The organism is Pseudarthrobacter sp. BRE9, from assembly GCF_031844305.1.
Taxonomy (GTDB): domain Bacteria; phylum Actinomycetota; class Actinomycetes; order Actinomycetales; family Micrococcaceae; genus Arthrobacter.
The window spans coordinates 1-56918 of the sequence record NZ_JAUZUY010000014.1 but is presented as its reverse complement, the minus strand read 5'-3'; the positions used below and the strand labels follow the sequence as shown (position 1 = coordinate 56918).

The 56918-nt window shown below is 66.6% G+C and carries 55 protein-coding genes (1 of these 55 running past the window's edge); 43 read left to right on the top strand and 12 right to left on the bottom strand.

All coding sequences use genetic code 11. From position 1 onward, the window contains the following. The 7 genes from Q9R31_RS19685 to Q9R31_RS19655 all read left to right on the top strand — a co-directional run. Window positions 1-224: the 3' portion of a hypothetical protein gene (locus Q9R31_RS19685; RefSeq protein ID WP_311264391.1), read on the top strand. Its footprint begins 151 nt before the window's first position; 224 of the gene's 375 nt are visible here — the last part of the coding sequence; its start codon lies beyond the left edge, outside the window; it ends in the stop codon at window positions 222-224. A gap of 58 nt (window positions 225-282) precedes the next feature. After that, entirely contained in the window at window positions 283-1191 is a 909-nt protein-coding gene (gene dapA / locus Q9R31_RS19680; protein ID WP_311264390.1) for a 4-hydroxy-tetrahydrodipicolinate synthase, read from the top strand. 40 nt (window positions 1192-1231) lie between these two features. After that, window positions 1232-2923: a ribonuclease J gene (locus Q9R31_RS19675; protein WP_311264389.1), complete on the top strand. Its 1692-nt coding sequence runs from the start codon at window positions 1232-1234 to the stop codon at window positions 2921-2923. A gap of 158 nt (window positions 2924-3081) precedes the next feature. Continuing rightward, a complete protein-coding gene (locus Q9R31_RS19670) occupies window positions 3082-6009 on the top strand; it encodes a DNA translocase FtsK (RefSeq protein WP_311264388.1) in 2928 nt (975 codons plus the stop codon). A gap of 17 nt (window positions 6010-6026) precedes the next feature. After that, a complete protein-coding gene (gene pgsA, locus Q9R31_RS19665) occupies window positions 6027-6668 on the top strand; it encodes a CDP-diacylglycerol--glycerol-3-phosphate 3-phosphatidyltransferase (protein ID WP_311264387.1) in 642 nt (213 codons plus the stop codon). Continuing rightward, on the top strand, window positions 6665-7144 hold the full coding sequence (locus tag Q9R31_RS19660) for a CinA family protein (RefSeq protein WP_311264386.1): 480 nt from the start codon (window positions 6665-6667) through the stop codon (window positions 7142-7144). Before pgsA ends, Q9R31_RS19660 begins: the two co-directional genes overlap by 4 nt. Before the next feature lie 165 nt (window positions 7145-7309). Further along, window positions 7310-7762, top strand: a complete 453-nt coding sequence (locus Q9R31_RS19655) for a helix-turn-helix transcriptional regulator (RefSeq protein ID WP_311264385.1) — start codon at window positions 7310-7312, stop codon at window positions 7760-7762. A 107-nt stretch (window positions 7763-7869) separates the two neighbouring features. On the opposite strand, the gene Q9R31_RS19650 is transcribed toward Q9R31_RS19655, so the two are convergent. Further along, the gene (locus Q9R31_RS19650; RefSeq protein WP_311264384.1) at window positions 7870-8400 is read right to left on the bottom strand and encodes a MarR family transcriptional regulator; all 531 of its coding nucleotides are present in this window, start codon (window positions 8398-8400) and stop codon (window positions 7870-7872) included. Between the two features lie 41 nt (window positions 8401-8441). Between Q9R31_RS19650 and Q9R31_RS19645 the strand changes: the two genes are divergently transcribed. From Q9R31_RS19645 to dapF, 6 genes are all read left to right on the top strand, one after another. Next, the gene (locus tag Q9R31_RS19645) at window positions 8442-8666 is read left to right on the top strand and encodes a DUF3046 domain-containing protein (RefSeq protein WP_311264383.1); all 225 of its coding nucleotides are present in this window, start codon (window positions 8442-8444) and stop codon (window positions 8664-8666) included. 189 nt (window positions 8667-8855) lie between these two features. Continuing rightward, window positions 8856-9911, top strand: coding sequence for a recombinase RecA (recA, locus tag Q9R31_RS19640; RefSeq protein ID WP_141161628.1), 1056 nt, complete (start codon window positions 8856-8858; stop codon window positions 9909-9911). Window positions 9912-10043: 132 nt separating this feature from the next. Then, window positions 10044-10532, top strand: coding sequence for a regulatory protein RecX (locus Q9R31_RS19635; RefSeq protein WP_311264405.1), 489 nt, complete (start codon window positions 10044-10046; stop codon window positions 10530-10532). A gap of 3 nt (window positions 10533-10535) precedes the next feature. Next, a complete protein-coding gene (gene miaB / locus Q9R31_RS19630; RefSeq protein ID WP_311264382.1) occupies window positions 10536-12131 on the top strand; it encodes a tRNA (N6-isopentenyl adenosine(37)-C2)-methylthiotransferase MiaB in 1596 nt (531 codons plus the stop codon). 2 nt (window positions 12132-12133) lie between these two features. Continuing rightward, window positions 12134-13030, top strand: coding sequence for a tRNA (adenosine(37)-N6)-dimethylallyltransferase MiaA (gene miaA, locus Q9R31_RS19625; RefSeq protein ID WP_311264381.1), 897 nt, complete (start codon window positions 12134-12136; stop codon window positions 13028-13030). A 59-nt stretch (window positions 13031-13089) separates the two neighbouring features. Beyond that, window positions 13090-14034, top strand: coding sequence for a diaminopimelate epimerase (gene dapF, locus Q9R31_RS19620; protein ID WP_311264380.1), 945 nt, complete (start codon window positions 13090-13092; stop codon window positions 14032-14034). On the opposite strand, the gene Q9R31_RS19615 is transcribed toward dapF, so the two are convergent. Continuing rightward, window positions 14006-14629 carry a methyltransferase gene (locus Q9R31_RS19615; protein ID WP_311264379.1) on the bottom strand — a complete coding sequence of 208 codons (624 nt, stop codon included), beginning with the start codon at window positions 14627-14629 and terminating at the stop codon, window positions 14006-14008. The two genes, dapF and Q9R31_RS19615, sit on opposite strands and share 29 nt — an antisense overlap. Before the next feature lie 434 nt (window positions 14630-15063). Here Q9R31_RS19615 and hflX point away from each other — a divergent pair, with 434 nt between their 5' ends. Beyond that, window positions 15064-16644, top strand: a complete 1581-nt coding sequence (gene hflX, locus Q9R31_RS19610) for a GTPase HflX (protein WP_311264378.1) — start codon at window positions 15064-15066, stop codon at window positions 16642-16644. Beyond that, a complete protein-coding gene (locus Q9R31_RS19605) occupies window positions 16637-18697 on the top strand; it encodes an ATP-dependent DNA helicase (protein WP_311264377.1) in 2061 nt (686 codons plus the stop codon). The genes hflX and Q9R31_RS19605 overlap by 8 nt, the downstream gene beginning before the upstream one ends. Before the next feature lie 92 nt (window positions 18698-18789). Here Q9R31_RS19605 and lexA read toward each other — a convergent pair whose 3' ends face one another. Beyond that, window positions 18790-19524 carry a transcriptional repressor LexA gene (gene lexA, locus Q9R31_RS19600; protein ID WP_311264376.1) on the bottom strand — a complete coding sequence of 245 codons (735 nt, stop codon included), beginning with the start codon at window positions 19522-19524 and terminating at the stop codon, window positions 18790-18792. A 432-nt stretch (window positions 19525-19956) separates the two neighbouring features. Between lexA and Q9R31_RS19595 the strand changes: the two genes are divergently transcribed. The 8 genes from Q9R31_RS19595 to Q9R31_RS19560 all read left to right on the top strand — a co-directional run bounded on the left by Q9R31_RS19595 (window position 19957) and on the right by Q9R31_RS19560 (window position 26258). Further along, window positions 19957-20316 carry a LysM peptidoglycan-binding domain-containing protein gene (locus tag Q9R31_RS19595; protein ID WP_311264375.1) on the top strand — a complete coding sequence of 120 codons (360 nt, stop codon included), beginning with the start codon at window positions 19957-19959 and terminating at the stop codon, window positions 20314-20316. A gap of 109 nt (window positions 20317-20425) precedes the next feature. Further along, a complete protein-coding gene (locus tag Q9R31_RS19590; RefSeq protein WP_311264374.1) occupies window positions 20426-21544 on the top strand; it encodes a histidinol-phosphate transaminase in 1119 nt (372 codons plus the stop codon). Window positions 21545-21605: 61 nt separating this feature from the next. Beyond that, window positions 21606-22232 (top strand): imidazoleglycerol-phosphate dehydratase HisB, encoded by a 627-nt coding sequence (gene hisB, locus Q9R31_RS19585; protein WP_018771583.1) that lies wholly within the window; start codon window positions 21606-21608, stop codon window positions 22230-22232. Further along, window positions 22229-22990 (top strand): imidazole glycerol phosphate synthase subunit HisH, encoded by a 762-nt coding sequence (hisH, locus tag Q9R31_RS19580; protein WP_307090935.1) that lies wholly within the window; start codon window positions 22229-22231, stop codon window positions 22988-22990. Before hisB ends, hisH begins: the two co-directional genes overlap by 4 nt. Next, window positions 22991-23149 (top strand): hypothetical protein, encoded by a 159-nt coding sequence (locus Q9R31_RS19575; RefSeq protein WP_311264373.1) that lies wholly within the window; start codon window positions 22991-22993, stop codon window positions 23147-23149. A 91-nt stretch (window positions 23150-23240) separates the two neighbouring features. After that, window positions 23241-23987: a bifunctional 1-(5-phosphoribosyl)-5-((5-phosphoribosylamino)methylideneamino)imidazole-4-carboxamide isomerase/phosphoribosylanthranilate isomerase PriA gene (gene priA / locus Q9R31_RS19570; RefSeq protein WP_307090932.1), complete on the top strand. Its 747-nt coding sequence runs from the start codon at window positions 23241-23243 to the stop codon at window positions 23985-23987. Between the two features lie 20 nt (window positions 23988-24007). Continuing rightward, window positions 24008-24892, top strand: coding sequence for an SseB family protein (locus tag Q9R31_RS19565; RefSeq protein ID WP_311264372.1), 885 nt, complete (start codon window positions 24008-24010; stop codon window positions 24890-24892). A 58-nt stretch (window positions 24893-24950) separates the two neighbouring features. Further along, window positions 24951-26258 (top strand): MFS transporter, encoded by a 1308-nt coding sequence (locus Q9R31_RS19560; RefSeq protein WP_311264371.1) that lies wholly within the window; start codon window positions 24951-24953, stop codon window positions 26256-26258. A 76-nt stretch (window positions 26259-26334) separates the two neighbouring features. On the opposite strand, the gene Q9R31_RS19555 is transcribed toward Q9R31_RS19560, so the two are convergent. After that, the gene (locus Q9R31_RS19555) at window positions 26335-26721 is read right to left on the bottom strand and encodes a DUF1844 domain-containing protein (protein ID WP_018771577.1); all 387 of its coding nucleotides are present in this window, start codon (window positions 26719-26721) and stop codon (window positions 26335-26337) included. Between the two features lie 402 nt (window positions 26722-27123). On the opposite strand from Q9R31_RS19555, the gene infC reads away from it, so the two are divergent. The 4 genes from infC (at window position 27124) to Q9R31_RS19535 (ending at window position 29963) form a co-directional block, all read left to right on the top strand. Beyond that, window positions 27124-28146 (top strand): translation initiation factor IF-3, encoded by a 1023-nt coding sequence (gene infC, locus Q9R31_RS19550; RefSeq protein WP_397428275.1) that lies wholly within the window; start codon window positions 27124-27126, stop codon window positions 28144-28146. Between the two features lie 116 nt (window positions 28147-28262). After that, complete coding sequence (rpmI, locus tag Q9R31_RS19545; protein WP_018771575.1) at window positions 28263-28457, top strand: 50S ribosomal protein L35; 195 nt, start codon at window positions 28263-28265, stop codon at window positions 28455-28457. A gap of 118 nt (window positions 28458-28575) precedes the next feature. Beyond that, on the top strand, window positions 28576-28965 hold the full coding sequence (gene rplT, locus Q9R31_RS19540; RefSeq protein WP_018771574.1) for a 50S ribosomal protein L20: 390 nt from the start codon (window positions 28576-28578) through the stop codon (window positions 28963-28965). A gap of 71 nt (window positions 28966-29036) precedes the next feature. After that, complete coding sequence (locus tag Q9R31_RS19535; RefSeq protein ID WP_311264369.1) at window positions 29037-29963, top strand: RNA methyltransferase; 927 nt, start codon at window positions 29037-29039, stop codon at window positions 29961-29963. A gap of 184 nt (window positions 29964-30147) precedes the next feature. Here Q9R31_RS19535 and Q9R31_RS19530 read toward each other — a convergent pair whose 3' ends face one another. Both Q9R31_RS19530 and Q9R31_RS19525 read right to left on the bottom strand, forming a co-directional pair. Then, window positions 30148-30423: a GlsB/YeaQ/YmgE family stress response membrane protein gene (locus Q9R31_RS19530; RefSeq protein WP_142030858.1), complete on the bottom strand. Its 276-nt coding sequence runs from the start codon at window positions 30421-30423 to the stop codon at window positions 30148-30150. Between the two features lie 166 nt (window positions 30424-30589). Next, on the bottom strand, window positions 30590-31798 hold the full coding sequence (locus tag Q9R31_RS19525) for an MFS transporter (protein WP_311264368.1): 1209 nt from the start codon (window positions 31796-31798) through the stop codon (window positions 30590-30592). Window positions 31799-31973: 175 nt separating this feature from the next. Between Q9R31_RS19525 and Q9R31_RS19520 the strand changes: the two genes are divergently transcribed. Next, window positions 31974-32414, top strand: a complete 441-nt coding sequence (locus Q9R31_RS19520; protein WP_311264367.1) for a (deoxy)nucleoside triphosphate pyrophosphohydrolase — start codon at window positions 31974-31976, stop codon at window positions 32412-32414. Here Q9R31_RS19520 and Q9R31_RS19515 read toward each other — a convergent pair. The 3 genes from Q9R31_RS19515 to Q9R31_RS19505 all read right to left on the bottom strand — a co-directional run bounded on the left by Q9R31_RS19515 (window position 32403) and on the right by Q9R31_RS19505 (window position 34750). After that, entirely contained in the window at window positions 32403-33539 is a 1137-nt protein-coding gene (locus Q9R31_RS19515; RefSeq protein ID WP_311264404.1) for an Rv2578c family radical SAM protein, read from the bottom strand. The genes Q9R31_RS19520 and Q9R31_RS19515 overlap by 12 nt on opposite strands. 102 nt (window positions 33540-33641) lie before the next feature. Then, window positions 33642-34298: an SIMPL domain-containing protein gene (locus Q9R31_RS19510; protein ID WP_311264366.1), complete on the bottom strand. Its 657-nt coding sequence runs from the start codon at window positions 34296-34298 to the stop codon at window positions 33642-33644. After that, a complete protein-coding gene (locus Q9R31_RS19505) occupies window positions 34298-34750 on the bottom strand; it encodes a hypothetical protein (protein ID WP_311264365.1) in 453 nt (150 codons plus the stop codon). Before Q9R31_RS19505 ends, Q9R31_RS19510 begins: the two co-directional genes overlap by 1 nt. 199 nt (window positions 34751-34949) lie before the next feature. On the opposite strand from Q9R31_RS19505, the gene pheS reads away from it, so the two are divergent. Further along, window positions 34950-36011: a phenylalanine--tRNA ligase subunit alpha gene (pheS, locus tag Q9R31_RS19500; RefSeq protein WP_311264364.1), complete on the top strand. Its 1062-nt coding sequence runs from the start codon at window positions 34950-34952 to the stop codon at window positions 36009-36011. 2 nt (window positions 36012-36013) lie between these two features. Next, the gene (gene pheT, locus Q9R31_RS19495; protein ID WP_311264363.1) at window positions 36014-38557 is read left to right on the top strand and encodes a phenylalanine--tRNA ligase subunit beta; all 2544 of its coding nucleotides are present in this window, start codon (window positions 36014-36016) and stop codon (window positions 38555-38557) included. A gap of 96 nt (window positions 38558-38653) precedes the next feature. Here the strand turns inward: pheT and Q9R31_RS19490 are convergent, their stop codons facing one another. Further along, window positions 38654-39619, bottom strand: coding sequence for a quinone oxidoreductase (locus Q9R31_RS19490; protein WP_311264362.1), 966 nt, complete (start codon window positions 39617-39619; stop codon window positions 38654-38656). 161 nt (window positions 39620-39780) lie between these two features. On the opposite strand from Q9R31_RS19490, the gene argC reads away from it, so the two are divergent. From argC to Q9R31_RS19440, 10 genes are all read left to right on the top strand, one after another. Further along, complete coding sequence (gene argC, locus Q9R31_RS19485; RefSeq protein WP_311264361.1) at window positions 39781-40812, top strand: N-acetyl-gamma-glutamyl-phosphate reductase; 1032 nt, start codon at window positions 39781-39783, stop codon at window positions 40810-40812. Beyond that, a complete protein-coding gene (gene argJ, locus Q9R31_RS19480) occupies window positions 40809-41975 on the top strand; it encodes a bifunctional glutamate N-acetyltransferase/amino-acid acetyltransferase ArgJ (protein ID WP_311264360.1) in 1167 nt (388 codons plus the stop codon). The genes argC and argJ overlap by 4 nt, the downstream gene beginning before the upstream one ends. Before the next feature lie 55 nt (window positions 41976-42030). After that, window positions 42031-42990 carry an acetylglutamate kinase gene (gene argB / locus Q9R31_RS19475; RefSeq protein ID WP_311264359.1) on the top strand — a complete coding sequence of 320 codons (960 nt, stop codon included), beginning with the start codon at window positions 42031-42033 and terminating at the stop codon, window positions 42988-42990. Between the two features lie 164 nt (window positions 42991-43154). Continuing rightward, a complete protein-coding gene (locus Q9R31_RS19470; protein WP_311264403.1) occupies window positions 43155-44369 on the top strand; it encodes an acetylornithine transaminase in 1215 nt (404 codons plus the stop codon). Beyond that, window positions 44366-45367, top strand: coding sequence for an ornithine carbamoyltransferase (argF, locus tag Q9R31_RS19465; protein ID WP_311264358.1), 1002 nt, complete (start codon window positions 44366-44368; stop codon window positions 45365-45367). The genes Q9R31_RS19470 and argF overlap by 4 nt, the downstream gene beginning before the upstream one ends. Beyond that, complete coding sequence (locus tag Q9R31_RS19460) at window positions 45367-45897, top strand: arginine repressor (RefSeq protein ID WP_311264357.1); 531 nt, start codon at window positions 45367-45369, stop codon at window positions 45895-45897. The genes argF and Q9R31_RS19460 overlap by 1 nt, the downstream gene beginning before the upstream one ends. A 45-nt stretch (window positions 45898-45942) precedes the next feature. Then, on the top strand, window positions 45943-47148 hold the full coding sequence (locus tag Q9R31_RS19455; protein WP_311264356.1) for an argininosuccinate synthase: 1206 nt from the start codon (window positions 45943-45945) through the stop codon (window positions 47146-47148). After that, on the top strand, window positions 47149-48564 hold the full coding sequence (gene argH / locus Q9R31_RS19450) for an argininosuccinate lyase (protein WP_311264355.1): 1416 nt from the start codon (window positions 47149-47151) through the stop codon (window positions 48562-48564). It begins immediately after the preceding gene. 173 nt (window positions 48565-48737) lie between these two features. Continuing rightward, window positions 48738-49286, top strand: a complete 549-nt coding sequence (locus Q9R31_RS19445; protein ID WP_311264354.1) for a pyridoxamine 5'-phosphate oxidase family protein — start codon at window positions 48738-48740, stop codon at window positions 49284-49286. A 23-nt stretch (window positions 49287-49309) separates the two neighbouring features. Then, a complete protein-coding gene (locus tag Q9R31_RS19440) occupies window positions 49310-50047 on the top strand; it encodes a maleylpyruvate isomerase family mycothiol-dependent enzyme (RefSeq protein WP_311264353.1) in 738 nt (245 codons plus the stop codon). Window positions 50048-50057: 10 nt separating this feature from the next. Here the strand turns inward: Q9R31_RS19440 and Q9R31_RS19435 are convergent, their stop codons facing one another. Beyond that, a complete protein-coding gene (locus Q9R31_RS19435; RefSeq protein ID WP_311264352.1) occupies window positions 50058-50552 on the bottom strand; it encodes a methylated-DNA--[protein]-cysteine S-methyltransferase in 495 nt (164 codons plus the stop codon). Then, a complete protein-coding gene (locus tag Q9R31_RS19430) occupies window positions 50549-52024 on the bottom strand; it encodes an AlkA N-terminal domain-containing protein (RefSeq protein WP_311264351.1) in 1476 nt (491 codons plus the stop codon). The genes Q9R31_RS19435 and Q9R31_RS19430 overlap by 4 nt, the downstream gene beginning before the upstream one ends. Window positions 52025-52152: 128 nt before the next feature. Here Q9R31_RS19430 and Q9R31_RS19425 point away from each other — a divergent pair, with 128 nt between their 5' ends. The 3 genes from Q9R31_RS19425 (at window position 52153) to tyrS (ending at window position 56470) form a co-directional block, all read left to right on the top strand. Next, entirely contained in the window at window positions 52153-52830 is a 678-nt protein-coding gene (locus Q9R31_RS19425) for a DNA-3-methyladenine glycosylase (protein WP_311264350.1), read from the top strand. A 63-nt stretch (window positions 52831-52893) separates the two neighbouring features. Continuing rightward, a complete protein-coding gene (locus tag Q9R31_RS19420; protein ID WP_311264349.1) occupies window positions 52894-55122 on the top strand; it encodes an ATP-binding domain-containing protein in 2229 nt (742 codons plus the stop codon). 34 nt (window positions 55123-55156) lie between these two features. Further along, entirely contained in the window at window positions 55157-56470 is a 1314-nt protein-coding gene (tyrS, locus tag Q9R31_RS19415; RefSeq protein ID WP_311264348.1) for a tyrosine--tRNA ligase, read from the top strand. The last annotated feature ends 448 nt before the right edge of the window (window positions 56471-56918 follow it).

The following is a 56918-nucleotide window of genomic DNA, read 5'->3' as shown; positions in this document are numbered from 1 at the left end:
GGGAACGGGAAGGCATCAGCCTGGCCGCCCAGCCGGAGGGGGCGGAACTCGCGCGCCGGCTGGCGGAAACGGACATTGATGCCCTGACGCCAACGGAGCTGTTCCACTACGTTCGGGCGGCGCAACGGCTCGCCTCCTGGGCGGAGGATCTCCGGCAGGCCGCCGTCGGGCGCTATTGCCATGCCGGAGCAGACGCGCCGCAGTCCGGGCGAAACCGTATTTGACGCTTGTCACGCCCGTGGCATTGTCCTAACCAGCCGGGGACAGGGTAACGTTTTTTCCATGGCTGACTCTTCCGCGCACATCCCTGCCCTCGGTACCCTCCTGACCGCCATGGTCACGCCGTTCACCAAAGACGGCGCAGTGGATTACGACCAGGCGGCAGCGCTGGCCAGCAAACTGGTCGACGACGGCTGCGACGGCCTGGTGGTCACCGGCACCACGGGTGAGACCTCCACGCTGACGGACGAAGAGAACCTCGGCATGTTCCGCGCCGTGAAGGAGGCCGTGGGCGGCCGCGCAGCCATCATTGCCGGTACCGGCACCAACGACACCGCGCACTCGGTCCACCTTTCCCAGCAGGCTGCTGCCCTCGGCGTCGACGGACTCCTCCTGGTGACCCCTTACTACAACAAGCCCAGCCAGGCCGGTGTCCGCGCCCACTTCGAGACCATCGCCTCGGCCGTGGACGTCCCCGTCATGCTGTACGACATTCCCGGCCGGTCCTCCATCGCGATCGAGCCCGACACCATGATCCGCCTGGCGCAGCACCCCAACATCGTGGCCGTCAAGGACGCCAAGGCCGACTTTGTCGCGGCCACCCGCGTGATGGCTGAGACGGACCTCCTGTTCTACTCGGGCGATGACGGACTGACCCTTCCCTGGATGGCGCTGGGCGCCGTCGGACTGGTGGGCGTTACCACCCACGTAGCCACCCGCCGCTTCCGCGAACTCATCGACGCCGTCAACGCCAATGACCTGGGCACCGCACGCAAGATCAACTTCGAACTGCAGCCCGTGGTCCGCGCAACCATGACCCGTGTCCAAGGGGCCGTGGCGGCCAAACAGATTCTTAAATGGCAGGGAGTCCTGCCCAACTCGATTGTCCGTTTGCCCCTCGTGGAGCCGGACGAAACCGAGATCGAAACCATCCGCGGGGATTTGGCGGAAGCGGGGCTGGTCTTCTCCTGAGGCTAAGACCGGCACCCTTCCGCCTGGAAAGTAGTGCACTATGACCCAAACTGCCCTTACCGGCCTTGTCACCCCTCCGCGTCTGCCCCAGGGCACGCTCCGGATCGTTCCGCTTGGCGGGCTCGGGGAGATCGGCCGGAACATGGCCGTGTTCGAAATCGACGGCAAGCTGCTGATCGTGGACTGCGGCGTCCTCTTTCCCGAGGAAACCCAGCCGGGTGTTGACCTGATCCTGCCCGATTTCTCGTACATCGAGGACCGGCTGGACGACGTCGTGGCCGTCATCCTCACGCACGGACACGAGGACCACATCGGCGCCGTGCCGTACCTGCTGCGCCTGCGCAACGACATCCCCCTGGTGGGATCGCAGTTGACCCTCGCCCTGATCGAGGCGAAGCTGCAGGAACACCGCATCCGGCCCTACACGCTGACCGTGGAAGAGGGCCAGGTGGAGAAGTTCGGGCCCTTCGAATGCGAGTTCGTGGCCGTGAACCACTCCATTCCGGATGCCCTTGCCGTGTTCATCCGCACCGCGGGCGGCACGGTCCTGCACACCGGCGACTTCAAGATGGACCAGCTGCCGCTGGACGGACGCATCACCGACCTCCGGCACTTCGCCAAGCTGGGTGAAGAGGGCGTGGACCTCTTCATGTCCGACTCCACCAACGCCGATGTCCCCGGATTCACCACCGCCGAGAAGGAAATCGGCCCCACGCTGGAGCGGCTGTTCGGCCAGGCCAGCAAGCGCATCATTGTCGCCTCCTTCTCCTCCCACGTCCACCGCGTGCAGCAGGTCCTGGACGCCGCGGCCAAGCACAACCGCAAGGTGGCCTTCGTGGGCCGCTCCATGGTCCGCAACATGGCCATCGCCGAAAAACTGGGCTACCTGGACGTCCCGGCCGGACTGATCGTGGACATCAAGAACATCGACAACCTTCCGGACAACCGCGTGGTGCTCATGTCCACCGGATCGCAGGGCGAGCCCATGGCGGCCCTGTCCCGGATGGCCAACGGCGACCACCGGGTGGTGGTGGGTGACGGCGACACCGTCATCCTGGCCTCCAGCCTCATCCCGGGTAACGAAAACGCGGTGTTCCGGATCATCAACGGCCTCCTGAAGCTCGGTGCCGACGTGATCCACAAGGGCAACGCCAAGGTCCACGTATCGGGCCACGCCGCGGCCGGTGAGCTTCTCTACTGCTACAACATCCTTGAGCCGCTGAACGCCATGCCCGTGCACGGCGAAACCCGGCACCTGATCGCCAACGGGAAGATCGCCGTCGAGTCCGGCGTGCCGGAGGCCAGCGTCATCCTCGCGGACAACGGCACCGTCATCGACCTCCGCGACCACCAGGCAGACATTGTGGGCCAGGTGGAGGTGGGCTTCGTCTACGTGGACGGCTCCAGCGTGGGCGAGATCACCGATGCGGACCTCAAGGACCGCCGCATCCTGGGTGACGAGGGCTTCATCTCCATCATCACCGTTGTCCACCGCGCCACCGGCAAGGTGGTGTCCGGGCCGGAGATCCACGCCCGCGGCGTTGCGGAGGATGACTCGGTCTTCGATGACATCATCCCCAAGATCAACGCCGCCCTGGAGGAAGCGGTCCAGAACCACGCCGACCACACCAGCCACCAGCTCCAGCAGGTGGTGCGCCGCGTCGTGGGCACCTGGGTCAACCGCAAGCTGCGACGCAAGCCCATGATCATTCCCGTGGTGCTCGAGGCCTGACATCAGGCTGCACCGCATTGGTGCATACCCGGATGGGCCCGGTTCTTCGAGGACCGGGCCCTTCCGTGCGTCCGGACAGTCCTTCGGTGCGTCTCGGCGGGGTGGCCGGCAGCCCCGATATCCCCGGAATCACAGCATGCTTCCGGTACCGTGGCAGTATGGCCACACGTACTACTTCCGCGCCCAAAGGTACCGGCAGGGGGAGCTCCGGCAGCAAAGCGGGCAGCTCCACTGGCCGCGGAACCGGCTCCACCGCCAACAGGACAGGGCGCGGCGGCTCATCCAGCACGTCACGCACCCGCCAGCTTCCCGCCGTCGAACACCACCAGCCCTGGCTGCTGCGCGTGGTGGGCGGAGCGTGGCTGGGAGTGGGCCACCTGGTAGGCGGGGGAGTGCGCCGCATCGGCCACGACGTCAGCGACATTCCCGGCGAGGAACGCCGCGACGGTGCCGCCCTGTTCAACCTGGCCCTGGGCGTCTTCATCGCCACCTTCGCATGGTGGGGCCTGACGGGTTGGTTCCCGGACGCCGTCTACGCCGTGGTGAACGGCACCTTCGGCTGGATCTCCCTGCTGCTCCCGCTCATGCTTTTCGTCTGCGCCTTCCGATTGTTCCGCGAGCCCTCAGACGGCCGGGGCAACAACCGGGTGGGCATCGGCTTCCTGATCATGACGTTCGCCGGGTGCGGCCTGGCGCACATCCTTGGCGGCCATCCCACCGTTGCCGACGGCTTCGACGGCCTCCGCAAAGCAGGCGGCATGCTCGGCTTCCTGGCGGCCACGCCGCTGGCCGCCATCCATCCCGCCGTGCCCGTGGTCCTCTACGCCCTGCTGGCCTTTGTGTCATTGCTGATCATCACCGCCACCCCGTTCACGGCCATCCCGCGCCGCATCCGTGGCGCCTATGAACACCTCATGGGCATCGACCTGATGGACCAGGAAAACCCCGGGGACACCCACGACCGCAGCTACCTCGAACGGACGGCAGCGGCCGCGCCCAAGAAGAAGAAGCGCAAGCTGTTCGGCAAGGACCAGGAGCCCGACGACGGCCTTGAGGGCTACGTCGGGGACGAGGCCTTCGAGCACGCCGTCATTGACGACGACGAGCGCGAACCGGCGCGGCCCGCGCCGGGAGTGCGGCGCCCCACCCAGGCGGAGATCGCCGTCGAAAAGATCAAGGCAGCCCAGGGGCTGGGTGCCGGCGCCCAGGCTCCTCCGGCGGAAAACGCCACCGAGGCCATCCCTCTGGTCATCCCCGGTGCCGCCGCTCCCGGCAAGGCCGGCGCTGCGCCCGCTGCGCCCGCTGCGCCCGCTGCGCCCGCTGCGCCCACCGTGCCTTCGAATCCTGTGGCCCCCGCGCCGCCGCCCGTTCCCATCCCGCAGCGGACGGAGCAGCTCTCGCTCGCCGGCGACGTCACCTACACCCTCCCTGCCTCGGACTACCTGACGCCCGGCTCCATCCCGAAGGAGCGCACCGAAGCCAATGACGCCGTCGTCGCCGCCCTGACGGACACCCTGCAGCAGTTCAACGTCGATGCCACCGTCACGGGCTTCAGCCGTGGTCCCACCGTGACCCGGTACGAGATCGAACTTGCCCCTGGCACCAAGGTGGAACGGGTTACTGCCCTGTCCAAGAACATCTCCTACGCCGTAGCGTCCAGCGACGTCCGCATCCTGAGCCCCATTCCGGGCAAGTCCGCCATCGGCATCGAGATTCCCAACACGGACCGCGAGACGGTGTCCCTGGGCGACGTTCTGCGCAGCCAGAACGCCCGCCGTACCGACCACCCGATGGTGATGGGCGTGGGCAAGGACGTGGAGGGCGGCTACGTGGTGGCCAACCTGGCCAAGATGCCCCACCTTTTGGTGGCCGGCGCCACCGGTGCCGGTAAGTCGTCGTTCGTGAACTCCATGATCACCTCCATCCTGATGCGCGCCACCCCGGACGAGGTGCGCATGGTGATGGTGGACCCGAAGCGCGTGGAACTCACCGCCTATGAAGGCGTCCCGCACCTCATCACGCCCATCATCACCAACCCCAAGAAAGCCGCAGAAGCGCTGCAGTGGGTGGTCCGCGAGATGGATGCGCGCTATGACGACCTCGCCAACTACGGCTTCAAGCACATCGACGACTTCAACAAGGCCGTCCGCGCCGGCAAGGTCCAGCCGCCGGTGGATTCCAAACGGGTCATCCGCCCTTACCCCTACCTGCTGGTGATCGTGGACGAACTCGCGGACCTCATGATGGTGGCGCCGCGCGACGTCGAAGACTCCATCGTCCGCATCACCCAGCTGGCCCGCGCCGCCGGTATCCACCTGGTGCTCGCCACCCAGCGCCCCTCTGTGGATGTTGTCACCGGCCTGATCAAGGCCAACGTGCCCTCGCGCATGGCGTTTGCCACCTCCTCCGTCACGGACTCCCGCGTGGTCCTGGACCAGCCCGGTGCCGAAAAGCTCATTGGCCAGGGTGACGCGCTCTTCCTGCCCATGGGTGCTTCGAAGGCAATGCGCGTCCAGGGCGCCTGGGTCACGGAGTCCGAAATCCACAAGGTAGTGGAGCACGTCAAGGGACAGCTCCAGGCCAGCTACCGCGACGACGTCGCGGCGGAGGCGCCCAAGAAGCAGATCGACGACGACATCGGGGACGACCTCGAGGTGCTGCTGCAGGCCACCGAACTGGTGGTCACCACGCAGTTCGGCTCCACGTCCATGCTGCAGCGCAAGCTGCGCGTCGGCTTCGCCAAGGCCGGCCGGCTCATGGACCTGCTCGAATCCCGCGGTGTGGTGGGACCCTCCGAGGGCTCCAAGGCCCGCGATGTGCTGGTCAAGCCGGACGACCTCGCCGCCGTCCTCGCCGCCATGAAGGGCCAGGAGGCGCCGGCCGCCGCCGATTCCCAGACAGCCGCGCTCAGCGACAATGCCAACGCCAACATCGCCCAAGGCGGCTACGCCGAGGACCTGGTGGCCGCCGACCTGGACCAACGCAAGCAGAACGTCGAATATTACGACGGCTCGGATTCGGCTCCCGGCGGGTACGGCGATGATGACGACGGCTCCGAAGACGCGTGGTCCCTCACCGGGCGCTAGGCCGGTAGCCTAGGAACGTGACTAGCACCGATGCAACCGCCGGCGGCCAGGGCCGTTCCGGGGTCTGGAACCTTCCCAATGTCCTGACCATGATCCGCATCGCGCTGGTCCCGTTTTTCGTGTGGTTCCTCGTGGTGGACGCGCCCGGACTGCACAGCCTCTCCGGACCATGGCGCTGGGCAGCAGTGGCGGCGTTCGCCGTCGCCATCTACACGGACAAGCTCGATGGCGACATCGCCAGGAGCCGGAACCTCGTCACGGACTTCGGCAAGATCGCCGACCCCATCGCAGACAAGCTCCTTATTGGCTCCGCCCTGGTGATGCTCTCCTTGCTGGGCGAACTCCCGTGGTGGGCAACCCTGGTGATCCTGGTCCGGGAGTGGGGCATCACTGCCCTGCGATTCTTCGTGATCCGCTATGGGGTCATTCCCGCCTCGCGCGGCGGCAAGCTCAAGACCGTGGTACAGACCGCGGCGATCTTCCTCTACCTCCTGCCGTTCGGGGCGTTCGCGCCGTGGATGGCGTGGGTTGCGTTTGCCGTCATGATGGCCGCGGTGGCGATTACGCTCTGGACCGGCGTCGAATATGTGGTCGAAGCCCTGCGCCTTCGCGCGAAGGGCAAGCGGCAGGGGACCGTCGAAGGCCGGGAACAGGCATGAGCAACCTTCATCTGTTGGCCGGCGAGGCCGTCAGGAAAGCGATCGAGGGCGGCCACACCGTTGCCACCGCAGAATCGTTGACGGCAGGGATGGTTTCAGCGATCCTGGCCGACACGCCCGGCGCGTCGGGCATGCTGCAGGGCGGGGTGGTGGCCTACCAGAACTCCGTGAAGGATGCGCTGCTGCACGTTCCCGCCGGACTCCTGGCCCGAGCCGGCTCCGTGGACCCGGACGTCGCATGTGCCATGGCAGCCGGGGCACGCACGGTCCTGGGCGCCGACGTCGGAATCTCCACCACCGGGGTGGCAGGTCCTGATGCCCATGACGGCAAGCCCGTGGGGCGGGTCTACATTGGAGTTGCCACTGCGGCGGGATCCGCAGCTTTCGAATACTCCTTTACCGGCAGCAGGCCAGACATCCGCGCTGCTGCCTGCGCGGCGGCCCTGGAACGACTCCTTGAGGCCTTGTCCGCCTGATGCCTGGCGGCCCCAAGTTACCGCGCGTAAAGTTGACGGGAACAAAAGCCGGTACTGATTAGTTATTACATTGTGTCGCTTCCGGATAGCGGAGGCGCCTAGGATGAAATGACCAAGACGGTTCGCCACGGCGGACCTGACCTATGAGGGAGCAAGGCGATACAGATGGTAAAGCAGCCCGTATCCGTAAACGGCGTTGTCCGCTGGAAGGATGTGGGCCTCGCCGAACAGGCTAAGAGCGAACAGAAGGAGCGCAAGATGGTAGTACTTCGTCACGAAATCGGTGATGTGCTGCGCGATGTCCGCCAGCGTCAGGGACGCACGCTCCGTGAAGTTTCGCACAGCGCCCGCGTCTCCCTGGGATACCTCAGCGAAGTGGAGCGCGGCCAGAAGGAAGCCTCGTCAGAGCTCCTGTCGTCAATCTGCTCGGCACTGGATGTTCCGTTGTCAACCATGCTCCGTGAGGTCAGCGACCGCGTGGCAGTAGCCGAAGGCGTCGCGGTTCCGGACACCGTTCCGCAGGAATTCTCCCAGCGTTACGGCCGTGACCTGGAGCGCGACCTCAACAATGAACTGAACGACGAACTCTCCACAGGCCTTCTCTCCGGCGCCCGGTAAGGGCGGTCCCACCGCAGGTGGGCCTTAGGAATGCAGGAAGCCCCCGGCCATGGCCGGGGGCTTCCTGCGTGTGCGCGCAGTTGCCGGCTGCTGGTTGCTCCTGCCGGCTATTCCTCCTCTGCCGCGGATCCGCCCGTACCTTCCCTCGGGAACCCGTCACGCTCGTAGGTGGAGTTCAGCTTGGCCATGTAGCGCGCCAGTTCCTGCAGGTCCTGGACCGGCCACTCACGCAGCCGTTCCTGGAAGACCTGGCGCCTGGCGTCCTGGACCTGGTGCATTTTTTCTTCGCCCTTGGGCGTCAGCCGGATGGACTGCGCCCGGCGGTCCAGGGGATCCGCTTCCTTGGACACCAGTCCCAGGCTTTCCAGGAAGGCAATCTGCCGGCTGACCGAGGGTTTTCCCACCCCAATGTTCATGGCAAGGTCGGTCAGGCGGATGGGCCCTTCCCGGCGGATAACCGTCAACAGTCCGTAAGCGGCTGGCTCCATGTCGGGGTGGACTTCACGGGAGAGCTGGTTGGAGATGGCCCTGGCCCGCCGCCAAAAGAGGCTGATCTGGTGTTCGACGTTCTGCAGCGCGGTGTCGGCGGCATCATCGCCTGCGTCCTGCTGCGGCGGGAGATCCGGGGAGTTGCTCATGGCAACAATTCTAGGGTCCGCAATCATGAGAGGATTTACCGATGCGAATCAGCGAGTACTGGCGTCTGATGGATGACGAGTTCGGCGCGGGGTACTCCCGCGTGCTGAGCAGTACCCTGGTCCTCGCCAGTGTGGGCGGCCGCACCGCCGACCAGGCCCTGGCTGCAGGGGTTGAGCCGCGCAAGGTATGGCTGGCAGTCTGCGATGTCCAGGATGTGCCGGCAGAACGGCGGCTGGGCCGGGACATCGCCCCGCGCCGCGACTAGAGCCTCTGACACGCCGGACAATCGGCACTCTTCGAATACCTGTTCGGATAACGCTATGCTTTTTCTATTGGGCTTATCCACATAGCCGCTGTCCTCAGGCCGGAATGTCAGTGGGCCCCACTAGCGTCAGAGATGACCAATAAAACGGCCGCGAAGGCCACCATCGAGAAAGCATTAGAGGTGTCAACCATGGCGGCAGCCCCGGATCGTGCAAAAGCGCTGGAAGCAGCGCTTGCCCAGATTGACAAGCAGTTCGGCAAGGGCTCGGTCATGCGCCTGGGCGACGAAGTCCGTGCCCCGATCGAAGTCATCCCCACCGGCTCCATCGCCCTGGACGTCGCCCTGGGCATTGGCGGGCTCCCGCGTGGCCGCGTCATCGAAATCTATGGTCCTGAATCCTCTGGTAAGACCACCGTTGCCCTGCACGCCGTGGCGAGTGCCCAGCGGGCCGGTGGGATCGCAGCCTTCATCGACGCCGAACACGCCCTGGACCCCGACTACGCCGCCAAGCTGGGCGTCGACACGGACGCCCTCCTCGTTTCGCAGCCGGATACCGGTGAGCAGGCGCTCGAGATCATGGACATGCTGGTCGGCTCCGGCTCGCTGGATGTCATCGTCATCGACTCCGTTGCCGCCCTGGTTCCGCGCGCTGAAATCGAAGGCGACATGGGCGACAGCCACGTCGGCCTCCAGGCACGGCTCATGAGCCAGGCCCTGCGTAAAATCACCGGCCGCCTGAGCCAGACCAAGACCACCGCCATCTTCATCAACCAGCTCCGTGAAAAGATCGGTGTCTTCTTCGGTTCCCCCGAAACCACCACCGGTGGTAAGGCCCTGAAGTTCTATGCGTCGGTCCGCATCGACGTCCGGCGGATCCAGACCCTCAAGGAGGGCGCGGACTCCGTCGGCAACCGGACCAAGGCCAAGATCGTCAAGAACAAGATGGCCCCGCCCTTCAAGGTCGCCGAGTTCGACATCATCTACGGCCAGGGCATCTCCCGCGAAGGCGGCATCATCGACATGGGCGTGGAGCACGGCATTATCAAGAAGTCCGGCTCCTGGTTCACGTACGACGGTGACCAGTTGGGCCAGGGCATGGAGAACTCGCGCCGTTTCCTGCGCGACAACCCCGAGCTCGCTGCGGAACTGGAGCGCCTGATCAAGGAGAAGCTCGGTGTCGGGGTCAAGCCTGCCGAGGACGAGTCCAAGGACGCGCCAAAGCTGAAAGCCGTCGACGGGTTCTAGCCGTTGACCGGACCACGTTCACGGCGGGCGCGCTCCGGCAGCCCCTCTTCGGGGCCGCCGGACGGCTTCGCCGTTCCAGAGGATCCGGAGACTGCTGACGCCGAACCGGATCCCTTTACCGTCGCGCAGGCGATTGTGTACCGGCAACTCACGGCAGCTCCCAAGAGCAGGCTGCAGCTTGCCCGGAAACTGGCGGAGCGGAACATCCCGGAACACGTGGCCGAGGCGGTGCTGGACAAGTTCCAGGAGGTCCGCCTGATCAATGACGCCGAGTTCGCGGATATGTGGGTCAGGAGCCGCGCCCAGACCCGCAAGCTTGCCAAGGGCGCGCTCCGGCGCGAACTCGCGGAGAAGGGCATCGACCAGGAAACGGCGGCTTCTGCCCTGGAACAACTGACCGACGCCGACGAGGAAGCCGCAGCGCGCACGCTGGTGGAGCGCAAGCTCCGGCCCGGGACGGACATGTCCGAGCCGGGGGAACGGGACAAAGCCGTCCGGCGGCTGGCCTCCATGCTGGCCAGGAAGGGGTACCAGCCGTCGCAGGCGTTCAGGATCGTCAACGACGTCCTGGATTCCCGGCAGGATCCCGACGGCGGCGTGCTCCAGAGCCGGTACCCTTAACTGGTGAGTTTGACCATTCCCTCCCCCCACTCCGGCACTGCCGCGTCCGTTGACTCTGGTGCAGTTCCGCAATCTGGTGCTGCCCCGCAATCCGTTGCAGTCCCGCAGTCCGGCGCCGCACACCCGCGTACCTACCAGGTCCGCACGTTCGGTTGCCAGATGAACGTGCACGACTCGGAGCGCATGGCCGGCATGCTTGAGGATGCAGGCTATGTACCGGCAGAAGGCGACCATGCTGACGTCGTGGTGTTCAACACGTGCGCCGTGCGGGAAAACGCCGACAATAAGCTGTACGGCAACCTCGGCATCCTGGCCCCCGTGAAGGCAGCCAACCCCGGCATGCAGATTGCCGTGGGCGGGTGCCTGGCCCAAAAGGACCGCGAAACCATCCTCAAGAAAGCACCATGGGTGGACGCAGTCTTCGGCACCCACAACGTCGGTGCCCTGCCGGCGCTCCTGGACCGGGCACGGCACAACAATGAGGCGCAGCTGGAGATCCTCGAGTCCCTTGACGTCTTCCCGTCCACGCTGCCCACAAAGCGCGACTCCGTCTACTCCGGCTGGGTGTCCATCTCGGTCGGCTGCAACAACACCTGCACGTTCTGCATCGTGCCGGCACTCCGCGGCAAGGAGAAAGACCGCCGGCCCGGGGATATCCTCGCCGAAATCCAGGCGCTCGTGGACGACGGTGCCATCGAAGTGACGCTCCTTGGCCAGAACGTCAACTCGTACGGTGTCGAATTCGGGGACCGCCAGGCCTTCTCCAAGCTCCTTCGCGCCTGCGGTGAAATCGAGGGCCTTGAACGCGTCCGCTTCACCAGCCCGCACCCGGCCGCCTTCACCGATGACGTCATCGATGCCATGGCAGAGACGCCCAACGTGATGCCGCAGCTTCACATGCCGCTGCAGTCCGGTTCAGACCGTATCCTCCGCGCCATGAAGCGTTCCTACCGGTCCACCAAGTTCCTGGGCATCCTGGACAAGGTGCGGGACAAGATCCCGCACGCCGCCATCTCCACGGACATCATTGTCGGTTTCCCGGGGGAAACTGAAGAGGATTTCCAGGCGACACTGGACGTGGTGGAAAAGTCGCGCTTTGCCACCGCCTTCACTTTCCAGTATTCAAAGCGCCCCGGCACGCCCGCTGCCGACCTGCCTGACCAGCTGCCGAAGGCCGTGGTCCAGGAACGCTTCGAACGTCTCACCGCCCTCCAGGACCGGATCGCCGCCGAGGAAAACCGCAAGCAGCTCGGCCGCAGGCTGGAAGTCATGGTCACCGCGCAGTCCGGACGCAAGTCGGAGGAAACCCACCGGTTGTCCGGCCGCTCCCAGGACCAGCGGCTGGTGCACTTCTCGGTCCCGGACGGAGCCCCGGCGCCCCGGCCCGGAGACCTCGTCACGGTCACCATCACCGAGGCCGCAGCGTTCCACCTGGTGGCCGATCCCGCGCCCGGGGACTACAGCCTGCGCCGCTCACGAGCAGGGGACGCGTGGGACAGATCCCAGGCCGACTCCTGCGGCGCGCCTGCCCCGGACTCCGGCGGCGGACCCAAGGCTGTCTCCCTCGGCATGCCCTCGCTGCCGCTGCGCACCCGCTGAAGGTGGCTGCCCCGCCCGTCATCGCCGTCGTCGGTCCCACCGGCTCCGGCAAATCCGACCTCGCCGTCAACCTTGCCCTCGAACTGGACGGCGAGGTCATCAACGCTGACGCCATGCAGTTCTACCGCGGCATGGACATCGGCACGGCCAAAATCACGATGGCCGAGCGCAGGGGAGTGCCGCACCACCTCCTGGACATCCTGGACGTGACCCAGGAAGCCAGTGTCTCCGACTTCCAGCATCAGGCCCGCGAAGTCATCGACGACATCCATGCCCGCGGCAAGCGGGTTATCTTGGCGGGCGGCTCCGGGCTGTACGTACGGGCCGCCCTGGACATCCTTGAGTTCCCGGGGACGGACCCAGAACTTCGTGCGCGGCTGGAGGCGGACCACGCACAGCTCGGTACCCCGGCGCTCCTGGACAGGCTGAGGACCGTGGATCCCGCCTCCGCCGACAGGGTCTCCGACGCCCGGCGGATTATCCGCGCCCTGGAGGTCCATGAACTCACCGGACGGCCCTTCAGTTCCTTCATGCCCCGCCGGGAGTACTACCAGCCGGCGGTCCAGGTGGGCCTCGGCGTGGACCGGGAGGTCCTGCGGGAGCGGCTGGCGTTACGGGTGCACCGGATGGTGGCATCCGGCCTGCTGGAGGAGGTCCGGCTGCTCGATGCCCGGGGCCTGCGGCGCGGCAAGACCGCCTCCCGCGCACTCGGCTATTCACAGTTCCTTCGGGTCATCGACGGCACCTCAACCGTTGCGGACGCCGCGGAGGAAACCATCCTGGCCACCCGGCAGTTCGCCCGCCGGCAGCTGACGTGGTTCCGCGCCGATCCCCGCATCACCTGGCTGGACTGGCAGGACCCGCAGCTCGCGGCCAAAGCGGCGGAGCTGTGCGTGTAGGAGCCGGGCCCGTCACCGCGGTTTCAGCCCCGGCGGCTTCCGCAGCTACGCTTGGGACCATGAATGCAACCCCCGCAGAAACCAACGGGCCCGCCTTGGACGCACTGAGCGGGCTCCGCTTTTCCAAGGGGCACGGCACCGGCAACGACTTCGTCCTGGTGGCCGATCCCGAGGGGGTCTACACTATCGGCGCGGACCAAGCCGCCGCGCTCTGCGACCGGCACCGGGGGATCGGCGCTGACGGCCTGATCAGGGCTGTCCCGTCCCGCGTCCTGCCTGAGGGCCGGGAGCTGCTCACCGAAGCCCCGGACGCCGAATGGTTCATGGATTACCGCAATGCCGACGGCTCACTGTCTGAAATGTGCGGCAACGGAGTAAGGGTTTTCGTCCACTTCCTGCGCTCCGAGGGCCTGATCGACCTGCCCGACGGCGGATCGCTCACCATCGGCACCCGCGGCGGGGTGAAGACCGTGGTCCGGACCGGGAACGGTTATGCCGTGGACATGGGTCCTTGGGAGTTCATCTTCCCCGGGGAAGCAAGCGCCAAGGCCATGGATTCCCTTGTGACGGCCGATGGGCTGGAAGTTCCCCGTCCGGCACTCTCCGTGAGCATGGGCAACCCGCACACGGTGGTGGCCCTCGCGGAACTGAGCGAGCTCGAAGGCACGCGGCTCTTCACTGCACCCAAGGTCGATCCGGTACCGGCGAACGGGACCAACGTGGAGTTCGTGGTCCCCGCGGAGCCGCTGGTCCATGATGGCGTGGGCTCTGTCACCATGCGGGTCCACGAGCGGGGTGTGGGGGAGACCCAGTCCTGTGGAACGGGTGCCTGCGCTGCCGCCGTGGCCATCCGGCACTGGGCCGGCGCCGAAGCGCCCGATGCCTGGCGTGTCCACGTTCCCGGCGGAGTGGTGGGGGTGAAGTTCTTCGCCGGCCCCGCGGGCCACGAGCACGTGGAGCTCAGCGGCCCCGCCGTCATTGTGGCGAGCGGGACGCTTTCGTAACCTTCAGGATCCGGAAGGACTTTGACGTTGACTCACGGGTGACGCTGAAGGAGCTGTCCAGTTCGGCGGCCAGCCAGCGCTGAAGGGAATCCGAGCCCAGGTTCTTCTGCACCACCAGCCATGCTGTCCCGCCGTCCGCCAGGCGCGGAAGCCACAGCGTGAGCAGGGCGTGCAGTTCCTCCTTGCCGATCCTGATGGGCGGGTTGGACCAGATCGTATCGAAACGGAGGTTGGCGTCAACCTCCCGGGGCGTGCTGGCGACGACGTTGGCCAGCCCCAGGGAGGCCGCGTTTTCGTTGGTCAGGGCGACACAGCGTTCGTTGACGTCCACCGCATAGACCTTTGACCCGGGCGCCAAAAGTGCCATGGTGAGCGCGATGGGCCCCCAGCCGCATCCGATGTCCAGCAGGTTGCCCTGGGGGTGCGGCGCCGGAACTTCGGCCAGGAGCACCGCGGTGCCCTTGTCGATCCCGTCCGGGCTGAAGATGCCCGTGGACGTCTGGAGCCTGCGCGTTTCGCCGGCCAGCTCCACCGTGAGCGGCTTACGGGTAAAGGGGCCGGCGGGGGACGTGCTGAAATAGTGTGCGGACTCCATAACTGGCCAGAGTAGTTCCCCTTGCAGCGTAATGGGAAACCGTGCAAAATCCGCTCTGCTAGGCTTGATGGCATGTTCCTGATCTTCGAGTAGCCGGCACGGGCCACGCCCGTCCCGCAGCCTGTCCTCCAGCGACAGCCCGTCCCGCAGCGATGCAGGTTTTCAGCCTTCCGCTTGTGCACCGGCCAGACCAACTGTCTGCTCCGGCCGCCGGACGATACTCGAAAGTCAGCCTTCTGCTGCACTTCCCGCTATTTTCCGGCCTTTTTAGCCCTGCCGCCGTCCTGACGCGGCATCCCCGGCCCCGGCATCGCAGCCGGCCGCGAAATAACCAGGAGAATTGCATGACCGCAGGCCGTCAGCCCAGCGCGAATACGTTCCAACTTCCCACCAATCAGCACTATTCTGGAATTGCCGAATCTTCAAAGGAGACCATGACCAGCCAGCCCAATACCGGTTCCGATCCAGCCGCCCAGGACATGAGTCCGCAGGAGATCCAGGCTGTCATCGACCGGATCCTCGCCAAGGACGTCCCGGCCAAGAATGTCAGCACGCCCGACGGTGAAGGCAGCGGCAATGGAAAAGCAGTGCTCGGCAAGGCACAGGCTATTTCCCGCCTTGACGAAGAACACTCAACGTACGACGGCGACCAGCAGGACCTCGAGGAACGGCGCGCGCTGCGCCGGCGGGCAGGCCTGTCAACCGAACTCGAAGACGTTACCGAAGTCGAGTACCGGCAACTGCGCCTGGAGCGCGTGGTCCTGGCCGGGCTTTGGTCCGAGGGAACGCTTGCCGACGCCGAAAACTCGCTGCGCGAGCTGGCGGCCCTTGCCGAGACTGCCGGTTCGGAGGTCCTGGACGGGCTGGTGCAGCGCCGTGACAAGCCGGACCCGGGAACCTTCCTGGGTTCAGGCAAGGCACTCGAGCTCAGGGACATCGTCATGTCCACGGGTGCGGACACCGTGGTGGTGGACGCCGAACTGGCACCTTCCCAGCGTCGTGGCCTTGAAGACATCGTCAAGGTCAAGGTCATCGACCGCACGGCCCTGATCCTCGACATCTTCGCCCAGCATGCCAAGAGCCGCGAAGGCAAGGCCCAAGTGGAACTGGCGCAGCTGGAATACCTGCTTCCGCGCTTGCGCGGCTGGGGCGAGTCGATGTCCCGCCAGGCCGGTGGCCAGGTGGGCGGCGCTGCCGCCGGCATGGGCTCCCGCGGCCCCGGTGAGACCAAGATCGAACTGGACCGGCGCCGGATCCGTACCCGCATGGCAAAGCTGCGGCGTGAAATCGCCGCCATGAAGCCGGCACGCGAGACCAAGCGGGCCAACCGCCGTCGTAATGAAGTGCCCTCCGTGGCGATTGCCGGGTATACCAACGCCGGCAAGTCCTCGCTGCTCAACCGCCTTACTGACGCCGGAGTCCTGGTGGAGAATGCGCTGTTCGCCACCCTGGATCCCACCGTCCGCAGGGCGGAAACTGCGGACGGCCTGGGGTACACCCTGGCTGACACCGTCGGATTCGTCCGATCGCTGCCCACCCAGCTGGTGGAGGCCTTCCGCTCCACGCTCGAGGAGGTGGCGGACTCGGACCTGATCCTGCACGTGGTGGATGTTTCGCACCCGGATCCCGAAGGCCAGATCGCTGCCGTGCGGAAGGTCTTCAGCGAAGTTGATGCCCGGAAGGTACCGGAGATCATCGTCCTGAACAAGGCCGATGCTGCCGACCCCTTCGTTGTGGAGCGTTTGAAGCAGCGCGAGCCACGCCACGTGGTAGTGTCCGCCCGCACCGGCGAGGGCATTCCGGAACTGCTGAAGGCCATCAGCGAATCGATTCCCCGGCCTTCGGTCAAGATGGACCTGCTCATCCCGTATGACCGTGGAGACCTCATCAGCAAGCTCCACGAGTCCGACGCCGAAATCCTCAGCGTGGACCACGTTGAAGCAGGGACCAGGGCTGAGGTGAAGGTCCGGGAGGGCCTGGCGTCCGAACTGGAACCATTCGTCGTCAATGAGTGACCCCGCGGCCGGCGAATCCGCGCTGACGGCCGGCGAGCAGTTCGTCATCGAACTGCTCGACCGCGCCGTCGCCGGCATGGGCGGACAAAGCCGCACCGGACAACACGAAATGGCCCGGCAGGTGGCCCGCGCCATCGAAACCGGCAACCATCTGCTGGTCCAGGCCGGCACCGGCACAGGCAAGTCGCTGGCCTACCTCGTGCCGCTCATCGCCCATGCCCTGGAGAGCAACAAACCGGCCCTCGTGTCGACAGCCACGCTGGCACTGCAAACCCAGATTGTTGGCAGGGACCTGCCACGGCTCCTGAAGAACATCACGCCCGCCCTGGAACGGCCCGTCAAGGTTGCCCTGGTGAAGGGGCGGTCCAACTACGTCTGCCGCCACAAACTCGAAGGCGGGTTCCCCTCGGAGGAGCCTGCCGAGGGGCAGCTCTTTTCCCTGGGCGAGGACACCAGCGTCCCGCACTTCGCCGCGTCCGTGGGCGGACCCTCTTCCCAGCTTGGCAAGGAAGTGGTGCGGCTCCGCGAGTGGGCGGAGAAAACGGCCACCGGCGACCGGGACGAGCTCCTGCCCGGCGTGACAGACCGTGCCTGGCGCCAGGTCTCCGTCACCTCCATGGAGTGCCTGGGCGCCCAAAAATGCCCCATGGCCGCCGAGTGTTTCAGCGAGCTGGCGCGGCAGGACGCAGCCGAGGCAGATGTGGTGGTGACCAACCATGCGATGCTTGCCGTCAGTGCCTTCGAGGGGCTTGCGGTCCTGCCCGAATACGACGTCGTGGTGGTGGACGAAGCGCACGAACTCCAGGACCGGGTTACCGGCGCCGTGTCCGGGCAGCTATCGGTGGCCATGGTCCACGCTGCCGCTTCCGGTGCCCGCAAACATACGGCCATCACCGTCGATGCCCTGAACGCCGCAGCCGACAACCTTGAGCTTGCCCTCACGGGGGCGTCGAACGGCCTGCTCCCCAACGGCCTCAACGATGAACAGCTGGACTGCATCGACCAGCTGCGGGAGGCGTGCCGGGCCGCGTTGTCCGATTCCAAGGGGGACAGCAACACCACGGCCGACGGCGGCCGGCAGCTGGCGCGGTCCCGCCTCATGCTCATCCTGGAACTGTGTGAGCGGCTGATCGCTGCCCGTGAAAACCGGGAAGTCGTGTGGTTTTCCCGGGCGGGAACGTTCGACCCGGGCCAGGGATACTCGCAGCCCGATGACAACGCGCCGGTGCTGATCAACATTGCACCGCTGTCGGTGGCCGGCAGGCTGCGGGAAGGGCTCTTCGCCGGGCACACCGTCGTGCTTACGTCCGCGACCCTGGCCATAGGCTCGGCGTTTGAACCCGCGGCCGGCGGACTTGGCCTTATCGGCGATGGCGCGCCCAGCTGGACGGGCGTGGATGTCGGCTCGCCCTTTGACTACCCGAAGCAGGGCATCCTGTACGTGGCCGGCCACCTGCCAAAGCCCGGCCGCGGCGTTTCCCCGGAGGCGCTGGAGGAACTGGAGGCCCTCATCAAAGCCTCGGGCGGCGGAGCCCTGTGCCTGTTTTCATCGCGCCGGGCTGCCGAGGAAGCTGCTGACGCCCTCCGGCCCAAGCTCGATGTAACCGTCCTCTGCCAGGGCGAGTCAACCATGACAGCCCTGGTCAAGCAGTTCGCCGATGAACCGGACACCTGCCTCTTCGGGACGATGTCACTGTGGCAGGGGGTTGACGTACCGGGAGGCTCCTGCCGCCTGGTCGTCATCGACCGCATCCCGTTCCCCAGGCCGGATGACCCGCTGATGACGGCGCGTTCGCGTGCCGTGGCGCAGGCCGGTGGGAACGGCTTCATGTCTGTTTCGGCCACGCACGCCGCCATCCGGCTGGCCCAGGGTGCGGGCCGGCTGATCCGGTCCACCGGTGACAAGGGCGTGGTGGCCGTTCTGGACTCGCGGCTGGCAACAGAGCGCTACGCCGGATTCCTGCGGGGAGCGCTGCCCCCGTTCTGGGCCACGACGGACCGCAGCAAGGCGCTGGCCGCATTGACCAGGCTCGGCGCGGACGCGACCAGATAGAGTCCGGCAGGCGCAGGACAACTGAGGCGTGGGCCGCGGGACTGGCTCAGGAGGGAACCCGCAGGCTCAAGGGTCCGGGCTGGGGGACCCGCCTAAAGGGAACGCAGGACCGAGACGACTTTGCCCATAATGGTGGCGTGGTCTCCCAAGATGGGTTCGTACTGCGTGTTTTGGGGGAGCAGCCAGGTGTGGCCGTCGCGCTGGCGGAAAGTCTTGACGGTCGCTTCGTCGTCGAGAAGGGCGGCAACGATGTCCCCGTTGGCCGCGTCCGCCTGACGGCGCACCACCACCCAGTCACCGTCGCAGATTGCCGCGTCCACCATCGAATCGCCTGCCACCCTGAGCATGAAAAGTTCGCCCTGGCCAACGAGCTGGCGGGGGAGCGGCATGACGTCTTCGACGAGTTGCTCAGCGAGGATGGGACCGCCGGCGGCAATCCGGCCAACCAGCGGAACCATGGCCGTATCAAGTGCGGTGGGAAGTTCCGTGACGGTGGCACCGCTGCCCGGGGCCTGCGGCGCAGGAGACGTGCCTGCTGCTTTGCCGCCGCCATCCAGGGTGAGGGGCATCAGGACTTCCATGGCGCGGGGCCGCTTGGGATCACGCCGGAGGTAACCCAGTTTTTCCAGTTGGGAGAGCTGGTGGGTCACGCTGGACAGACTCGCCAGGCCAACGGTGTCGCCGATCTCGCGCATGGACGGCGGGTACCCATTTTCATTGACTGAGCGCTGGATGGTTTCCAGGATCTTCTTCTGCCGCGGCGTCAAACCCTTGGCGGTCCTCTTCGATTGCGGGGCGGTCCTGCCCCCGGCGGCTGCTGCTGCCATATTCGCCAATGCCTTTCGCTTGCCGCCGGATGGTCCTCCGGGCACTGTTCCGCAGCGCCACCGGAAGGACTGCCACTGTCATTGTCAGACCCTGCTGTTCAACTTCAGTGGTGGTTGTTCTTTGGTTTCCAAGCTAGGCCAGCCACATTGCTTTTTCAAACATTTGTTCTAGCGAGTCTCGACATTATTCGTTGATAGGTGCTAAAACTTAACAAGCAAAGTTCGAACATGTGTTCTAACCAGCGCGTGCCTTATTCGAAAACGTGGCCGGAAGCCCGGCGGCGAAGTGAGTGGATGCGGCCGTTGCCTGGATGGACACCCGGGCAGCACGGCAGGTCCAGGAGGGCTCAGTTCATGTCAGCTATATCGCTTCACAATTTTTCACTCCCGCAACCCGTTTCCCTGCAGGGACGGAATTCTTCAAAGCGCCGGATGTCTTCATCGCACCAAATCTGTTCAGCGCAGCCGGAGCCAGCAACTGCGCCCCTGCGGCTGACCCGCCGTGGGCGGATCGTCCTCATCGGAGTGCCGTTTGTACTCCTCGCCGTCCTTCTGATGTTGCTGTCCGGACTCTTCAACTCGCCGGCCAAGGCCTCCGACTCCGCTGCCGAATTGGCCGTGACCCCTACGGTCATGGTGACGGTGCAGGCGGGGCAGTCGCTGTGGTCGATCGCAGGGGCGGTCGCTCCGGACCGCGATGCCCGGGACGTGGTGGCGGATATCGTCCAGCTCAACAACCTTTCCGCCGGCGCCGTCCTGCCTGGCCAGCAACTGTTCGTCCCCACGCGCTAGGCGGCTGCCGGCGTTGGGTTTGGATGAACCCTGGTCACGGCAACAACGCCCTGGGCGAACAGCACCCGTCACATTTTCCGGTAGTTGCTGCGGCAACTAAACTGTTCAGGTGAACGACCAGCTAGAACGTCTGAACCGGCTTCCCCTCCGCAGTAATCTTCGTGGGCTGACCCCTTACGGGGCACCACAACTGGACGTCCCCATCCTGCTGAACGTCAATGAGAACACGCATGGTGTTCCCGCCGACGTGCGTGCCGCCATCAGCGCCGCCGTCACAGAGGCTGCCGCAGGACTCAACCGTTATCCGGACCGGGAGTTCACCGAGCTGCGGAAAGCGTTGGCGGAATACCTCGGGCACGGGCTCGACGAAACCAACCTCTGGGCAGCCAACGGCTCCAATGAAGTCCTGCAGCAGATCCTCCAGGCCTTCGGCGGTCCCGGACGGACCGCCCTCGGCTTTCCGCCCACGTACTCCATGTACCCCCTGCTCGCCAGCGGAACCGACACCGGGTACATCAAGGGCCAACGCTCGGAAGGCTACGATCTGAGCGCAGAGTCCGCCGCCCGCCAGGTCAAGGAACTGCAGCCGAACATCGTGTTCCTCTGTTCGCCCAACAATCCCACCGGGACTGGCCTGGGACTGGACGTGGTGGAAGCTGTCTACGAGGCCGGCGAGGCAAGCCAGGCCATCGTGATCGTCGACGAGGCCTACCACGAGTTCGCGCATGACGGGACTCCCAGCGCACTGACCCTGCTGCCCGGGCGGGAGCGGCTGATCGTTTCCCGGACCATGAGCAAGGCCTTCGCCCTGGCCGGCGCCCGGCTTGGCTATATGGCGGCCGCCCCGGAGGTCACCGATGCGCTGCGGCTGGTACGCCTGCCGTACCACCTGTCCGCGATCACCCAGGCAACCGCCCTGGCCGCCCTCGAACACCGCGAAGCGCTGATGGCTGATGTCCAGGACATCAAGAAGCAGCGCGACCGGATCGTGGTGGAACTGACCCGGATGGGCCTCACTCCGGCGGCGTCCGACTCCAACTACGTATTCTTCGGGGGCCTGGAGAATCCGCATCAGGTGTGGCAGGAGCTGCTGGACGCCGGGGTACTCATCCGCGACGTGGGGATCCCCGGCCACCTGAGGGTCACGGCAGGCACTGAGGCGGAAACCACAGCCTTCCTTACCGCCCTGGAGCGCATCCTTGCGGGCCAGGCCGCGCTTCCCGCCTAGACTTGATACAGCGGCGCTGGACGCCTTGAACCACATCTTCTCCCACAAAGGATCCTTCACCATGAGTCCCACCGGATCGAATACGGCCGCCGCCCGGACCGCCCGCATGGAGCGAGCCACCAGCGAGTCCTCCGTACTCGTGGAGATCAACCTCGATGGAACCGGCGTATCGGACATCGATACCTCTGTACCGTTCTACGACCACATGCTCACGGCCCTGTGCAAGCACTCCCTGATCGACATGACGGTCAAGGCCACCGGCGACACCCACATCGACGTCCACCACACGGTGGAGGACGTCGCCATCACGTTCGGGGAGGTCCTCCGGACCGCCCTGGGCAACAAGGCGGGGATCCGCCGGTTCGGCGAAGCCACCGTGCCGCTGGACGAAGCACTTGCCAACGCTGTGGTGGACGTGTCCGGGCGCCCCTACCTGGTGCACGGCGGCGAGCCGGCCGGCCAGGAGTACCACCTGATCGGCGGCCACTTCACCGGTTCCCTGACGCGCCACGTCTTCGAGGCCATCACGCTGCACGCCGGCATCTGCCTGCACATGAACGTGCTCGCGGGCCGGGATCCGCACCACATCGTCGAGGCACAGTTCAAGGCCTTCGCACGCGCCCTTCGCGCCGCGGTCGAACCCGATCCCCGGGTCGAAGGCATCCCATCCACCAAGGGGGCATTGTGAGCGGCCAGGTCCTGAAAGACGGCGCCATCATCGATCCGTCAGCATCCCGCAAGCTGCCTTCGCCGGAGGGCAAGCCCACGGTCACGGTGCTCGACTACGGCTCCGGGAACGTCCGGTCCGCCGTGCGCGCTCTGGAACGTGCCGGAGCGGAAGTAATCCTCAGCGCCAAACCCGAGGATGTACTGAACGCAGACGGCCTGGTCGTGCCCGGCGTGGGCGCGTTCGAGACCGTCATGCGCGAACTCAAGGCCGTGGACGGTATCCGGCTCATCGGCAGGCGTGTGGCAGGCGGACGTCCGGTGCTTGGCATCTGCGTGGGCCTCCAAGTCCTCTTCGAAGCCGGAGTGGAACACGGCACCGAAGCCGAAGGCATCGGCGAGTGGCCCGGCAAGGTCGAGGCCCTCCCCGCCGAGGTGGTTCCGCACATGGGCTGGAACACCGTCAAGGTGCCGGAAGGCTCAAAACTCTTCGCCGGCGTCGAAAACGAACGCTTCTACTTTGTGCACTCGTATGGCGTGCAGGAATGGAACTTCGACGTCATCCAGCCCCGGATGGCGCCGCCCCTGGTGACCTGGTCCGAGCACGGCGGCCCGTTCATCGCCGCCGTCGAGAACGGCCCCCTCTGCGCCACCCAGTTCCACCCCGAGAAGTCCGGGGACGCCGGGGCGCGGCTCCTGCGCAACTGGGTGGAAGGCCTGCGCAAGCCGGCCGGCGGGCAACCCGCTGCAGCACCGGCGGACGCCGGCAGTGACGCCTAGATGTGGTCTGTACTCCTGATGGGCCTCGCCGGAATCCTCATCGGCGGCGGGATCTCATTCCGTCAGCAGCGCAAACCCCTCTGGACACAGGTGGCGTTCTACGTGCTGGCCGCCATGTCCCTGCTGGCCGCCTACCTGCTGACCCTGCCGGCCGGCTGACCACCAAGCGCGGCATCGGCGCAAAGGCGACCTGCACGCCCTGCGCCTACAAGCCTTTGCCCTAACCGAAGAATCAACACCGAGGATGAGTATGACCACCGCACATGACCTGCCGGTACTAGAACTGCTGCCAGCCGTCGACGTCGTCAACGGCCAGGCCGTCCGGCTGGTCCAGGGTGAGGCGGGCAGTGAAACCAGTTACGGCACCCCCCTTGAAGCTGCGCTGAACTGGCAGCAGCAGGGCGCCGAGTGGGTGCACCTGGTGGACCTGGACGCCGCTTTCGGCCGCGGCTCCAACGCTGACCTGCTCCGTGAGGTCGTGGGCCGGCTGGACATCAAGGTGGAGCTCTCCGGCGGCCTTCGCGACGACGAGACCCTGGAAGCCGCCCTTGACCTGGGCGTGGCCCGGGTCAACCTGGGGACGGCTGCCCTGGAGAACCCGGAGTGGACCCGCCGGGCCATCGAGCGCTTTGGCGACAAAATCGCCGTCGGCCTTGACGTCCGCGGAACAACCCTGGCCGGCCGGGGCTGGACCAAGGAAGGCGGGGACCTCTGGGACGTGCTGGGCCGCCTCGAGGAGGCCGGCTGCTCCCGCTACGTCGTGACCGACGTGACCAAGGACGGCACCTTGCAGGGACCCAACGTCGAACTCCTGCGCCAGATGGTGGAAAAAACCGGAAAGCCCGTGGTTGCTTCCGGCGGCATCTCCAGCCTGGATGACCTGAAGGTCCTCCGGTCCCTGGTCCCCCTGGGCGTGGAAGGCGCCATTGTGGGCAAGGCCCTGTATGCCGGAGCCTTCACACTGCCCGAAGCCCTCGACGTCGCCGGCCGGCGCTGAGCCCGGCCGCATCTCCACCCATGCCTCACGTTGAAGAGCCGGGGCGACCGGCAGCCCGCGCACTGCCCGGCCATATCGCGGCAGCGTTGGCCGGCGCCGGCGGCGCCACCGATTCCGCCGGCCAGCCGTGGTCGGGACGCAGCCTTGCCGGTGACGACGGGAAGATCCACAACTTCGAGGACGACGACGGCATTGCGGACGCCGGTTACATCGCCGCGGTGGCCGCGCTCCGGCAGGGGACAGGCGATGAAGCGGACGTCGTCGCCGCCCTGGCAACGGCCCGGGTCTTCATTCCGATTGTGGCGCAGCTGGCTGAAGAGGCCGAAACAGGCCACGGGCTGCACGCCGACAAGCAGGCAGACATGGCGCTGGTGACGCTGAAAGCGGTCGACGGCAGGATTGCGCTCCCGGCATTCACCTCGGCCGCCGCGCTGGCCGCCTGGCATCCCGAGGCCCGGCCGGTCGCGGTGTACGCGGCGCGGGCGGCCCTCTCGGCAGTCGCGGAAGGTGCCGAGCTCCTTGTCCTGGACCCGGGAGCAGACGTGACGTTCGTGGTGCGGCGCCCCGGCGTCTGGGCACTGGCCAAACAGCACGCCTGGATCCCTTCCTACAACGACCCCGAACTGGCCGATGAAATGGCCCGCGCCGCTTCCGGTTTCGCAGCCATCCGCAGCATCGGGCTTTTGCCGGGCAGGGGAGTAGCTTCCAGTGCAGCCGATGGCGCCGTGGTCCCGGGCGGAGGTACGGGGCCGGAGCTTCAGGTGGTGCTGTACCTGGAGGACGGCCTGGACGCCGCCGGTGTCCAGGAACTGGTGGCCGGGCTGCAGAGCGAGTGGTCGCGGAATGTATTGTTTGGGGAGCGCGTCGACTCCCTTGAAATCAAACTGAGGCGCGCACCCGACTAGCCGGCTGCCGGATGGGTGATCCCCGCCAGTGCTGCGGCATACCCTGAAGGACCGCTTCGTGAATTTCGCTCTCTACCGGGAGTTGCTCGCCGTCCGGCCGATCCGCCGGCTGCTGCTGGTGGGCACGATTGCCCGCATCCCGCACTCCGCCGCCGGGGTGCTCCTGACCCTGCATATCGTCCTCACCCTCGGCCAGGGCTATGCCGCGGCCGGTGCCGCCGCAGCCGTCATGACCATCGGCATTGCCTTGGGCGCTCCATGGCGGGGCCGGCGCGTTGACACGGTGGGGCTGCGGACCGCACTCATCCCGTCCGTGATCTCGGAGACCGTCATCTGGGCTGTCGTGCCGCACGTGTCCTACCAGTGGCTCCTCCCGCTGGTCTTCGTGGGCGGCCTGCTCACGCTGCCCATCTTCAGCGTGGTCCGGCAGTCCCTGGGCGTCCTGGCGGAGGGGGACCAGCGGCGCACCGCCTTCGCCCTGGACGCCATCACCACGGAAATGGTGTTCATGATCGGGCCTGCGGCCGGCGCCGTGGTGGCCACGAGCGGTTACACGATTGCGGGCCTGACTGTGGTGGGCGTGGCCACGTCCCTCGCCGGGCTGTTCCTCATGTGGTTCAACCCGCCCACCCGCAGTCCGGGACAAACCCTTGAATGCGCCGAAGATGAGCAGCGTGCCGCGGAAGCCGCCGTCGTCTCCACCGCACCGGCCCACGTCCAGGAAGCGGCCGCGGAACTGGTTCCTTCCGGTGCGGCCGCCAGCGCGGCCATCGGTCCCGGGCAGGGATTGCGGGGCAGGCTGGCAGGTGGGTTTGCCTGGTTCACCGCGACGGTTGCGGCGCTCTTTGCCGTTGCCGCCGGCGCCGGAATGGTCCTCAGCGGCACCGACGTCGGCATCGTTGCGGCCCTGCAAACCGGCGGACGGCAGAGCGAAATCGGCGTCGTGTTCGTCTTCTGGTGCGCCGCGTCCGTGGTCGGCGGCCTCATCTATGGCGCCATGCACCGGCCCATCCCGCCTGTCATCCTGTTGCTTGGCATGGCGGCGCTGACCTTGCCCATGGCATTTGCCCACGACACCTGGACCCTGGCGTTCGTCTCCGTCCTGCCGGGCCTGCTCTGCGCTCCCGTGCTCTCGGCGGCCTCCGAAAAAGTCGCGGACCTGGTGTCCGAGGAGCGGCGGGGGGAGGCCATGGGCTGGTACGGCTCGGCCCTCACTGCCGGTGTTGCCCTCGGATCGCCGCTGGCCGGCATTTTCATCGACGTCATGGGACCGTCCGGGGGCTTCGTATCCGTCGGCACCGCCGGCGTCGCGCTGTGCCTGGTGGGCCTGGCCCTCCAGCGGCGCCGCCGAAAGGCCGCCGCCTGATACCTGGGAAACGACGACGGCGGGACGACCTGCAAAGGCCGTCCCGCCGTCGGACGCTGCTTGGGTGGGTTTTTCCTTAGTTCACTGCCCCGGTGTACTTTTCCCCCGGGCCTTTGCCCGGGGCGTCCGGAATCAGGGACTCTTCACGGAAGGCCAGCTGGAGGGACCGCAGTCCGTCACGCAAGGGTCCGGCGTGCTGCGAGCCGATTTCGGGGGCAGCCGCGGTCACCAGGCCGGCAAGCGCGGTGATCAGTTTCCGGGCCTCGTCCAGGTCCTTCAGCTCGGCCGCGTTGTCCTCTGCGGCCAGGCCAAGCTTTACCGCGGCCGCGCTCATCAGGTGCACGGCGGCCGTGGTGATGACCTCGATGGCGGGGACTTCCGAGATGTCCCGGATCTGTTGTGAAACGTCTGCGCCTGCGTCACCGGGCTCGAAGACGTACGAATTACTGTCTGAGGTGCTCATACTGGTAAGCTTGACACAGACCGACTGGATGTCGTTATTTCAGAGATTGTCCCAAAACGATCAGGTTCCCAACAGCGCTTTCCGGCGTTGACGGGAATTTTTTCTGTAGAATGGCTTCCAGTTTGCAAGCGGAGTTCTCTCCCACCCGCGTCAGCCGCTGTCCCAGGCGTTCCCACCGGAACCTGCAGGGGACGCAAGGTTGCCGGGTACCTGGTTGGGCACGAACCGGCACTCGCCGGGACTGTGCACGTGCAGCCCTTATGGGTTGCTGAGCCAACCTATCTGAGGCCTTCGATTGCTCCGGCAATTGGGGGCCTTCTCTATTTGCCGGGACTCAACAACAAACACAGGAGCTTTAACATTAGCGAGCCAAGAATCAATGAGCGTATCCGCGTCCCCGAGGTGCGGCTGGTCGGCCCTGCAGGTGAACAGGTAGGAATCGTCCGTATTGAGGATGCCCTGCGACTGGCTGCCGAGTCCGACCTTGATCTCGTTGAAGTTGCACCTCAGGCGAAGCCTCCGGTGTGCAAGCTGATGGACTTCGGCAAGTACAAGTACGAGGCCGCGGTCAAGGCACGTGAGGCCCGGAAGAACCAGACGAACACCGTTCTGAAGGAAATCCGCTTCCGCTTGAAGATCGACACCCACGACTACGAGACCAAGCGCGGCCATGCCCTGCGCTTCCTCGGCGCCGGGGACAAGGTCAAGGCCATGATCCAGTTCCGCGGCCGTGAGCAGCAGCGTCCGGAGATGGGCATCCGCCTGCTCCAGCGCTTCGCGGACGACGTCGCCGAAGTTGGCGTGGTGGAGTCCAGCCCCCGCATTGATGGCCGCAACATGGTCATGGTGGTGGGCCCGCTGAAGAACAAGGCTGAGGCCAAGGCCGAAGCGCGGCGCGCCACCCAGCGTGCCGAAGCCAAGGCGCAGAACGAAGCCAAGGCTTCCGGCCGCGTTGACACGTCCGGCCAGGACCAGGCCCCCATGACGCAGTCACTGGCGGACCTCCTGCCGGAAGGTTTCACCGTCTCCACCGAGCCGGATGCTGTTGCTGAAGACAATGCCCCCGCCGAGGCGCCCGCTGCTGCGGCTCCGGAGCAGGAAGCCCCGAAGCGGGAAGCCCCGAAGCAGGAAGCCCCCAAGGCTGCCGAGCCGAAGCAGGAAGCTCCGAAGCAGGAAGCCCCCAAGGCTGCTGCACCCAAGCAGGAAGCTCCGAAGCGGGAAGCCCCCAAGGCTGCTGCACCGAAGGCCGCTCCGGCGCCCAGGCCTGCAGCTGCCGCCAAGCCGGAAGCCGCCGCCCCGGTGGCGCCCAAGCCGGCAGCTGTGCCTGCACCGCCCAAGCCGGTGGCCAGGCCTGCTGCGCCGAAGCCTGCTGCACGCCCTGCCCCCAAGGCAGCGCCGAAGCCGGCCGGTAAGAAGACCAACTAGTTCACAGCTGCCGGGGTACGCCCCGGGAGTCAGCAACCAGCATGCTGCCCGCAGGGGCGGCTGCGCGATAGAACTGCGGCCCCCGGGGCCGCAGAAACGTAAGGAGATCGGTTCCCATGCCGAAGATGAAGACCCACAGTGGTGCTAAGAAGCGCTTCAAGCTGACCGGCAGCGGCAAGCTGCGCCGCCAGCAGGCCAACCGCCGCCACTACCTGGAGCACAAGTCCTCCCGCCTGACCCGCCGCCTTGCGGGCGACCGGATCGTCTTCAAGGGCGATGCCAAGGTCATCCGGAAGATGCTCGGCATCTAATTTCCAAGTTCTATGAGGGGCCGCCACCTGGTGGCCCGTCACCTGCCAAACAGCATTCTCAGGCCGCCGGGACACCGGCAGTAGATGCTTGGGATCAGATTTTCGAAGGAGTACGCACGTGGCACGTGTGAAGAGGGCGGTCAACGCCCACAAGAAGCGCCGGGTTGTTCTTGAACGCGCAAAGGGTTACCGCGGACAGCGTTCGCGCCTGTACCGCAAGGCCAAAGAGCAGCTGCTGCACTCGTTTGTGTACAGCTACGGTGACCGCAAGAAGAAGAAGGGTGACTTCCGCCGCCTGTGGATCCAGCGCATCAACGCTGCTTCCCGCGCCAACGGCCTCACCTACAACCGCCTCATCCAGGGCCTGAAGGCCGCCGAGGTCGAGGTTGACCGCCGTATGCTGGCCGAGCTTGCCGTCTCTGACGCCAACGCCTTCGCCGCGCTGGTCCAGGTGGCCAAGGACTCCCTGCCGGCAGACACCTCCGCCAAGAAGGCAGCCGCAGCCTAGGCAAGCCGCTTCCGCCCCTCGCCTGAGGGGCCCGTTCAGGAACAGGTGGCAGCAGCTACTACAGTTCTTGTATGAACGAAACCGGGCGCCCGCAAGATCTTCCACTGTCCAACCCCCGAGCTGATCGGGTCAGGGACGTGGCAAAGCTTGCAGGGCGCCCGGCGCGTTTAAAGCGCGGCCAGTTCCTGGCTGAGGGGCCGCAGGCGGTCCGCGAAGCGCTTAAACTCCACCAGCAGCGCCTTGCTGCGGGAGCTCCCGGCATAGTTACCGAGGTCTTTGCCAGCGAAAGCTGCCTTGACCGTTTTCCGGAATTCGAGGAGCTCGCCGGGGGCACCAATGCGCGGCTTGCCACGGACGAAGTCCTGGCGGCCATGGCGGACACCGTCAACCCGCAGGGGATAGTCGCCGTCTGCAGGTTTGTGGACGTGGCCCTGGAGGATGTGCTCGACGCCGGGCCCCGCCTGATTGCCGTGCTGTGCCAGGTGCGGGACCCGGGGAACGCGGGAACTGTCCTGCGCGCGGCCGACTCCGCCGGTGCCGATGCCGTGGTTTTCACCACCTCCAGCGTGGATATCTACAACCCCAAGGCTGTCCGCTCCACCGCAGGTTCACTCTTTCACCTTCCCGTCGTGCTTGCCGCGGATCCCGCGGAATTGGCTGCGGCCTGCAAGGCCCGCGGTATCGGCGTCCTCGCCGCTGACGGCTATGGGCAACTGGACCTTGATGTCCTGCAGGACGAGAATGCCCGGCGCAGGCTGACCGGTACCGGGCCGGACTCCGTGTACGACCTCGCTGGGCCTACCGCCTGGTTTTTCGGGAACGAGGCGCAGGGACTCTCCGCGGAAGAGTTGGAACTGGCGGACCACCGGGTTGCTGTTCCCGTCTACGGTGCCGCGGAAAGCCTGAACCTTGGAACGGCGGCCACGGTGTGCCTCTACGCCAGCGCCCGCTCCCAGCGCCGGGCCCAGGCTGGAGTGGAACCGGAACCGGCCACCTAAGGATGCACGCCACCCAGGGAGGCACGACGGCGGCCTGGCGCTGGGAGCGGGCGCAGCCCTTTACGCTCTCTTCTACGTTCTCTTCCGGACAGGGAACGTCGTTGCCGGCACAAAGACAGGTTGTCCGGGCAGAAAGAAAGGCCCCGGAAGTCCGGGGCCCATCTGGTAGTGGTAGGCAGAGCGGTTATGGTGCGCGGCTTGTCCGTCCGCGTCCGGTGACTGCTCCGTAGATGCCGGCGACAACCAGGCCGCCGACGATAGCGAGAATCCACGTGCCGAGGTCGAAGAAAGCAAGATCGCCCTTGTTGAACAGCAGGCTGCCAATCCAGCCGCCAACAATGGCGCCAACCACACCGAGGATGAGGCTGGTGACCCAGCCGCCGCCAACCCGTCCGGGCATAACGGCCTTAACGATGGCCCCGACTATGAGGCCCAAAATAATCCAAGCAAGAAAACCCATGTCTCCTCCTTATTGTGACCGGGATTAATAGTCCCGATGAGGCTCAAGCTAACATACGCCCCCCACAAAGTCAGTAGCTCCAGGGGCGGCGTTGCCGCATCGTTAAAACCCCGCGGGCCGGAAGTTTACAGTCTCCTGGCCTGCACACTGCGGGCGCACGGGGGGTTCAGGCGGCCAGCGGCCTCGTGCGCTCGAGCAGGCCGCTGAGGAGGGCGACGCCGAAACCCAGGACGGCGAGGACGGCGCCGACCAGGGCCGGGGCAACAAAGCCCCAGCCGAGGGCGATGACAAGGCCGCCGAGGAAGGCGCCCAGGGCGTTGGCGACGTTCAGTGCGGCGTGGTTGAGGGAGGACGCCAGCGACGGGGCGTCCGGCGAGGCGTCCAGCAGCCGGGTCTGCAGGGCCGGGATGAGCATGGACCCGCAAGCTCCCACCACGAACACCATGACCATGGCGCTCCATTGCCAGTGTGCTGCCACGGCATAGACCACCAGGGCCACGGCGATGGCCGGGAGGACCCGGTACAGGGTGCCCATGACGGATTTGTCCGCCAGCCTGCCGCCGACGATGTTCCCGGCCACCATGCCAAGCCCGTAGAGCGCCACCACCAGCGGGATGAGGGCGGACGGGATGCCGGCTACTGCGGTCATGGTGTGGGCAATGTAGGTGTAGGTGGCGAAAAAGCCGCCGAAACCCACGATGCCCACCAGGAGGGCCAGCCACACCTGGAGCCGTTTGAGGGCGCCGAGTTCGCGCCGGATGCTTGCGTCCGGGTGGGCATGCTGGAAGGGGACGAATTTCCACACCATGGCCAGTGCCAGCAGGCCGATGCCACCGACCAGGACAAACAGCAGGCGCCAGCCGTAGGCTTGGCCCAGCCAGGTGGCGAACGGTACTCCCACGACGTTGGAGACGCTGAGTCCGGCCATGACCATCGAGATGGCCCATCCCCTTTTTGTCGGCGGAACAAGGGAAGCGGCGATGACGGCTGCCACCCCGAAAAACGCGCCGTGGGGCAGACCGGCGGCAAAGCGGGACACGAGCATCGATCCGTAGTCGGGAGCAATGAACGACGTCAGGTTGGCGACGGTGAAGAACAGCAGCAGTCCCAGCGCGAGTTTCTTGCGGGGAAGTTTGGCGCCGACGGCGGCCAGGAGGGGAGCGCCTACCACGACTCCCAGCGCATAGGCCGAGATCAGGTGCCCGGCTTCAGGGGTGCTGATCCCCAAGCCCTGTTCCACTTCCTTCAAAAGGCCCATCATGGTGAACTCGGTGACGCCGATGCCCACCCCGCCCATAGCCAGGGCAAAGATGGCCATGCCGATGTTGGGGGTCCTGGTGCGGGTAGCCGTGGACGGGGAAAGAACGCTGCTCATATGCCTGCTTCTCGAAACGTGGATCTGATAAAGGGGTCGGATGCCACGGCAGTGGGGCAGGACGGTCCGGACAGTGTGGCAACCCTGGCTGTGCAGGACCTATTCCCGCAGGAGGTGGTTCCCCGGGCGGGAATGCTGTTCCCGGACACTCCATTGTGGCCCATAGAATGAGCCGGTGACTGGACTGATTCAGGTTGTGGGCGGAGCTGTGGTGGACCGGCTGGCGAATCCGGGGGCGCTGCTGGTGGCACGGCGCAGCGCGCCGGAGCACCTGGCGGGGCTATGGGAGTTCCCGGGCGGCAAGGTGGAACCCGGTGAGGAACCCGAGACGGCGCTGGTACGGGAACTGAATGAGGAACTCGGGATCGGCGTGCACCTGGGGTCAGAGCTCCCCGCGAACACCCTTAATGGCTGGCCCCTTAATGAACGGGCCAGCATGAGGGTCTGGTTCGCGGAAGTGACCCGCGGCGAGCCACTGCCCCTGGAAGACCATGATGAACTGCGCTGGGTTGATCTGGGGGACCCGGAAGCCGTCCTCGCCCTCCCATGGATTCCGGCCGACTATCCGATTGTCCATGCTCTGCTGAACGCTGTTGCCTGCCAGTTAGAACAGTGAGTCCTGCACGGCTGTCCGGGATGGCCCCGAAACGGGCCCTGACGGAAGACCAACGGAGCCACCATGGACCGCTGTGGGAATGATCCCGGCAGGATATTGCGCCTCCTCCACCCTGGGGTCCTCCAGATCCGGGTTGTTGAGGTCGCGGTGGCTGAAGCCCGCCGAATGTGAAAAGCCATGCCGTGCTTTGAAGTAGCTGACCTTGCCGGCCAGCCAGGTGCGGTACTCCTTGGAGGCGTAGGAACCTGTCCCGTACAGGCGCCGGTAACGGCCGGCGAGTTCGGGGTGGTGGGCGGCGATCCATTTCATGAACCATTCCCGGGTACCCGGCTTCAGGTACAGCGCTCCCGCAGTGACTCCGGTTGCCCCGGCTGCCGCCAGTGAACCGAACAGCGCATCCAGGGCTTCATCGCTGTCGGAAAGCCACGGCAGGATGGGCATCGCCATGACGCCGCAGGGCAGGCCGGCCTCACGCAGCCGGGCGACGAGTTTGAGCCGGGCCCTGGGTCCGGGAGTGCCGGGTTCGATGGCTTCCGAGAGGGCTTCGTCCGTCATGGCCAGGGAGATGCCCAGCCCCACAGGCACCTGGGTGGCAGCCCTTTTGAGCAGCGGAATGTCCCGCGCCAGCAGCGTCCCCTTGGTAAGGATGGACAGGGGAGTGCCGGAGTCCGCCAGCGCGGCAATAATGCCGGGCATCAGCCGGTACCGGCCCTCGGCCCGCTGGTAGGGGTCGGTATTCGTGCCCAGCGCCACTTGCTGGCGGGTCCACGATGCCTTGTTCAGCTCCTTGCGGAGGACTTCTGCGGCATTCACCTTCACCACCACCTGGCTGTCAAAGTCCATGCCGGCGTCGAAGTCAAGGTAGGTGTGCGTCTTGCGGGCAAAACAGTAGACACAGGCGTGGCTGCAGCCGCGGTACGGATTCACGGTCCATTCGAAGGGCATCTTTGACCCCGCCGGAACCCTGTTGAGCACCGATTTGGCGGTGACCTCATGGAAGGTGATGCCGGCGAATTCCGGGGTGGTGACGGAGCGAACCAGTCCTGCCAGTGGAAGCAGCGCCGGAACTGCCCCAGCGGTGGTGTCCGGCGGCCCGGGTACGAGTGCCTGCGCTTCCCATCTCATGACGTCCATTCGAAAACATGTTCGAATTAAAGTCAAGGCACCGCGCAGCAGAGGAGGCACCGCGCAGCAGAAAAGCGGAAAAGGCTGTGCGCGGGGGACAGGCTAAGGCTCCAGTGCCCAGGTGGCGGTCACGGCTGCTTCCACCCTGTTTGCGCCCGGTTCAACGGCCAGGCCTTCCGAAGCAGACGCCCGCTGCATCCCGGTCAGTGGAACCGGGCCTGCCGCCGGGTGCTGGTCTGCCACGGACAGCACCCGTCCCAGGCTGGCCGAGGCCAACGCGGCATACTGTTCCGCTGCACTGAGGGCGTCATGCCAGGCGGCATCCCTGGCCTGTGCCCGGAGAGCGGAGTCGTCGGACAGGACCAGTTGCAGGTTGTGCAGGCGGACACCGTCCCCGCCGGCGCGGACGGCTTCGGAAATGATGGCGGACGCGCTGCCGATGTCCCGCAGCCTGACCATCAGGCTGCCGGCTGCCACGTACCCCACGAGTTTCTGGCCCTCGCCGTCCTGCCAGGCAAAGTCGGCGCGGACGGTCAAACCGGGCGAGCGGATGTCGGCCGGTGCAACACCGCGGCTGCGGAGGACTGAGGCTACCCCCGCCAGGCCCTGCCCGGCCGCCGCATACGCCTCCTCCACCGATTCGGCGCGGCACTCCACGCCCACCGAAACCAGCATCAGGTCAGGGGGCGCTTCCGCCCAGCCCGTCCCCGTGACGGTGACTGTTCGCGCCTCCTCGTGCCCACGCGGTTCCTGGGTCATTAGACCCGCCTGCTGGCCGTGAGCGGGTAGCCACCGGCCGCCAGCCCTGCCCGGCGTTCAAAGATGTTCCCGGTTCCCGGGTTTCCGGTGCGCAGTACCGACCAGCCGGCGGCAGCCAGGTACAGCGGGATGAAGGGCAAGCCCAGGCACCACGCGTACTGGCTGCAGTGCCTTTCCTCATGCGCCAGGAGCGCCGGCCGGGACAGCAGTTCCCCGGCCGTGCTGCGGCAGAGCACCACGTTGCCCAGGGTGTAGGCGTGCGCGAACGGCAGCCGCCAACGGTAGTCCGCAGCGATGATCAGCCCGCGCGGCCCCCGGCTGATCCGCGTCCGTGCGGCCAGGGCGACGGCGAGCCCGGCCAGGGTGCTCCCGTTCAGGAGGTTCGCTGTCCGCCTCAGCCGCTGGGCCGTCGTCGGGGTGTGTTGGGCACCCGCGCGCCGCCGCAAAGTCATGAGGCCATGGTAGCCGGAGGGTTCAACTAGACTGGAGGGCAGTGGCCGCCGGTCCTGCCGGCGAGCCCTGACCTGGTCATTGAATGGACTGACGTTCAGCGCATTCATCCATGACCTGCCAGCGACGGACGCCCGGGCGGGAAACCGCGTACGGCTGCCCCGTCCGCCGGCAGCCACGACTCGTAGCTAAGAACAGTAGATGACTGAAACTTTGCCGGGCGCCGCCATCCCGAACCCCACGGATGAGGCCGCCATCAACGCCGCTGTAGAAGAGGCCATCACCGCGATCGCCGGTGCGGCCACCCTTGACGAGCTGAAGGCGGTGCGCCTTGCCCACAGCGGCGAGAAGTCGCCGCTGAGCCTTGCCAACCGTGAGATCGGCCGCCTGCCCAAGGACCAGAAGGCGCTCGCCGGAAAGCTGATGGGCGCCTCCCGAGGACGGGTCAACAAGGCGCTCGCCGACCGCACCGCGGTCCTGGAAGCCGAAAACGACGCCAGGATCCTGGTCGAGGAAACCGTGGACGTCACGGCCGCTCCGCGCCGCCGCCGTGCCGGCGCCCGCCACCCTCTCTCCACGCTGCAGGACCGCGTGGCGGACATCTTCGTGGGCATGGGCTGGGAAATCGCCGAAGGCCCTGAAGTGGAATCGGAGTGGTTCAACTTCGACGCCCTGAACTTCAAGCCGGACCACCCGGCCCGCGAAATGCAGGACACCTTCTTCGTGGAACCGCCCGAGGCCCACCTGCTGATGCGCACCCACACCTCCCCGGTGCAGGTCCGGTCCATGCTGGAGCGCGAGGTGCCCATCTACGTGCTGTGCCCCGGCAAGGTGTTCCGCACCGATGAACTGGACGCCACCCACACGCCGGTGTTCCACCAGTTCGAAGGCCTGGCCATCGACAAGAACCTGTCCATGGCGGACCTGCGCGGCACCCTCGAGCACTTCGCCCGGCAAATGTTCGGCGACGAAGCCCAGATCCGGCTGCGCCCCAACTACTTCCCGTTCACCGAGCCCTCAGCCGAGCTGGACATCTTCCATCCCGGCGCCAAGGGCGGCCCGGCCTGGATCGAGTGGGGCGGCTGCGGCATGGTCAACCCCAACGTCCTGCGCGCCGCCGGCATCGACCCGGACGTCTATTCAGGTTTTGCCTTCGGCATGGGCATCGAGCGCACCCTCATGTTCCGCAACGAAGTCGGCGACATGCGCGACATGATCGAAGGCGATGTACGTTTCAGCGAGCACTTCGGGATGGAGATCTAACAGTGCGTATCCCACTTTCCTGGCTGCGTGAATTCGCGGCCGTACCGGCCGATGCAACGGCCGAAGACGTCATGGCCGAGCTGGTCAAAGTCGGCTTCGAAGAGGAAGCAGTCCACCGTCCCACGGACACGCTGAAGGGCCCCGTCGTGGTGGGCCAGGTCCTGAGCCTGGTCAAGGAGCCGCAAACCAACGGCAAGACCATCAACTGGTGCCAGGTCCGCGTCGTCCCGGAAGGGCAGGAACAGACCCTCACCGGAGACGGGATTGACCCCTCCGGTGTCCAGGGCATCATCTGCGGCGCCCACAACTTCGTTGAGGGTGACAAAGTCGTCGTCACGCTGCCGGGCGCCGTACTGCCCGGCGACTTCCATATCTCCGCGCGCAAGACCTACGGGCACCTGTCCGCCGGCATGATCGCCTCCGTCCGCGAACTGGGCATCGGCGAGGACCACGACGGCATCCTGGTGCTGTCCCGCATCGGGCTGGACCCGGAAATCGGCACCGACGCCATGGAACTGCTGGGCCTCTACGACGAGGCCGCAGAGATCAACGTGACCCCGGACCGCGGTTACGCCTTCTCCATCCGTGGCGTGGCCCGCGAGTATGCACACGCCACCGGTACCGCCTTCACGGACCCGGCCACGAAGGTCAACGCGCCCGCGGAGCTGTCGGGCGGGTACGGCGTCAAGATCAATGACGACGCCCCCATCTATGGCAAGCCGGGCTGTGACCGCTTCGTGGCCCGGACGGTCCGCGGTCTGGACGCCACCAGGCCCACCCCTCCATGGATGGTGTCCCGGCTGCGGCTGGCAGGCATCCGCTCCATCTCCCTGCCGGTGGACATCTCCAACTACGTCATGCTCGAGCTGGGCCAGCCCACGCACTGCTACGACCTGGACAAGCTGTCCGGCGACATCGTGGTGCGGCGGGCCTCTGCAGGCGAGAAGATCAGCACGCTCGACGGCAAGGAACGCACCCTTGACGCCGAGGACCTGCTCATCACCGACGACTCCGGCGCCATCGGCATTGCGGGCGTCATGGGCGGCGCGGCCACCGAGGTGAGCGACACGACGTCGAACGTCCTGGTGGAAGCAGCGCACTTTGACGAAGTGTCCATTGGGCGCTCGCGGCGACGGCACAAGCTGCCGTCGGAGGCGTCCAAGCGCTTCGAACGCGGGGTTGACTGGCAGGTGGCGGGCACCGCCGCCCAGCGCGTGGTGGACCTCCTTGTGGAACTCGCCGGCGGCACCGCCGACGAAGCCGGAACCGACGTTGGCACGGCACCTGAAACCATCACCATCGGGCTGCCCGCCGGCTTCGCCGCTGCGCGCATCGGTATCGACTTCACCGAAGAACAGATCGTCACCTCCCTCGAGGACCTGGGCGCCGTCGTGGAGAAGAGCGACGGCGGCTGGAGCGTTACGCCGCCCACGTGGCGCAGCGACCTGGAGACCAAGGAAGACCTGAGCGAGGAAATCGCCCGCCTGGTGGGTTACGACAAGATCCCCGCCACTTTGCCGGTGGCCCCTCCGGGCCGCGGACTCACCCGGGTCCAGCAGCAGCGCCGGCGCCTGATCCAGTCCCTGGCCGACGCCGGCCTGACCGAGGTCCTGTCCTACCCGTTCGTGTCCAAGGCCGCCAACGACACCTTCGGCGTGGCTGAACAGGGTGCGGAGCGGAGCGCGGTCAAGCTGGCCAACCCCATCAGCGAGGAGCAGGGCTTCCTGCGGACCTCGATCCTGCCCGGGCTCATCGAGGTGGCAAAGCGGAACCACTCGCGCGGCTTCCGCGACCTTGCCCTGTTCGAATCGGGCCTGGTGTTCCTGCCAGCTGGGAAGACGGGTACCGAATCAATCCCGCCGCTGGGCGCCAAGCCTGACGCCGAGGTGCTTGATGCACTGTACGACGGCGTCCCGGACCAGCCGTTCCACGTGGCCGCCGTCCTCACCGGCCACGACTCCCCGGCCGCTGCCGGCCACACACCACGGATGTGGGACTGGGCCGATGCGCTGGATGTTGCCCGCCTCGCCGGTGACGTGCTCGGCGTCGACCTGGTGGTCAGCCAAGGCAGCCACCAGGCATTCCATCCCGGCCGCACCGCCCGGCTCGCGCTGCGGACGGGGGAGACCGTGGGGTACGCGGGCGAGCTGCATCCCAAGCTGCTGGCCGCATCGGACATGCCGGCTCGTTCGGTGGCCCTGGAGCTCAACGCCGACGCACTGTTCGAAGCTGCACCGGACGTCATTGTGGCCCGCCACATCTCGACGTTCCCGGTGGCAACCCAGGACGTGGCACTCGTTGTTCCTGCGGACGTGCCCGCGGACGAGGTCCTTGCGGCCCTGCGTGAAGGTGCCGGTGAGCTGCTGGAGGACGTGGCGCTGTTCGACGTCTACGCCGGCAAGGGGATCGAGGAAGGCAGGAAGTCGCTGGCCTTCGGCCTCCGGTTCCGGGCCCCTGACCGCACCCTCACCGCTGACGAAGCCTCCGCTGCGCGTGAGCAGGCAGTTGCCCTGGCCGCGGAACGCTTCGGAGCCGTCCAGCGCTAAGCAGGTTAACCTACAAACGACGGAAGTCCCCGCACCCCTTGAATTGGGTGCGGGGACTTCTTCCTTATCCTGCGAAGCCGGCGTCAGAATCGACTGTCAGGGAACCAGGACAACCTTTCCGGTGGTCTTGCGGCCCTCGAGGTCGCGGTGCGCCTGGGCGGCTTGGCTTAAGGGGTAGCGGGCCCCAATGCGGACCTTCAGGCTCCCGTCGGCAGCCGCGGCAAAGACCTCGTCCGAGCGCCAGCGGCGCTCCGCAGCGTCCCGCAGGTAATGGCCCATGGTGGGGCGGGTGAGGAACAGGGAACCCCCGGCGTTGAGGCGCTGCGGGTCAAACGGCGGCACGGGACCTGACGCGGCGCCGAACAGCACCAGCATTCCGCGGACCCGCAGGGCGGCCAGCGAGCCGTCGAAGGTATCCTTCCCCACGCCGTCGTAGACCACGTCCACACCGGTCCCGCCAGTGATGTCCCGGACCCGCTCCGCGAAGCCGTCGTACCGCAACACGTGGTCCGCGCCGGCGTCGAGCGCCAGCTGCTCCTTTTCGTCGGTGGAGACCGTGGTGAGAACCTCCGCACCCCGGGCCTTGAGAAGCTGGATCAGCAGCAGTCCCACGCCGCCGGCTCCGGCGTGCAGCAGGACCTTGTGGCCACCCTCCACCTTGAAGGTCGAATTCACCAGGTAATGGGCGGTGATGCCCTGCAGGGGGAGGGCTGCGGCGGTGAAGACGTCCAGGCCTTTCGGGACCGGCAGTGCGGCGTCCTCGTCCACCAGGGCGTAGTCCGCGTAACAGTTGAGGCCCTCGGCTGTGGCTATCCGGTCGCCGACGGAGAAGCCGGTGACACCTTCGCCCACTGCCTCCACCGTGCCCGCGGCTTCCGTGCCGGGCGTGAACGGGTACTGGACTTTGTAGACTCCGCCGCGCTTGTAGGTGTCGATGAAGTTGACACCTGCCGCCCCCACTTTGAAGAGCACCTGGCCCGGTCCCGGGGCAGGGGTTTGAACTTCTGTGTAGTCAAGGACTTCCGGTCCGCCTGCCTCCCGTGCGACGATTGCGTGCGTCATGGCTCTCCTTTCGCGGGTCCCGGCGTTTCCGGCCCCGGCTGCCGAAACCATCCTAGGGACACACCGCAGTCCGACGACAAGCACTGAAGCGTGGCAGGCACCGGGCGGCTCCATGCATAAATATCGACTCCAGTGCATAAGTATTGCTGTATAGTCGGAGCATGACTATTTCTGTTGCGGTTTCGGGCGCCAGCGGCTACGCCGGGGGAGAGGTCCTTCGCCTTCTTGCCGGGCACCCAGGGGTGACCATCGGTGCCATCACAGCCCACAGCAATGCCGGTTCCCGCCTCGGTGAACTGCAGCCGCATCTGCATGGACTGGCCAGCCGCATCCTTGAGGACACCACCGTGGAGAACCTCTCCGGCCACGACGTTGTCTTCCTGGCCCTGCCGCATGGTGCGTCCGCGGAGATCGCTGCCCAGCTTCCCGAAGGGACAGTCGTCATCGACGCCGGCGCCGACCACCGCCTTGAGGACCCCGCCGCGTGGGAGAAGTTCTACGGCTCGCCCCACGCCGGCACCTGGCCCTACGGGCTTCCGGAGTTGCCCGGCCAGCGTGAAGCCCTCAAGGGCGCCAAGCGCATCGCCGTTCCCGGATGCTACCCAACCTCCGCCCTCCTGGCACTGACCCCCGGGTTCGCCGCGCACCTGCTGGAGCCAGACGACGTCGTGATCGTCTCCGCCTCCGGCACCTCGGGCGCGGGCAAGGCCGCCAAGGTCAACCTGATCGGCGCCGAAGTCATGGGCTCCATGAGTCCGTACGGCGTGGGCGGCGGCCACCGGCACACCCCCGAGATCGAGCAGGGCCTCTCCAATGCAGCCGGGGAAAAAGTGAGCGTTTCCTTTACGCCCACCCTTGCTCCGATGAGCCGCGGCATCCTGACCACCGCCACTGCCCGGGTCAAAGCCGGAACCACCGCCGCGCAGCTCCGGCAGGCATGGACCGAAGCCTACGACGACGAACCGTTCGTCCACGTGCTGTCCGAGGGCCAGTGGCCCGGGACCAAGTCCGTCCAGGGCTCCAACCACGCAGCAATGCAGCTGGCCTTCGACGCCCACACGGGACGGGTCATCGTCACCTGCGTCATTGACAACCTCACCAAGGGCACTGCCGGCGGCGCCGTGCAGTCCATGAACATCGCACTCGGCCTGCCGGAAACCGCCGGCCTCAACCTGCAGGGAGTAGCCCCGTGACCATCACCGCACCGCAGGGATTCCGGGCAGCCGGCGTTACTGCCGGACTCAAGGCCTCCGGCAACCCGGACCTCGCCCTCGTCGTCAATGACGGCCCCGCCAAGGCAGCCGCCGCCGTCTTCACCAGCAACCGGGTGGCTGCTGCCCCCGTGCACTGGTCCCGCCAGGTGGTCTCCGACGGCCGGGTGGACGCCGTCATCCTCAACTCCGGCGGAGCGAATGCCTGCACCGGCCCTACCGGCTTCCAGAACACCCACAGCACTGCCGAGAAAGTGGCCGAGGTGCTGGGCATCTCGGCAACTGACGTCTTTGTCTGCTCCACAGGCCTGATCGGCGAGCAGTTGCCCATGGACAAGATCCTGCCGGGCGTTGAAGCTGCTGCTGCAGCGCTCAGCACAGACGGCGGCCCCGCTGCCGGCACGGCCATCATGACCACCGACAGCGTGCCGAAATCCGCGCTTTTCATCGGCGCCGACGCCGACGGCCAGGAATTCAGCATCGGGGGTATCGCCAAGGGAGCCGGCATGCTGGCCCCCGGCCTGGCCACCATGCTGGTGGTGCTCACCACGGATGCCCTGGTGCAGCCGGAACTGCTCGACGTCGTCCTCCGCGACGCCACGCGCGTCACCTTCGACCGTGCGGACTCCGATGGCTGCATGTCCACCAACGACACCGTGGTCCTGCTGGCCTCCGGTGCCGCCGGTGCCGTTCCCTCGGCCGAAGCGTTCAGCGAGGGCCTGACGCAGGTCTGCGCCGAACTGGCCCGGAAGCTGATCGCCGATGCGGAGGGAGCCAGCCATGACATCGCCATCCGCACATTCAACGCTGCCAGCGAAGCCGATGCCGAAACAGTCAGCCGCTCCGTGGCGCGCTCCAACCTGTTCAAAGCCGCCATCTTCGGCAAGGACCCCAACTGGGGCCGCGTGCTGTCCGCCGTCGGCACCACGGACGCCGCCTTCGAACCGGACAAGCTCAACGTGGCCATGAACGGCATCCAGATCTGCCGCAACGGCAGCATCGGTGATGACCGGAGCCTGGTGGACCTGGAACCGCGCGAAGTGCTGGTGGAGATCGACCTGCAGGCAGGCGACGCCGAGGCCACCATCTGGACCAATGACCTCACCCACGACTACGTGCACGAGAACAGCGCCTACTCCAGTTAGGAGCTCCTCCAGCCACTGCCCGCGCAGGGCATAAACCGCTGTGGAAAGTGACAACATGAACACCCAGACGCGTGAAACCACCAGCATGTCCGCCGCCCAGGACAAGGCGGCAACCTTGATCGAGGCGCTGCCCTGGATCCAGCGGTTCGCCGGCACCACCATGGTGGTCAAGTACGGCGGCAACGCCATGGTCAACGATGAACTGCGCCGCGCCTTCGCCGAGGACATCGTCTTCCTCCACCACGTGGGCATCCACCCCGTGGTGGTTCACGGCGGAGGCCCCCAGATCAATTCCATGCTGGGCCGGCTGGGCATCGAGTCCGAGTTCAAGGGCGGCCTGCGCGTCACCACACCCGAGGCCATGGACGTGGTCCGCATGGTCCTCACCGGCCAGGTAGGCCGCGAACTGGTGGGCCTGATCAACTCGCACGGGCCCTACGCCGTCGGCATGTCCGGTGAAGACGGCGGACTGCTTCGCGCAGTGCGCACCGGCACCGTCGTGGACGGCGAAGAGGTGGACCTCGGGCTGGTGGGCGAGGTGGTGGGGGTAGACCCCGCCGGCATCGTTGACATCCTCGACGCCGGGCGCATTCCGGTGATCTCCACGGTGGCCCCGGAAATTGTCGACGGCGGAGAGGGCGTGGCGGGCACTGCCCGGTTCCAGCCCACGGGCCAGGTCCTGAACGTCAATGCGGACACTGCAGCGGCTGCCGTCGCCTCGGCGCTGGGGGCCTCCAAGCTGGTGATCCTGACCGACGTCGAGGGCCTCTACGCCAACTGGCCGGACAAGTCCTCGCTGATCTCCTCCCTCACGGCCTCGGAACTCCGGAAAATGCTGCCAAGGCTCGAATCAGGAATGATCCCCAAGATGGCCGCGTGCCTGAAGGCCGTTGACGAGGGCGTGGAACGGGCACACATCGTGGACGGGCGCCTGGCCCATTCCATGCTTCTTGAAACATTTACGACGGCGGGCATCGGCACCCAGGTAGTCCCGGACGAGGAAGTGATCGCATGAACGAAACTGTTGACGTAAGTCCGGCCGGTGATGGGGGCCCCGCCCGTCCCCAGCCTCACCCCGTCCTCGCAAGCTCGGCCGGGGACCCCGGAGTCCGTGGGCCCATCGCGGTGCCCGACCACGCCCTGGCCCCCATCGCCGGACCGGACGCCAAAGCTTCCGTTATGACTGGAATGGGTAGTGGGTCGGAGTGGCTGGCCCGCTACTCCAGTTCCCTGATGAACGTGTTCGGCACGCCCCAGCGCGTTTTGGTCCGCGGTGCCGGCTGCCTGGTGTGGGACGCCGACGGCAAGGAGTACCTGGACCTTCTGGGCGGCATTGCCGTCAACGCCCTGGGCCACGCCCACCCCTTCGTGACGTCAGTCATCGCCAGCCAGCTGGCCACCCTGGGCCACGTCTCCAACTTCTTCACCAGCCCCACCCAGGTGGCGCTGGCCGAAAAACTCCTGGAACTGGCGCACGCACCCGCCGGCTCGAAAGTGTTCTTCAGCAACTCCGGCACCGAAGCCAACGAGGCCGCCTTCAAACTGGCCCGCCGCAACACCGGCGACGGCGCGGTCAAACGGACCAAAATCATCGCCCTCGAGGGCGCCTTCCATGGCCGGACCATGGGAGCGCTGGCGCTCACGGCCAAGGAAGCCTACCGGGCGCCGTTCGAGCCGCTGCCCGGCGGAGTGGTGCACATCCCGTTCGGGGACGTCGAGGCACTCAAAGCGGCCGTTGACGAAACCGTGGCCGCGGTGTTCCTGGAACCGATCCAGGGTGAAGCCGGTGTCCGCCCGCTGCCGCCGGGCTACCTGAAGGCTGCGCGGGAGGCGACCAGCAAGGTTGGTGCCCTGCTCATCCTCGACGAGGTACAGACCGGCATCGGCCGCACGGGTAAATGGCTGGCCAGTGAGGACGCCGGGATCATGCCGGACGCTGTCAGCCTGGCAAAGGGCCTGGGCGGCGGCTTCCCCATCGGTGCGCTGGTCACCTTTGGTGAGCAGACGTCGTCGTTGTTGTCCGCCGGCCAGCACGGCACCACGTTCGGTGGAAACCCGGTTGCCACGGCAGCCGCCCTCGCCACCCTCCATGCCCTGGAAAGCCAGAACGTCCTGGCCAATGCCACGGCGGTGGGGGAGTACCTGCGCTCCGCGCTGGCCGCGATCCACGGCGTCACCGAGGTGCGGGGCGAAGGCCTGCTGATCGGCTTCGACCTCGACGCCGACGTTGCCCCTGCCGTCGTGCAGGCCGGCCTCGATGCCGGCTTCATCGTCAACAGCCCGGGCCCGCGCACGATCCGCCTGGCACCGCCGCTGATCCTCACCACCGCGCAGGCCGACACCTTCCTCGCCGCATTCCCGGCAATCCTCAAGACAGCTAAGGACGCCCAGTGACCACCGCTACCCGGCACTTCCTCAAGGACACCGACCTCAGCCCCGCCGAACAGGCCGAAGTCCTTGAGCTCGCCGCCCGCATGAAGGCTGCCCCCTACAGCGTCCAGCCGTTTGCCGCGCAGGGCAGCGGCCGCAAGACCGTGGCCGTGATCTTCGACAAGACCTCCACCCGGACCCGCGTCTCATTCGCCACCGGCATCGCTGACATGGGCGGCAACGCCCTGATCATCAACCCCGGCGAGGCGCAGATCGGGCACAAGGAATCCGTGGAGGACACCGCAAAGGTACTCGAACGGATGGTCTCCACGATTGTGTGGCGGACCGGCGCGCATGCCGGCCTGGTGGCGATGGCGGAGAACTCCAGGGTCCCGGTGATCAACGCCCTGTGCGATGACTACCACCCGTGCCAGCTGCTGGCGGACCTGCTGGCTGTCAAGGAACACAAGGGCAGCCTCAAGGGGCTCACCATGAGCTACCTGGGCGACGCCGCCAACAACATGGCCAACTCCTACCTGCTGGCCGGGGTCACCGCCGGCATGCACGTCCGGATCGCCGGGCCGGAGGGCTACCTGCCGGCCGCAGAGATCGTGGCGGCGGCAGAAGAACGCGCGGCTGAAACCGGCGGTTCCGTCCTCATCACCACCGATGCCAAGGAAGCGCTGAAGGGCGCCGACGTCGTCGCGACTGACACCTGGGTATCGATGGGACAGGAAGCCGAGAAGGAAGCCCGGCTCCAGCTGTTCCGGGACTACTCCGTCGACTCGGACGCCATGGCACTGGCTGCGGATGACGCCGTCGTGCTTCACTGCCTCCCCGCCTACCGCGGCTACGAGATTTCCGCCGACGTCATCGACGGCCCGCAGTCCATTGTCTGGGACGAGGCGGAAAACCGGCTGCACGCCCAGAAGGCGCTGATGGCGTGGCTGATGCACCGGTCGGGCCTGGCCTTCGTTGATGGCCTTTCCCCCGTCGAAGGCACCGGAGAGAGCACGTTCTAGTGTCCGCCCAGCCGTCCTCCGCGGGCACCAGCCCGGCCACCAAGACCGCCCGGCAGGCACGCATCACCGCCATCCTGACCGGGCAGTCCGTGCGTTCCCAGGCTGAGCTTGCGGCGCTGCTGGCGGACGACGGCGTACAGGTCACCCAGGCCACGCTGTCCCGCGACCTGGTGGAACTGGGCGCCGTCCGCGTCCGCGGCAAGGAAGGCGTCCTGGTCTACGCCGTTCCCGGCGAAGGCGGCGAACGTGCGGCCAAGAGCGGCGTGACGCAGGAGATCCTGGACGCGAGGCTGGCCCGGCTCTGCAGCGAACTGCTGGTCACCGCTGAAGCCTCTGCCAACATCGCCGTCCTGCGCACCCCGCCCGGCGCCGCGAACTTCCTGGCCCTGGCCATCGACCACTCGGTGATGCCGTCCATCCTGGGCACCATCGCCGGCGACGACACCGTCCTGCTGGTTTCCCGCGACCCGCTGGGCGGCCCGGACCTCGCGGCCCGCTTCCTGCAAATGGCCGAGGAAGCCGGGCAATAAGCTTGAAGACAACAACCACCAAACCCCCAACAAGGAGCATCTAAAGTGACTGAACGCATTGTGCTGGCCTACTCCGGCGGCCTGGACACGTCCGTCGCCATCGGCTGGATCGGTGAAGCCACCGGTGCCGAGGTCATCGCCGTGGCGGTGGACGTCGGACAGGGCGGCGAATCGCTGGAAACCATCCGCCAGCGCGCCCTGGGCTGCGGCGCCGTCGAGGCCTACGTGGCTGACGCATCGGACGAGTTCGCCAACGAATACTGCGTGCCCACCCTGAAGGCCAACGCCCTATACCAGGGCCACTACCCATTGGTGTCCGCCATCTCCCGCCCGGTCATCGTCAAGCACCTGGTGAAGGCCGCCCGCGAATTCGGCGCCACAACCGTGGCCCACGGCTGCACCGGCAAGGGCAACGACCAGGTCCGCTTCGAAGTGGGCATCCAGACCCTGGGCCCGGACCTGAAGTGCATCGCACCGGTCCGCGACCTCGCCCTGACCCGCGACAAGGCCATCGCCTTCGCCGAGGAAAAGGGACTGCCCATCGAGACCACCAAGAAGAACCCGTACTCCATCGACCAGAACGTCTGGGGCCGCGCGGTGGAAACCGGCTACCTCGAGGACATCTGGAACGCCCCCACCAAGGACATCTACGACTACACCGCAACCCCGGAGTTCCCGCCGGCACCGGATGAGGTCACCATCTCCTTCGAAGCCGGCGTTCCGGTAGCGATCGACGGTATCAAGGTCACCCCGCTGCAGGCCATCAAGGAACTCAACCGCCGTGCCGGCGCCCAAGGTGTGGGCCGCATCGACGTCGTCGAGGACCGCCTGGTGGGCATCAAGTCCCGCGAAATCTACGAAGCCCCGGGCGCCATGGCACTGATCACGGCACACAAGCACCTCGAGGACATCACCGTCGAGCGCGAACAGGCCCGCTTCAAGGCCACCGTTGGCCAGCGCTGGGCCGAGCTGGTCTACGACGGCCAGTGGTTCTCCCCGCTCAAGCGCTCCCTGGACGCCTTCATCGAGGACACCCAGAAGTACGTCTCCGGTGACATCCGCATGACCCTGCACGGCGGCCAGGCCATCGTCAACGGCCGCCGCTCCGACACCTCGCTCTACGACTTCTCCCTGGCCACCTACGACACCGGCGACACCTTCGACCAGTCCCAGGCCAAGGGCTTCATTGAGCTGTGGGGCATGTCCGCCAAGGTTGCCTCCGGCCGCGACATCCGCGTCGCGGGTCAGTAGATGGCGTCCGCTACCAACGAAGGCGCACTGTGGGGCGGCCGGTTCGCCGGCGGCCCCGCCGATGCGCTTGCCGCGCTGAGCAAGTCCACGCACTTTGACTGGCGGCTTGCACGCTACGACATCGCCGGCTCCAAGGCCCATGCCCGGGTGCTGCACAAGGCCGGCCTGCTGGACGACGCCGAGCTGGAAGGGATGCTCGCAGCGTTGACGCAGCTGGACGAGGACGTTGAGTCCGGCGCCTACCTGCCAGCCGAATCCGATGAGGACGTGCACGGCTCGCTGGAGCGCGGCCTGATCGAGCGTGCCGGGACCCAGCTGGGCGGCAAGCTCCGTGCCGGCCGTTCCCGCAACGACCAGGTGGCCACGCTGGGCCGGATGTTCCTGCGCGACCATGCCCGGATCATCGCGCGCGGCGTCCTGGCTACGGTGGATGCCCTGGTGGAGCAGGCAAAGGCCCACCATGGTGTTGCCATGCCGGGCCGCACCCACCTGCAGCATGCCCAGCCGGTCCTGCTCAGCCACCACCTGCTGGCCCACGCCTGGGCACTGCTGCGCGACGTGCAGCGGCTCCAGGACTGGGACAAGCGGGCAGGCGTGTCGCCCTACGGTTCCGGCGCCCTGGCCGGGTCCTCGCTGGGCCTCGACCCGGAAGCGGTAGCCGCTGACCTGGGGTTCTTCTCCGCAACCCACAACTCGATCGACGGCACCGCTTCCCGCGATGTTTTCGCCGAGTTCGCCTGGGTGTGCTCCATGATCGGCGTGGACCTGTCCCGGATCTCGGAGGAAGTCATTCTCTGGGCCACCAAGGAGTTCTCCTTTGTGACGCTGCACGATTCCTACTCCACGGGATCGTCCATCATGCCGCAGAAGAAGAACCCGGACGTGGCGGAGCTGGCCCGCGGCAAGGCAGGGCGCCTGATCGGAAACCTGACCGGGCTCCTGGCCACGCTCAAGGGCCTGCCGCTGGCGTACAACCGCGACCTGCAGGAGGACAAGGAGCCGGTGTTCGACGCCGCCGACACCCTTGAGCTCCTGCTCCCGGCCGTGTCCGGCATGATTGCCACCCTGACGTTCAACACCGAACGGATGGAATCGCTGGCACCGCAGGGCTTCGCACTGGCCACGGACATCGCCGAATGGCTGGTCCGCCAAGGCGTCCCGTTCCGCGAGGCGCACGAGCTCTCCGGCGCGGCGGTCAAGCAGGCGGAATCCCGCGGCGTGGAGCTGTGGGACCTGACCGACGAGGAGTACGCCGCCATCTCGGAGCACCTCACGCCAGAGGTCCGCACCGTCCTGTCTACCGAGGGTTCCCTCAACAGCCGCAACTCCCAGGGCGGAACGGCGCCGGCCGCCGTCGAACGCCAGTTGGCAGCGCTGGAAGCCGAACTCGCCGGCGTGCGGGAGTACGCCGGGTAGCCAAACGCCCGCTCATTTTCTGCACCATTTTGGGCAACGCCCGCTCACTTGCTGCGCGATTTGAGGCAACGCCCGCTCACTTTCCCTAAAAAAGTGAGCGGGCGTGCCGATTTTCAGGCATCAAGTGAGCGGGCGTTGGGTTTGGCGTCAGGTGCCCCGGATAGCATGGCGCCATGAGCGAAACGTTCCGCAAATTCCTTCGCACCCTTCCCGATTTCCCCTCCGACCTGCCCGGCTTCGACCCGGACAACGCACCTCAGGACCCGGCGCTGCTCTTCAAGCAGTGGCTGGACGAGGCACTGGACGCGGGGGAGCAGCAGCCTCACGCGTTCAGCCTGGCCACGGTGGGCGTTGCGGCCGGCGGTGGACGGCAGCCGTCCTCGCGGATGCTGATCCTGAAGAACATTGACGACGACGGCTGGCACTTCGCCACGTCCCGCACCTCCCGCAAGGGCCGGGAGCTGGCCGCCGAACCACGTGCCGCCATGAACTTTTACTGGCCGGGCCTGGGCCGCCAGGTCCGGGTGGTCGGCACCGTGGCTGAGCTCTCCGCCGAGGCTTCTGCCGTGGACTGGCACGAGCGGCCCCGGGCCGACGGCAGCGACAACCCGCACTGGCAGCTCTACGCCCTCCAGCCCACCGAGGTCGAGTTCTGGCAGGCCAGCAACGACGGCAACCACGTCCGGCACCGTGTCGGGCCGGACGGTGGGCCCCGGGGCTAAACTAGCTCCGCTAGGCTGGCCGCATGACCTCTCCTTCTCCTGCCGGCCTCCTGGCTGAACTGCATAAGGCAGGCGCCGCGCTGAATGCCGGGCTGGACCGCATTCCCGCCGGCGGCGAAACCGCTCCGTCAACCCTTCCCGGCTGGAGCCGCGGCCACCTTTTGGCCCACCTCACGGGAATCTGCGACGCCTTGTCGCGGCAGGTGGAATACGGCCGCCGAGGCGAAACCGTGGAGCTTTACGACGGCGGCGTGGAAGGCCGCAACCGCGCCATCGACCTCGCCGCGCGCCACAGCCTTGGGCAGCACCGGGAGGACGTCGACGCCGCGCTGCACCGGGCGCTGGCTGCTTTTGACTCGCTGGGCGCGGACGAGTGGCAGACGCGCATCGCGTTCCGCGACGGCGTCATCTTCGACGCCGGGCTGGCGCTCTGGCGCGAGCTCGTCATCCATACCGCGGACCTGGACAGCGGCACGGGACCGGAAACCTGGAACAGGGAATTCTGCTCCCACCTCTTCGACTTCCTGGCCGCCCGCATCCCGGCCGAAACCCGGCTGGTCCTGCAGCCGGTGGCACTGCCGCCTCTGGCCCTCGGCGCCGGCGGCAGCACCGTCGTCGTCAGCGGCATGGTCACGGACATCGCCGCATGGCTCGCGGGCCGGACGCCGTCACTGGACAGCTTGCGCGCCACCGCCGCCGGGGACGGCACAGACCTTCCGGCCCTCGGGCCTTGGCCTTCGGCGATGCCCGACCCCAAGTAGCACGGCGGTACTAGGCGGCCTCGCGGGCCAGCAGGCTCTCCTTGATGCGCAGGCCCCAGCGGAAGCCGCCCAGCGAGCCGTCGGTACGGATCACGCGGTGGCAGGGAACGAACAGTCCCGCCGCATTGAAGGCACAGGCGCTGGCCGCCGCCCTCACCGCACGCGGGTTGCCCGCGAGGGCGGCATACTCGGTGTACGTGACCGGTGAGCCGGGTTTGACCTGGCGCAGCACGTCCCACGCGCGGGCACGGAACGGGCCGGACTGCTGCAGGACCGGAACTGCCATGGCCGGGGCGGGATCGCCGTCGTAGAAGGCCTCCACTGCGGATGAGATCCCGCCAAGGCTTGGCACCTCTTCGACGGAGTCCGGGCGCAGCGTGGGATGGACCTGTCCGGTCAGGTCTGCAAGGCCTGCCGTCCAGCCCGAGGCGAGGACAACACCGTCCCGGGCAAGGATGGTGAACGGTCCGTCCGGCGTGGACAGCTGCATCAGTTGCGCTTTCATGGCATCCCTTTCGCGGGAACGGTTGGAGTCAGTGCGGGCCGTGCCGCGGCCCGCCAGAGGTGCATGGTGGCGTAGGAGCGCCACGGGCTGGTCTCCCGGAAGTCAGGGCTCAGGGCGTTGTCACTATTATCGACGGCGCGGATCCCGTTCTTCACGGCGGCGTCGTTGGCAAGGAAGATGTCCGGGGCGCCCAGGACCCGCATGGCCATGTACCCCACGGTCCACGGTCCCACCCCCGGCAAGGGGAGCAGTTTGGCACCCAGGCCGGCCACGTCGTCCCCATACCCGAACTCAAGTTCTCCGGCGGCCATGGCTGAGGCTGCACGCAGGAGCGATTCGATCCGCCTCTTGGGGCCTCGCAGCAGATGTCCCGCTGCGGCTATTTGGGCAGGCGTGGGAAAGAGCCTGTCCAGTCCTTCGCCGGCCGTACGGCTGGGACTGCCCGCCGCGGAGAGCTGGGTCAGTGCGGTCCGGGCCGCTGCCACCGTGATCTGTTGGCCAACCATGGCGCGGACCAGCAGTTCCTGCGGGTCCAGCGCCCCCGGCAGCCGCATTCCGGGAGCGCCGGCAACGGAGGCAGCAAGCCTGGGGTCGGCAGCGAGGGCGCCGTCGATCGCTTCGGGGTCTGCGTCCAGGTCGAACAGCCGCCGCACGCGGCTCAGCAGTGCCGGAAGGTCGCGAAGGTCCACCGCACCCACGGTGAGGGTGAGCTGCCGTTCCCGGGTGCAGCCGTCGTACGCGACCCGGAAGCGCGCGTCGCCGTGGGGGAGCCGCAGGGTCCTGGCGTAGGAGGTGGGCGTGCCCTCTTCGATCCCGGGGAGGGCGCGGACCGCCAGGAAGGAGAAGATGCCCGGATCGAACGGCGGCCGGTAGGGCAGGCCCAGGGTCAGGGCCGTTGCGCTGCCGGCGGCGGGGTGCCGGACCGTCCTGCGAAGGGCCGTGGGGGTCATGTCGAACACCTCGGCGATGGTTTCGTTGAACTGCCTTACGCTGCTGAAGCCGGCGGCGAACGCGATGTCGGCCAGCTTCATGGAGGTGGACACCAGCAGCGTCCGCGCCGTCTGGGCCCTTGCAGCGCGGGCGAGCGAGAGGGGACCGGCGCCGAGTTCCTGGCCCAGGATCCGGTTGAGCTGGCGCGGGGAATACCCCAGGCGCGACGCCAGGCCGGCAACCCCGTCCCGGTTGATCACGCCGTCGTTGATCAGCCGCATCGCCCGGCCCGCGACGTCCTGGCGCACGTTCCAGGCCGGGGTGCCCGGCACCGCCTCCGGGAGGCACCGCTTGCAGGCGCGGTAGCCTGCCTCATGTGCCGCGGCCGAGGTCTCGTAAAACGTCACGTTGGACGCCTTCGGGGTCCGGGCCGGGCACGAGGGGCGGCAGTAGATGCCCGTGGTGCGGACGGCCGTATAGAACTGGCCGTCGAACCGGGGGTCCCGGGCATCGATTGCCCGGTAGCGCTGCCAAAAGTCCATTCCTTCATCCTGCCAGCCTGCAGCGGCCGCTACTAGCGGAAATCGGACATCACCGTGGCATGCCGGAATCCGGCGGCCGGCCCCGTTGCAGAGCACTGAAGCCGCCCTCATCTGGGTAAGGTCAAGCAATGAACGAAAGTACTTCCGCCGCCGGGCAGCTGAGGAGCTTCCTGTCCGGGGATGCGCGCGAGCTCGCCCCGAAGCTGCTGGGAGCCGTGCTGACGCACCAGTCCCGGGAGGGCGCCGTGTCCATCCGGCTCACCGAGGTGGAGGCCTACCTTGGGCCCGAGGATTCCCTGCATCCGGATCCCGGCTCGCATACCTATCGCGGTCCTACGCCCCGCAACGCCCCGATGTTCGGGCCCGCCGGGCACCTCTATGTCTACTTCACGTATGGCATGCATCACTGCACCAACATCGTCTGCGGCCCGGCCGGCGTCGCGTCCGCCCTGCTGCTGCGGGCGGGCGAGGTGGTGGACGGCCTTGAACTGGCGCAACGGCGCCGTCCGACGTCCAAGACTCCGGCCGACCTGGCCCGCGGCCCGGCGCGGCTCGCCAAAGCGCTGGGATTGACGACGGCGGACAGCGGCCGGGACGCCCTGGCGCCGCCTTTCGGCCTCGAGCTTCCCTCCGGCATCAGCGGTCCCGTCAGCTCCGGTCCCAGGGTGGGCGTGGCAGGCGCCGGGGGGTCGGAGGAATACGCCTGGCGGTTCTGGCTCACCGGCGATCCCACCGTCTCCCAGTACAAGGCGGCCAAGCCCCGGATCCGGAAGCAGCCGGCAGGTCCGCCGCCGGCCGCAACGTAACACCTGCGTTAACGGAAATGGTTGTAGAATGGACGGTCTGTCTTTTGCGATAGGGGAACGTTGATGCTCGACGCCGAATTGGCCCACGAACGGGAGTATGTAGCCGGCCTGTATGCCCGGCTGGAGGAACTCCGGGAGGAAAAGCGCCGCCAGCTGGCGCAGGTCCGGCGCGCCGGAGCCGTGGGCACCATGCAGAACGTTTCCGAACGTGATGCGTTCGCCGCGCTCTATGAGGACCGCCTGGCGCAGCTGGATGCGGTGGATGACCGGCTGGTTTTCGGACGCCTGGACCTGGACTCCGGGGAAGCGCAGTACATCGGCCGCATCGGACTCACCACCGAGGACCTGCAGCGGCTGATGGTGGACTGGCGGGCACCCGAGGCCGGCCACTTTTACCAGGCCACCGCCTTTGACCGGCAGGGCGTACGCCGCCGCCGGCACCTGATCCTGCAGGGACGCGAAGTCAAAGCCATCGAGGACGACGTCCTGGACGCGGGGATGCTCACGGACAACGATTCGTTGCAGGGCGAGGGCGCCCTGCTCGCTGCCCTGAACTCCAAGCGGACCGGCCGCATGTCCGACATCGTCAGCACCATCCAGTCGGAACAGGACCGGATCATCCGGTCCTCCATTTCCGGCGCCGTCGTGGTCCAGGGCGGGCCGGGCACCGGCAAGACCGCCGTCGCCCTGCACCGTGCCGCCTACCTGCTCTACACCCACCGTGACCGCCTCAAAAGTGCAGGTGTGCTGCTGGTGGGGCCGTCGTCGTCGTTCATGAAATATATCGAACGGGTGCTGCCCTCGCTCGGCGAGACCGGCGTCGTCATGGCCAGTGTGGGCCGCCTGATGCCCGGCATCAATGCCGTTCCGGAAGCCGATGCGGACGTGGCCGCCATCAAGGGCCGCCTGGACATGGCTGCCATCGTGGCCAACGCCGTTTCCAACCGCATGCGCGTCCCCGCGCAGAACCGGATCCTCGAAGTCGACGGCCGCAAGCTCACCCTGACGCCCCGGCAGGTCCGGCGTGCACGCGAACGTGCGCGCGCCACCGGGAAGCCGTACAACGAGGCACGCGTGACGTTCGTGAAGATCCTGCTGCGCGAGCTGACCGAACAGATGACGGAGCTCGTCGAAGCGGGCAGCCTCGGCAACAACGCGGACCGCTCGTACCTTGCCGAGGACGTGCGGACCGCCCGGGATGTGCGGATCGCACTGAACCTGTGCTGGATGCCCATGACGCCCGAGAAGCTGATCTCCGATCTGTTCAGCAAGCCGGAGATACTGGAATTTTGTACCCCCAACCTGACCCCGGCCGAGCGGGCCCTGCTGCAGCGTCCCGCGGACGCCCCCTGGACCGAATCCGACGTGCCGCTGCTGGACGAAGCCGCTGAACTGCTTGGTGAGCTGGACCCCGCTGCCGGGCGTGGACTGGCCCAGCAGGAGCATGACCGTGCCCGCGACCTGGCCAACGCCAAGCAGACCCTGGTCAACATGGAGGCCGCCGGCGTGGACCCCTTGATGACCGCGGAGGAACTTGCCGAGCAGAACCGGGAGCAGGAAGCCCGGCAGACGGCCGCGGAACGCGCAACGAGCGACCGCACCTGGGCCTTCGGGCACATCGTGGTGGACGAAGCGCAGGAACTCTCACCCATGCAGTGGCGGCTGCTGGTCCGCCGCTGCCCGCTGAAGTCCTTCACCATTGTGGGCGACATCGCGCAGACCAGTTCCGTGGCTGGTGCCAACTCCTGGCAGGGCGCGCTGGCCCCGATGTTCGGTGACCGCTGGCAGCTGGAGGAGCTGACCGTCAATTACCGCACGCCCTCCCAGATTGCCGAAGCAGCCGTCAGGATGGCCAACGCCGCGGGCCTCGTTGTTTCCGCGCCCAAGGCCGTGCGCGAGGGGCGCTGGTCGCCCATCATCGACGAAGTGGAACCGGGCGCGGTGGTCAGCCGCCTTGTGGAGCTCCTCCCCGAAGAAATTGACGCGCTCGACGGCGGCCTGCTCGCCGTCATCGCCGACGGTGACCTCCTGCCGGAGGCCACGTCAGCCCTGCGCGCCGTATACGGGCGCCGCATCGGAATCGGTGCCGGCAGCTACGAACAGGACATCGTGGTGATCAGCCCGCGTGAGGCAAAGGGCCTGGAATTCGACGGCGTCGTGGTCCTGGAACCGTCCGTCATGCTCAACCACGAGCACGGCAAGGTAGGGGACCTGTACGTGGCAATGACCCGCGCCACGCAGCGCCTGCGGCTGATTGCCTCGCAACCCGTGCCTGCCGGGATTGCCGACTGACCCGGCGCTGGGTGTTACTGCTAACTTAGGAAGCGTGCCAGAACTGAACATCCTCGAACCGCAGCGCAACGACCCCACTTTCGCCAACATTTGGCAGGAACTGAAGTGGCGTGGGCTGGTCCATGTATCCACCGATGAAGCAGAGCTCGAAAAGCTCCTCGCCAACGGGGCGGTTACGTACTATTGCGGGTTCGATCCCACCGCGCCGAGCCTGCACCTGGGAAACCTTGTACAGCTCCTGGTCATGCGGCGGCTGCAGCTGGCCGGGCACAAACCACTCGGACTGGTGGGCGGTTCCACCGGCATGATCGGCGATCCCCGTCCGACGGCGGAGCGTACCTTGAACACCAAGGACACGGTGGCGGAGTGGGTTGGCTACCTCCAGGCCCAGGTCAGCCGCTTCCTCAGCTTCGAGGGTGACAACGCTGCCAGGATCGTGAACAACCTGGACTGGACGGCGCCGCTGAGCGCCATCGACTTCCTGCGTGAGGTGGGCAAGCATTTCCGGGTGGGAACGATGCTGCGCAAGGATGCCGTGGCATCGCGCCTGAACTCGGATGAGGGCATCAGCTACACGGAGTTCAGTTACCAGATCCTGCAGGGCATGGACTACCTGCAGCTTTACCGCGACTACGGCTGTGTCCTGCAGACCGGCGGCTCGGACCAGTGGGGCAACCTCACCAGCGGTACGGAGCTGATCCGCAAGGTGGAGGGCAACAGCGTCCACGCCCTGGGAACTCCCTTGATCACCAACTCTGACGGAACCAAGTTCGGCAAGAGTGAGGGCAACGCCATCTGGCTGGACGCCGGCATGTGCAGCCCCTACGCCTTCTACCAGTTCTGGCTCAACACGGCCGACGCCGACGTCGTGGACCGGCTCAAGGTGTTCACGTTCCTGACCCGCGCCGAGATCGAAGAGATCGCGGTTTCCGTGGCCGAGCGGCCCTTTGCCAGGGAGGGACAGCGGAAGCTGGCCTTTGAAGTGACCTCGCTGGTGCACGGAGTGGATGCCACCGAAAAGGTCATCGCTGCTTCCGCCGCACTCTTCGGGAACGGCGACCTTGCCGCCCTGGACAAGGCAACCCTGCAGGCTGCCACCTCCGAACTTCCTTCCGCCACCGTGCAGGTTGATGGGATGGGGATCATTGACCTGCTGGTGGCATCCGGTCTTTCGGAAAGCAAGTCCGCCGCCCGGCGGACAGTGGGTGAAGGCGGCGCTTACGTGAACAACGAGAAGGTCTCTGATCCGGAGGCCGTGATCTCCGAGTCCGAACTTCTGCACGGCCAGTACCTGCTCCTGCGCCGGGGCAAGAAAAACCTGGCGACTGTTGAGGTGCTGGTTCCCTAGCACCTTCGGATCCTGCATGCACGCCCCTTCGCAGCCGATTTGCGCGGCAGTGGAGGGGCGTGTATTGTTTTCTGAGTCGCCGCCGCTGAGTGGCGACAAACCCCCCAACTAATGAGAAGCAATTCTTGGTCACGCAGAGCGTGGGTTGAAGAAATGCTTCACTTTTGGCTGGGCGGATTCATTCCGACAGAGTGAATTCCGGGAAAACAACCGGATTTGCAAAAGCGAGAATGAATGAAATAAGATTGAAACATCGCAGCGAAGAAATACGAAATAGTAATTCATTTGTTTGAATTGTTTCGGGAATATTCGAATGTGTCTGTTGTTTGAGAACTCAATAGTGTGCCAAGTTTGTTGATACCGATTTTTTATAAAAATTGGTTGAATTTGCTGTGCCGCCACCCCGTGGTCGGCGCAGTGTTTTTAGCTGGTTTCAAATTTTGTGCAA

Bases quoted from the DNA above. Each gene is read 5' to 3' on its own strand.
- Q9R31_RS19510 (WP_311264366.1), bottom strand. From the start codon at position 34,298: ATGACCCAGGAACCGCGTGGGCACGAGGAGGCGCGAACAGTCACCGTC.
- Q9R31_RS19490 (WP_311264362.1), bottom strand. From the start codon at position 39,619: ATGACGCACGCAATCGTCGCACGGGAGGCAGGCGGACCGGAAGTCCTT.
- pheS (WP_311264364.1), top strand. From the start codon at position 34,950: ATGACTGAAACTTTGCCGGGCGCCGCCATCCCGAACCCCACGGATGAG.
- lexA (WP_311264376.1), bottom strand. From the start codon at position 19,524: ATGGCAGCAGCAGCCGCCGGGGGCAGGACCGCCCCGCAATCGAAGAGG.
- Q9R31_RS19615 (WP_311264379.1), bottom strand. From the start codon at position 14,629: ATGGAGTCCGCACACTATTTCAGCACGTCCCCCGCCGGCCCCTTTACC.
- Q9R31_RS19530 (WP_142030858.1), bottom strand. From the start codon at position 30,423: ATGGGTTTTCTTGCTTGGATTATTTTGGGCCTCATAGTCGGGGCCATC.
- Q9R31_RS19515 (WP_311264404.1), bottom strand. From the start codon at position 33,539: ATGAGATGGGAAGCGCAGGCACTCGTACCCGGGCCGCCGGACACCACC.
- Q9R31_RS19440 (WP_311264353.1), top strand. From the start codon at position 49,310: ATGACCTCTCCTTCTCCTGCCGGCCTCCTGGCTGAACTGCATAAGGCA.
- Q9R31_RS19670 (WP_311264388.1), top strand. From the start codon at position 3,082: ATGGCCACACGTACTACTTCCGCGCCCAAAGGTACCGGCAGGGGGAGC.
- rpmI (WP_018771575.1), top strand. From the start codon at position 28,263: ATGCCGAAGATGAAGACCCACAGTGGTGCTAAGAAGCGCTTCAAGCTG.
- dapA (WP_311264390.1), top strand. From the start codon at position 283: ATGGCTGACTCTTCCGCGCACATCCCTGCCCTCGGTACCCTCCTGACC.
- Q9R31_RS19575 (WP_311264373.1), top strand. From the start codon at position 22,991: ATGTGGTCTGTACTCCTGATGGGCCTCGCCGGAATCCTCATCGGCGGC.
- Q9R31_RS19605 (WP_311264377.1), top strand. From the start codon at position 16,637: ATGAGTGACCCCGCGGCCGGCGAATCCGCGCTGACGGCCGGCGAGCAG.
- Q9R31_RS19425 (WP_311264350.1), top strand. From the start codon at position 52,153: ATGAACGAAAGTACTTCCGCCGCCGGGCAGCTGAGGAGCTTCCTGTCC.
- Q9R31_RS19535 (WP_311264369.1), top strand. From the start codon at position 29,037: ATGAACGAAACCGGGCGCCCGCAAGATCTTCCACTGTCCAACCCCCGA.
- Q9R31_RS19435 (WP_311264352.1), bottom strand. From the start codon at position 50,552: ATGAAAGCGCAACTGATGCAGCTGTCCACGCCGGACGGACCGTTCACC.
- priA (WP_307090932.1), top strand. From the start codon at position 23,241: ATGACCACCGCACATGACCTGCCGGTACTAGAACTGCTGCCAGCCGTC.
- Q9R31_RS19445 (WP_311264354.1), top strand. From the start codon at position 48,738: ATGAGCGAAACGTTCCGCAAATTCCTTCGCACCCTTCCCGATTTCCCC.
- Q9R31_RS19555 (WP_018771577.1), bottom strand. From the start codon at position 26,721: ATGAGCACCTCAGACAGTAATTCGTACGTCTTCGAGCCCGGTGACGCA.
- argC (WP_311264361.1), top strand. From the start codon at position 39,781: ATGACTATTTCTGTTGCGGTTTCGGGCGCCAGCGGCTACGCCGGGGGA.
- hisB (WP_018771583.1), top strand. From the start codon at position 21,606: ATGAGTCCCACCGGATCGAATACGGCCGCCGCCCGGACCGCCCGCATG.
- Q9R31_RS19525 (WP_311264368.1), bottom strand. From the start codon at position 31,798: ATGAGCAGCGTTCTTTCCCCGTCCACGGCTACCCGCACCAGGACCCCC.
- Q9R31_RS19650 (WP_311264384.1), bottom strand. From the start codon at position 8,400: ATGAGCAACTCCCCGGATCTCCCGCCGCAGCAGGACGCAGGCGATGAT.
- Q9R31_RS19655 (WP_311264385.1), top strand. From the start codon at position 7,310: ATGGTAAAGCAGCCCGTATCCGTAAACGGCGTTGTCCGCTGGAAGGAT.
- Q9R31_RS19505 (WP_311264365.1), bottom strand. From the start codon at position 34,750: ATGACTTTGCGGCGGCGCGCGGGTGCCCAACACACCCCGACGACGGCC.
- Q9R31_RS19645 (WP_311264383.1), top strand. From the start codon at position 8,442: ATGCGAATCAGCGAGTACTGGCGTCTGATGGATGACGAGTTCGGCGCG.
- Q9R31_RS19430 (WP_311264351.1), bottom strand. From the start codon at position 52,024: ATGGACTTTTGGCAGCGCTACCGGGCAATCGATGCCCGGGACCCCCGG.
- recA (WP_141161628.1), top strand. From the start codon at position 8,856: ATGGCGGCAGCCCCGGATCGTGCAAAAGCGCTGGAAGCAGCGCTTGCC.
- Q9R31_RS19420 (WP_311264349.1), top strand. From the start codon at position 52,894: ATGCTCGACGCCGAATTGGCCCACGAACGGGAGTATGTAGCCGGCCTG.
- hflX (WP_311264378.1), top strand. From the start codon at position 15,064: ATGACCAGCCAGCCCAATACCGGTTCCGATCCAGCCGCCCAGGACATG.
- Q9R31_RS19595 (WP_311264375.1), top strand. From the start codon at position 19,957: ATGTCTTCATCGCACCAAATCTGTTCAGCGCAGCCGGAGCCAGCAACT.
- Q9R31_RS19470 (WP_311264403.1), top strand. From the start codon at position 43,155: ATGACTGGAATGGGTAGTGGGTCGGAGTGGCTGGCCCGCTACTCCAGT.
- Q9R31_RS19660 (WP_311264386.1), top strand. From the start codon at position 6,665: ATGAGCAACCTTCATCTGTTGGCCGGCGAGGCCGTCAGGAAAGCGATC.
- Q9R31_RS19565 (WP_311264372.1), top strand. From the start codon at position 24,008: ATGCCTCACGTTGAAGAGCCGGGGCGACCGGCAGCCCGCGCACTGCCC.
- dapF (WP_311264380.1), top strand. From the start codon at position 13,090: ATGAATGCAACCCCCGCAGAAACCAACGGGCCCGCCTTGGACGCACTG.
- Q9R31_RS19675 (WP_311264389.1), top strand. From the start codon at position 1,232: ATGACCCAAACTGCCCTTACCGGCCTTGTCACCCCTCCGCGTCTGCCC.
- argH (WP_311264355.1), top strand. From the start codon at position 47,149: ATGGCGTCCGCTACCAACGAAGGCGCACTGTGGGGCGGCCGGTTCGCC.
- argB (WP_311264359.1), top strand. From the start codon at position 42,031: ATGAACACCCAGACGCGTGAAACCACCAGCATGTCCGCCGCCCAGGAC.